Source organism: Limimaricola cinnabarinus (assembly GCF_047631075.1).
In the GTDB taxonomy this organism is placed as follows: domain Bacteria; phylum Pseudomonadota; class Alphaproteobacteria; order Rhodobacterales; family Rhodobacteraceae; genus Limimaricola; species Limimaricola cinnabarinus.
Genome location: NZ_JBLHYX010000002.1, coordinates 1 through 55,655 on the forward strand (window position 1 = coordinate 1; position 55,655 = coordinate 55,655).

A 55,655-nucleotide genomic window follows, 5' to 3' on the forward strand; every position below is an offset into this window, starting at 1 on the left:
GTGAATAAAACAAACACGACAGCGCCCTAACTCGCGGCGCCCCGCCTCGTCCCCTTCGGAATTTCCCACCAACACCGCATCTCTGCGCCGCCGGTGAGGGGCTATCTAGGGAAAGGTTCCGACGCCCGCAAGCGGTTTTTTCCACTTTTTCATCTCATCGTCACAAATGGCAGAATATTATGCGATGGCAGGGTCTTGGGGACGTCATCATATCCGGGGGCGCCTTCGCCCGGCAATATCCTGAACACCCCTGTTCGATCGACCTATCAGGTCCCGACGACGTCGCGCCGCTTGAATGTCTTCCAGCGAATCCGGGTTGCCAGAAGCCCGAGGATCAGACCGAGATAGACCAGTGGTTCGATCTGAAACCCCTTGGAAAGCCAGATAAAGTGCACGGCGCCCAGAATCGCGATGCCATAGACGAGTTGGTGAAGGCGACGCCAGTTGCGGCCCAGCTTCCGGATCGAAAGGTTGTTCGAGGTCAGCGCCAACGGGATCAGCCCGACGAAGGCGATCATGCCCACGGTGACATAGGGCCGCTTGAGGATGTCGGCCCAGACCCGGCCAAAGCTCTGGACGTCGAGCAGGGCCCAGACCGAGAAATGAGCCAGTACGAAAAAGAAGGTCAGAAGACCGATCGCACGGCGAAACTTCAGCAGGCTGACGCGGGTGTATTTCATCAGCGGCGTCACCACGAGGCCCGCCACCAGAAGCTTGAGCGCCGTATCACCGTATTCGCGCTCGAGCGCGTTGATCGGCTCAACGCCCAAACGTCCCGTCAGCGCTTGCCAGAAGAGGAAGGCTGCCCAAAGCGCCCCAAGCACATAAAGCGACCATGTGGGCACGCGGCGCAGCACGCCATTGATCTTCTGAGCGGTGGTGAGCGGCCGCGCCATCAGAACTGCGCCTTGAGATCCATGCCATCATAGAGCGCTGCAACCTCATCATAGCCGTTATACATCAACGTGTCCTGACGCGCCGAGAACAGGCCGCCGCCGATGCGCCGCTCGGAGGATTGGCTCCAGCGGGGATGGTCCACAGTGGGGTTCACATTGGCATAAAAGCCGTATTCCGAGGGCGCGAGGCGGTTCCAGGTGGTCGGCGGCTCATCCTCGACGAGGGAGATGCGGGTGATCGACTTGATCGATTTAAAGCCGTATTTCCACGGCACCACGAGGCGGATCGGCGCGCCGTTCTGGTTCGGCATCGGCTTGTCATAGAGGCCGGTCGCCAGAATCGTCAACGGATGCATCGCCTCGTCGAGACGTAGCCCCTCCACATAGGGAAAATCGAGCACACCGCGGCGCACGCCAGGCATGTTGTCGGGCTGCACGGCGGTCTCGAAGGCGACGTAGCGCGCGTTGGATTGCACCCCCGCCCGGTCGAGGATGTCCTTCAGCTCGATCCCCTGCCATGGCACGACCATCGACCACGCCTCAACGCAGCGCAGGCGGTAGATCCGCTCCTCGACCGTGAGGCCGGCGAGGAGTTCCGAGAGCGGGAAAGTCCCCGGATTGTCAACGAGGCCATCGACAGTGACCGTCCAATCGGAGGTGTCGAGCGCAGCGGCGTTCTTGGCTGGATCGGTCTTGCCGGTGCCGAACTCGTAGTAATTGTTGTAGGAGGTGATCTCCTCGAAGCTGTTCGGCTCCAGCGCCGCTTGGGCGCCCGCCCCCCCCGCGAGGCCCGACAGGCCCAGCGCTCCGGCCCCGGCCATGATCTGGCGGCGGTTCAGGAACATACCGCGCGGTGTCGCGTCGGCGCGGGTCAGGTCGTTCATCCAGCGATGGGCCATTCGGGGTCTCCTCTGCGTCTTCGAATTATCTAGGCACGTTACCCGAGAGCGCCATGTTGCAGGCGTCACGATGCGTTGACGCCGTGTAATGTACAAAGGCCCCGGCGGATCGCTCCGCCGGGGCCACCGCGCCAATAAGGCGCGATCTGTGTCAGTGCAGCACCGCACCCTCGGGCTTGGGCCGGGCCGTACCGGAGACCCGGTCACCGACGATCAGCCCGTCGGCCCCGGCACTTACCTGCACCGACTGGCCGTCGCGGATATCCCCCGCGAGGATCATCTCCGCGAGCTGGTCCTGCAGCGCCCGCTGGATCACCCGCTTCAGGGGCCGTGCGCCGAAGACCGGGTCATAGCCCTCCTCGGCCAGCCACGCCTTGGCCGGATCGTCGAGGGTCAGGGTGATGTTGCGCCCCGCCAGCCGCTTTTCGAGACGGCTCAGCTGGATCTCGACGATGCCCGACATGTCCTCTCGGCCCAGCCGGTCGAAGATGATCGTCTCGTCCAGACGGTTCAGGAATTCGGGCCGGAAATGCGCCCGCACCGCATCCATCACGTCGCGCTTGGCGCGCCCCGCATCGGCCCCATCCGGCAGCTGGCTCAGCGCCTGCGCCCCGAGGTTCGAGGTCAGCACGATCAGCGTCTGCTTGAAGTCCACGCGCCGACCTTGGCCATCGGTCAGCACGCCGTCGTCGAGCACCTGCAGCAGGACGTTGAAGACATCGGGATGTGCCTTCTCGACCTCATCGAACAGGATCACCTGATAAGGCCTGCGCCGCACGGCCTCGGTCAGCACGCCGCCCTCGTCATAGCCGACATAACCCGGAGGCGCGCCGATAAGACGGGCGACCGCGTGCTTCTCCATGAATTCAGACATGTCGACGCGCACCATCGCCTGATCATCGTCGAAGAGGTATTCGGCCACGGCCTTGGTCAACTCAGTCTTGCCCACGCCGGTCGGCCCGAGGAACAGGAACGAGCCAAGCGGTCGATTCTCGTCGTTGAGCCCGGCGCGCGCGCGGCGCACGGCGTTGGCTACCGCCCGCACGGCGGTCTGCTGGCCGATGACGCGACGACCCAGCTCCTCTTCCATGCGCAGAAGCTTCTCGCGCTCGCCTTCAAGCATCTTCGAGGTCGGGATGCCGGTCCAGCGCTCCACCACCTCGGCGATCTGCTCGGGCCGCACCGCCTCCTCGACCATCAGCGGGTCGTCAGAGGTTTCGGCATGGCTCAGCTCACGCTCAAGCTGCGGGATCACGCCGTAGCTGAGCTCGCCTGCCTTCGCGAGATTACTCTCGCGCTTGGCGATATCGAGCTCGGCGCGGGCGCGGTCGAGACGCTCCTTCAATGTGCGCGAGCCTTCGAGACGGTCGCGCTCGGCCTGCCACTTGGCAGTCATCGCGTCGGCCTTTTCGGTGAGGGCACCGAGCTCTTCCTCGATCTTTGCCAAGCGCTCCTTGGAGGCCTCGTCATCCTCGCGGCGCAGCGCCTCGGCCTCGATCTGCATCTGCAAGATCGAGCGGTCGAGCGCGTCGAGCTCCTCGGGCTTGCTGTCGACCTCCATGCGCAGACGGCTCGCGGCCTCATCCACGAGGTCGATCGCCTTGTCGGGCAGGAAGCGGTCGGTGATGTAGCGGTGCGACAGCTGCGCCGCCGCGACGAGCGCCGAGTCCGAGATCCGCACCCCGTGGTGCAGCTCGTATTTCTCGCGGATGCCGCGCAGGATCGAGATCGTGTCCTCCGGCGTCGGCTCCTCGACCATCAGAGGCTGGAACCGACGGGCAAGAGCGGCGTCTTTCTCGACGTATTTGCGATACTCATCGAGGGTGGTGGCGCCAATGCAGTGCAGTTCGCCGCGCGCCAACGCGGGCTTGATCAGGTTGGCCGCATCCATCGCACCGTCGGATTTGCCCGCGCCCACGAGGGTGTGCATCTCGTCGATGAACAGGATGACCTCGCCCGCCGCGGCCTCGATCTCCTTCAAGACCGCCTTCAGCCGCTCCTCGAACTCGCCGCGATACTTCGCCCCCGCAATCAGCGCGCCCATGTCGAGCGACATCAGCCGCTTGTTGCGCAGGGATTCGGGCACATCACCGTCAATGATGCGCAGCGCGAGGCCCTCGGCGATCGCGGTCTTGCCGACGCCCGGCTCGCCGATCAGCACCGGGTTGTTCTTGGTGCGGCGCGACAGCACCTGCATGGCGCGGCGGATCTCCTCGTCGCGACCGATGATCGGATCGATCTTGCCCTGCTCGGCGGCCTCGGTCAGGTCGCGCGCGTATTTCTTGAGCGCCTCATAGCCTTCCTCGGCATTGGCGCTGTCGGCGGTACGCCCCTTGCGCACGGCATTGATCGCCGCGTTGAGCGATTGGGCCGAGACCTTTCCGGCGTCGAGTGCCTCCTTTGCCTTGGACTTCACCATGGCCAGCGCCATGAGAATGCGCTCGGCGGGCACAAAGCTGTCCCCGGCCTTCTTGGCGATCTGCTCGGCCTCGTCCAGCACCTTGCCGGTGGATTGGTCGAGATAGGTCTGGCCCGCGTCGCCCGACACCCTGGGCAGCTTGGACACGGCGGCATCGACCGCCTCGCGCACGCGGGCCGCGTCGCCGCCCGCATTGGTGATGAGGTTGGTGGCAAGGCCCTGATCGTCATCCATGAGCGCCTTCAGCAGGTGCTCGGGCGCGAGGCGCTGGTGGCTTTCGCGCATCGCGATGGTCTGCGCAGCCTGAACGAAGCCGCGCGAACGCTCGGTGAACTTGTCGAGGTTCATCTGTCTCTCCTTGATCAAAGCGCCCGGTGAAAGAACGCCCGCTCTGGCGGCGCGCCCCGGTTCGGGCCTCTGCTCGGAAAATGGGAGGCGAGAGGGCGTTGCGCAAGTATCACAGTCGCAAAAAGGGCCACCGGAACGCGCCCGATGGCCCTGTTGTCAATGACTTGCGTCGATCACTCGGAGGGGGGCACGGGGTCGAGGCCACCATCGTCATCGACGTTGTCATCCTCGGGTTCGCCGAGGCTGTCGCTGTCGCTGTCGGCCACGCTCGGGCGCACCATGTCGTCGGGGGTCTGCGGCTCGGCCGCGTCGGTCTGGGCGTCGTCGATAATCGCGTCGTCGGGCTCCGCATCGCCGGTCTCGCCCGTCGTGTCGGGCGACTGGCTCGGCACCTCGAGCGGCGCGGTGTCGAACTCTTCGGCCTCTTCTGCGCGGAACCAGCCGCCGACCACGAGGAAGATGACGAGAAGGATGAATCCCATCGGGATCATCGCGTAGAGCAGCGCGCGGCGCGAGCTGCGGGGTTTGTCGGCCATGTCGGTCTCCTTGGCTGAGGCGCGAGGCCCCTTTCACAGGCGCAACGCCGCCCCCGCCCGCGCGTTCCCATACCCCCGCGCTTGACGCGGCCGTGCGCCGCGCGCCAAAAGCGCGCGACCCCCCAAAGCCCCGGAGAGCCCGCCATGACCGTCCCGATCCCCGCCGATGACCGCCTGATCGTTGCCATTGACCGTCCCGACGCGATCTCGGGGCTCAAGCTCGCCGAAACGCTCGGTGACGCGGTGTCGTTCTATAAGATCGGGCTGGGGATGCTCACGGGGGGCGGCCTCGCGCTGGCGCGCGAACTCAAGGACGAACACGGCAAGCGCATCTTTCTGGACATGAAGCTGTTCGACATCGGGGCCACGGTCGAGGCGGCGGTGCGCGGGCTGGCACAGTTCGACCTCGATTTTCTGACCGTCCATGGCGATCCGCACGTGGTGCGCGCCGCGCGCGAGGGCGCGGGCGGTAAGGAGATGAAGATCCTCGCCGTGACGATCCTGACCTCGCTCGATCGCGACGATCTCGACGAAGGGATGATGCGCGCGGGCGACGTCACCCAGATGGTGGTGGAGCGCGCCGGCCGCGCGCTCGAGGCCGGGGCGGACGGGGTGATCGCCAGCCCGCAGGAGGCGGCGCTGATCCGGGCGCTGCCGCAGGCGGCGGGCAAGCTCATCGTCACGCCGGGCGTGCGCCCCGTAGGGGCGGCGCTCGGCGATCAGAAGCGGGTAATGACGCCCGCGCAAGCGATCGCGGCAGGGGCCGATCACGTCGTGGTCGGTCGGCCGGTGTGGCAGGCCGAAGACCCCCGCGCCGCCGCCGAGGCCATCACCAGGGAAATGATGTCGCCGCAGGCCTGCACACCGAACGCCTAATGGGATCACAGGATCGAGATCAAAGAGTCTTCGTCGCCACAGGGAACCGAAATCGCGTATTGGCGGTTGACGAACCAGAAAAAGCGAGCAGCGGAGACACTTCGAATGCAGACCATCAGACTCGGCGACGTGCGCTACAACGCCCAGATCGGTGCCTTCGAGGCGCGCGTGGACGTGGACCGCAACGGCACCACCTACCGCTACCCCTGCCAAGTGGCCGGTCCGATCGACATGGATGCGGGCCATGTGCGCGCCAGCCTGACCCGCCATGCGATGCGCATGTCCGACAGTGGCGCCTCGCTCTGGTCGCATCTCTGAGATTTTCGCTCTTCCCCGATACGAAAAGGCCCGCCAACAGGCGGGCCTTTCTTGTGACAAGCAGGCCTGATCAGGCCGCTTGTACTGTCATGTTGTGAAAGTCGCGCACCAATTGGCCTTCGCCGATTGTCTCGCCCAGCGCCTCGGCGGTCGCGGCCGAAAGCGTCCAGCCCAGATGCCCGTGCCCGGTGTTGTAGAACACGCCGGGACGGCGGCCCGCGCCCACTTTTGGCATCATGTTCGGCATCATCGGCCGCAGGCCGGCCCATGGCACGCAATGCTCGGTCGATACGCCCGGAAACAGCCGCTCGACCCAATCGACCAGCGGCTTCACGCGATCCGAACGGATGTCACGGTTGTAGCCGTTGAACTCGGCCGTCCCTGCCACGCGGAACCGGTCCTCGCCCAGTCGCGAGGTGACGATCTTGGCCTTGTCATCAAGGAGCGAAATATGAGGCGCGGCGGCGCGGCTCGCCGCGTCGCGCAGGTTCACGGTGATGGAGTAGCCCTTCACGGGGTAGATGTTCACCCGGTCGCCGAGCTTCGCCGCAATCGCGCGCGAGCCGACGCCGGCACAGACCACCACGCCGTCGAAACGCTCGGGCTCCCCGGCCGTCACGGTAACACCGTCATCATGCGCTGCGACATCGGTGATCTCCGCCCCCATCCGGAACCGCACACCCTGCCCCGCCAGCCAATCGGCGAGCCCGGTGGTGAACTTGTGGATGTCGCCGGTGGAATCGCTTGTCGTGACGAAGCCGCCAGTGAGGGGCCCGGTCAGCTGAGGCACCCGGGCCCGTACCTCATCGGGGCTCAGCTCGTCGCGCCGCAGCCCGCCCTGCGCCAAGAGCTTGTTGACCCGCCGCCCATCCGCAAGGTCCCTCTCGGTCTGGTAGAAATGTACGATCGAGGCGGGCGAGAAGTCGAAGTCGATCCCCGCCGTCTCGGCCATCTCGCGCATCCCGGCCCGCGCTGCGATGGCGAGTTTCGTGGTGGCGACAGTGTTGGCCTCGTAATTGCGGATCTGCCCGAGAAACTCGGCCATCCAGCTCAACTTGTGCCACGACGGCTTGGGGTTCACCGACAGGGGCGCGTCGGGCTTCAACAGCCACTTCGTGCCCTTGAGCACGGTGGCCCAGCGGTTCCAGACCTCGGCGTTCGAGGCTGAAAGCTGGCCGCCATTGGCAAAGCTCGTCTCCATCGCGGCATAGCGCTGCCGATCGAAGACGGTGACCTCGTGGCCCCGTTTCCACAATGAATAGGCGGTGGTGACGCCGGTGATCCCGGCGCCCAAGACGGCGTAATGCGGCATTTGGCCTGCTCCAGTGCGCCCCTTCCGTCCCTGGTGCCTGAGAGCTTCGTCGTCCCCGCATCATGCGGATCGCGACTTTCCCCTTCGGCGGGCCTTTCAGCCTCTCTCCGGATGTCATGCGGCCCGACCGGTCCTTTTGCCTGAGAGATCGCGGGGCGCGCGACTGCTCCTTCGGCGGCAGACCGTCCTGCTCTCTCCCGGCAGGACCGTTTCCTATAGGAAACATACGCCAAGCGAGATCGTTCCGCCAGAGCATGTCTTGCAGGACCCGCACCGGTCGTTCGAAACGCGTGACATTTCCGCCGCCGCGCTTGCAACCGCCCGGAATCGCGCCGATCCTTTGATAGGGACCGGCCTTTCGACGTCGGCGGGGGCCCGCGCAGCGCGCAAAGGAGACGCCATGGAGAACCCGAAGAACCAGTTCAAGGCAGCCCTGCGCGAAGGGCGCCAGCAGATCGGTCTGTGGAACATGATCACCGGCCCGCTGGTGCCCGAGGCGCTGTCGGGGCTGGGCTATGACTGGGTGGTGATCGACACCGAGCATTCGCCCACTGACGTCTCCGACGTGCTACCGGCACTGCAGGCCATGGCGGCCGAGCCCGGCACCTCCGCTGTGGTGCGGCCCGCCTGGAACGACCCGGTCCTGATCAAGCGGCTCTTGGATTTCGGCGCGCAGACGCTGCTCATTCCTTACGTGCAATCGGCCGAGGAGGCGCGCGCTGCCGTTGCCGCCACCCGCTACCCGCCCGTTGGCATGCGTGGCGTGGCCGGGCTGCACCGGGCGACGCGCTATGACCGGATCGGCGACTACATGGCCCACGCGCATGAGGAGACCTGCGTGCTGGTGCAGGTCGAGACCCGCGCCGCGCTTGATCGGCTCGAGGAAATCGCGGGGGTGGAGGGGGTCGACGGCGTGTTCATCGGCCCCGCCGATCTCGCCGCCAGCCTCGGCCGTCCGGGGCGGCAGGACCATCCGGAGGTCGTCGAGGCGATCATGGGCGCGATCGACCGGCTCGGCGCCTTGGGCGTGCCAGCGGGCATCCTGACGCTCGACGGTAATTTTGCGCAGGCCTGCATGGCGCGTGGCACCCGCTTCACCGCCGTCGGCATCGACGCTTCTCTCATGCTGTCGGGCGCGCGCGATCTTCTGGCGCGGTTCCGCTAGAGCGACTGCCAGAGCCTGAGCCGCGCCTGCAGGGCTGGCACCGCGTCGGGCGCGGCCAGAAAGGTCTCGGGCGTCATCAGCGCCCAGCCTTGCCCCTCATCGCCGAGAACGATCTCGGCCTCGGCCGTCGCCGCCATGCGCAGCACGTAGAACCAGACGAGGCCGGAGCGGATGACGCCGTCGAAGCTCCGCTACCACAGCATCTCGGCCCGGCCCATCTCCAGCCCCACCTCCTCGCGCATCTCGCGGGCCAGCGTCGCCTCGTGACTCTCCCCGCTCTCGCGCCCGCTGCCCGGAAAATCCAGCGCGCCGGGAAAGGCGATGTCAGGCCGGTCGTCGCGCCTGATCACGAGCAGGCGATCGCCCACAAACAACGCTGTTTTCGCACCGTCGAAGCTTTCGCCGCCTCATGCCCGGCTATATGATGTCGCCATGCCGTCCCTTTGCCGCGCCTGTCTCCATGCCTTCGAGGCGGGCAAACGCTGCCCCGCCTGCCGCAGCCCGCGCGTCACATCCCATTCCGAACTGTTCACGCTCTCCATCGCACACATGGATTGCGACGCCTTCTTCGCCAGCGTCGAGAAGCGCGACAACCCCGATCTGGTCGAGAAGCCGGTGATCGTCGGCGGCGGCAGGCGCGGCGTCGTCTCGACCGCCTGCTACCTCGCGCGCATCCGCGGCGTGAAATCGGCGATGCCGATGTTTCAGGCGCTCAAGCTTTGCCCCGACGCGGTGGTGGTAAAGCCGCGATTCGAAGCCTATTCCGAGGCCTCCCGCGCGATCCGTGCGATGATGGAGGAGATGACCCCCGCGATCGAGCCGCTGTCGCTCGACGAGGCGTTTCTCGACCTCACCGGGACCGAACGACTGCACGGCGCGCCGCCTGCTGTGATGCTGGCGCGACTCACACGCCGGATGCAGGACGAGCTGGGCCTCACCGGTTCCATCGGACTGTCGCACAACAAGTTTCTCGCCAAGATGGCCAGCGATTTCGACAAGCCGCGCGGCTTTTCGGTGATCGGCAAGGCGGAAACCGTCGATCTTCTGCGCCCCAAGCCGATCGGCCTGATCTGGGGCGTCGGGCCGCAGGCGCAGGCCAGCCTCGACGCCGTCGGCATCCGCACCTTCGAGGACGTGCTGCGCTGGGAGCTTTCCGATCTCGTGCGGCGCTTCGGGGGCTTGGGCGAGCGGATCTATCACCTCGCGCGGGGTGAGGATCGCAGACGGGTCACGGCACATGAGCCGGTCAAGGGCATCTCCAACGAGACCACCTTCGAGACCGACACCCGCGACCCCGAGATCCTCGACGGCCATATCTGGCGCATGGCCGAGAAGGTGTCGTCGCGCGCCAAGGCCCGCGATCTCGTGGGCCGCGTTGTGACGCTCAAGCTCAAGCGGGCCGATCACACGCTGCTGACCCGCCGGGTCAGCCTGCGCGCGCCGACACAGATCGCCGATACGCTCTACCGCACCGCGCGCGGGTTGTTCGACGGGCGCGGCGAAAGCGGTGCCTATAGGCTCCTGGGTGTCGGGTTGTCAGAGCTGTCACCGGCGGCAACCGCGCCCTCCGAGGCGGACCTGCTCGATCCAGGCCGCGCCGCACGGGAGCGGGCCGAGAGGGCGGCGGACGCGATCCGCGCGCGATTCGGCGCCGAGGCGATCCTCAAGGGCCGCGCGCTGCGCTAGTTCTTCAGCACCATGCAGGGTGCGCCCGCCGCGCGCAGCCTTGAACAGAGCGCGTTGGCCTCGGCCCGGCTTTCGCGGCCGATCTGGGCGACGTGACGCCGCGCCGGCTGACCCGGAAGCCGCGACCGGGTGAAGGCCACCTGCTCGGAGCCGATCACCCCGCCTGCCTGCCGTCGAATCTGCGCCAGCCGTTTCTCCACTGCGCCGCGTCCCGGCGCCGAAGCGAGGATCACGCCCCATGGCAGGATCGGCACCGTGACCCGGAACTGTGCGATGCTGCGCCCCTTGGCCTGCTCTAGGCAGGCCTCTTGGAATGGCCGGCCCGAGGCCAAGGTCAGGTCGATCTTCTCGGGCGGGCTGTCGCGCCAGTCGCGCGCGGCAAAGCCGGTGATCGCCTGCACGTAGGCCTCCGTCTCGCCGGGCAGCCAATCATTGCCGGCAAGGAACTTCTCGGCCCGGGCTTCGCCCGCATTGTAGGCGACGGCGGCAAGACCGAGGCTGCCAAAACGTTCGGCCAGTTCCGCGAGATAGGCGGCTGAGGCGGCAAGAGCCTGAACCGGGTCGAACGGGTCGGCCAAACCACGCAGCTTGGCGGTACCGGGCATGAACTGCGCGATGCCGAGCGCGCCCGCCGGGCTTACCGCGCCCGCGTCGAACAAGCTCTCGCGCCACAGCAACCGCGCGAAGAATCCGACGTCGAGCGCGTTGCGGTCCGCAAAGGTCTCGATGGCGGCGCAGACATCGGGGATATAGCTGTCGAGCGCGATGCAAGGGCCGCCCCCCGGCAGGCAGCGCCGCTCGGACGCCTCTTGGGCGCTGATGGGCGGGGCGAAGAGCGCGAGGGCAAGCGACAGGGCAACGAGAATACGGGTCATGCGGTCCAATGTCGGTCAAAGCGCGCTGAGAGGGAAATCAACTTCATGCCTCAACCCGGTGTCAGCGGAAACACCAGCGGAATCACCAGCACGGCCGCCAGCCCGACGATCAGGTTCATAGGCAGGCCGATCTTGAGGAAGTCCGAGAACCGGTATTCGCCCGCGCCATAGACCAGTGTGTTGGTCTGGTAGCCCACCGGCGTGGCGAAACTGGCGGAGGCCCCCATCATCACCGCGACCACCAGCGCACGCGGATCGACCCCCGTCTCCTGCCCCAGTGCCACCGCGATCGGCGTGACCACCACCGCCACGGCGTTGTTGGTGACCGTCTCGGTCAGGATCGATGTGAGCGCATAGAGCGCCGCAAGAAGCGCGATCGGCGGCAGACCTTCGAGCCACGGGGCCAGAGTATCGACGATCAGCGCCACCGTGCCGGTCTCTTCGAGGCCCACGCCGACGATCAGCATCGACAGGATCAGCACCAGGATGCCCGCATCGACCGAGCCCCATGCCTCGTCGTTGTCGATGCAACGGCACAGCAGGATCGCCGCCACCGCCCCCAATGCCAGCAGCGAGATCGGCGCCACATCAAAGGCTGCGAGACCGACCACCGCAAAGAGGGCCAGAAGCGCCAGCGGCGCGCGGCGGCGGCGATAGGCGCGCCCCGAAGGCCGGGTGACAGAGACCAGCTCGCCTCCCTGCGCGAGGCGGTCGAATCCTTCCGTCGTGCCTTCGAGCAGAAGCTTGTCGGCGGGGCGGAGCCGGGCCGAGCCGAGATCGGCCCCCGGCACATGGCCCTGCCGATGCGCACCCAGCACCCGCAGCCCGTAGCGATACCCCACCGAAAGCTGCGAGACGGTGTCGCGCGGGCTGCCATGGGTCGGCGTCACCATTGCCTCGGCGACGACGAGATCCTCCTCGCTCGCCCGGCCGCCGGTGCCGCGCCGCAGGCCGACACCCAGCCCCGCGATGTCCCGAAGTGTCAGGATCTCCGAGGTCGTGGCCATGGCGACGAACACGTCCCCCGCCGAAACGACATGCTCGTCGAGATTCGAGCGCCGCAACCGCGCGCCTTCGCGCCGCGCCGTGATGCGGATGCCCGGTCGGCTCAGATCGGCCACCTCTGCCAAGGGCTTGCCGAGACCGGGATGGCCCTCGAGCAAACGGATCTCGGTCAGGAACGTCGTCTCATTGGCACCCGCGTCGTTGCGCGCCCGCCGGTCGGGCAGAAGCCATGGCCCCAGCACCGCCAAGGCCACGCCGCCCACCGCGCCCAGGGCGAGGCCCACGGGCGCGATCTCGAAGATACCGAAGGGGGCCAGACCGCGTTCGGCGGCAACGCCGGCCACCAGCAGGTTGGTGGAGCTGCCGATCAGGGTGAGCGTGCCGCCCAGCACCGCCGCATAGGACAAAGGGATCAACAGTCGCGTCTCGGCGATACCGAGCGACCGGGCGAGGCGAATCATCACCGGGATCAGGATCAGCACCACGGGCGTATTGTTGACGATGCCCGAGGCCAGAAGCGTCGCGGTCAGGAACACCGCCACGGCAACCTTGGGCCGTGTCTCGGCCCGCGCAATGACCAGTGCGGCGAGCGCGTCGAGAAGCCCGGTGCGCACCAGCGCGCCGGAAATCACGAACATCGCCGCGATGGTGATCGGCGCGGGGTTCGAGAACACCCCGAGCACCTGCTCGGACGGCGTCAGCCCCAGCGCCACGAACAGCGCCGCCGCACCGGCGGCGGTGACGTCGGGAGGAAACCGTTCCAAGAGGAAGGCCACGAACAACAGGCCGAGCAGCACAAGGGCCACGACCGGCTGAAGCTCCACGGGTATGAGGGGCAAGACCGATCCTCCGGGGTTGATGGTCGGCCCCGGACGGGCCGCATCCGTTCAACCAGCGCGGCGGGCCGCCGGTTCCGCGCTTCTACTCTGCCGCGACCCGCTCGGCCTCGGAGCGCCCGATCGCCGCAATCTGCGCGATCACGCGGTCGAGCCGCGTGCGGAACGCGTCGAAACCCGCATGGGGCACAACCAGCGCCTCGTCCATGTAGAGCGAGCGATCGATCTCGATCTGGATCGCGTGCTGGCGCCGCGAGGGGCGGCCATAGGCCTGCGTTACATAAGCGCCTGCGAAGGGTGTGTTGCGGGCCACCCGCAGACCGGCCGAGACAAAGGCCGCCTCGATGCGCGCCATGACCCGGGGTGCCGCCGCTGCGCCGAAGCGATCGCCGAGCACCACATGCGGACGCCGCCCGCCGGGGCCGCCCGCCAGTTCGATCGCCTCATGCGGCATCGAGTGGCAATCGATCAGGATCGATTCGCCGAACTCGACATGGCTCTCGGTCAAAAGGTCCTGCAGCGCCGCGTGATAGGGCGTCCAGCAGCTGTCGATCCGTTCATGTGCCTCATCGAGTTCGATCTTGCCTGAATAAATCGCCCGCCCCCCCGCGACGACACGCGGAATTACCCCCAGCCCGCTGGCCACGCGCGGGTTGTGGGGCCGTCGCGCCACGCCTTCGATCAATGCGGGGTCGAACTCGTCCGAGGCCCGGTTGAGATCGACCCAGGCGCGCGGCGCGCGTGCTGCCAGAAGCGGTGCGCCGTGCAGAGGTGCCGTTTCGAAGAGCCTGTCGACGAAGGCGTCTTCCGAGGATCGGATCTGCCGGGCGTCGAGTTCGCTGCGCAGCAACAGCGACGCGGGATAGTCGCGCCCCGAATGCGGCGAGGCGAAGACGACGCAGCTGGTGCGCACCGCCGGTCTGATCAGGTCGAAGGCGGCCATGCGCGCGAACTCCACAAAAGGGCTCCGACAGAATAGATAGCCCGGAAACTTCTCATGCCAAAACCCCTTGAACCCCCCAGCCGTTCCCCGTATAGCACCGCTCACCCGGCGCCGAACGGTGGCTCTCAAGAGACACGGAACGGCGGCAGGCAAGGGCGGTTAGCTCAGCGGTAGAGCACTTCGTTGACATCGAAGGGGTCACAAGTTCGAACCTTGTACCGCCCACCACGGATTTCACCGGCCCCCTTTTCGGGGGCCGAATTTTGCAACCACGGCGCAATCGCCGCGCCGCGACAAGGAGAGCACCCCATGAAGGTCGCCAACTCGCTTCGTTCGCTCAAGCAGCGCCACCGCGATTGCCGCGTCGTGCGCCGCAAGGGCCGCGTCTACGTCATCAACAAGACGCAGCGCCGCTTCAAGGCCCGTCAGGGCTGAAGCTGGCCACCTGCCCGTTCCGGGCAGACCAAGGATTGAGGGTCGTCTTCGCAAGGAGGCGGCCCTTTTTCTTCGTGCCAAGGGCGCTTTGCGCCGATGCCGGGGGCCATGGAGCCCCGCCCGAAGCTATGCGATTCGGGCGGAGTGAATCTTTGCTTATTGGTCGACGATTCCCTGAACGGAATCGGCCAGGAGCCGCACCACCGTCGCCTCGTCGAGATAGCCCGACGCCTCGATCTCGCGGTTGCTCTGATAGCGACGAATCGCGCGGCGCGTGGCTTGGTCGAAGGTGCCGTCGACCTCGCCCGGCTCCAGCCCCTGCGCATCGAGCCGCTGCTCCACCAGCCGCGCTGTCAGCGCGTTGAGGCCCAGATCCCGCTCGAGCTGCTCCGCCGCGGCCCGCGCATCGCTCTGCGCCACCTCCTCGCTCAGGGCCGCGACCTTCGCTTCGGCCTCGGCCTCGAAACTGCCCTCGGGAAAGGCGCTCTGGTAGTCGCGATAGGCCTCGATGGTATCGGCCTCGCGCGCCCGGTCCCACGCGGCGCTGTCCTCGACCTGCGCGGCGCGGCGCTTTTCCTCCTCGATCAGCGTCAGCCGGTCGGCGGCGGTCTCGGCGAAGACCCCGTCGGGATAGCGGTCGAGATAGGCCCTGAGCCCCGGCTCGTCGCCGCGCGCGCCGGTCTCGTCCCAGAACGAGCGATCCTGCCGCGCCGCCTCTTGCCGCTGCCGTTCGGCCTGAGCCTCCAGTTCGGCGTTGCGGCGCGCGGCCTGCGCGTCGATGCGGCCGATCTGCTCGGGGGTGAGATAGGAGGTCTGTGCGAAGCCGTTCTGTTGCTGCCAGTTGGTGATCGCCTGCCGCGTGCCGGGGCCGAAGATGCCGTCGATGCCCCGGGTATTGAACTCCAGCAGGCTCAGGCTGCGCTGCAGGTCGCGGCGCTGATCGCGCGACAGGCCGATCGCTTCCTCGGCAAGCCGCGCGTCGCGGTTCGGCTCGGCGATGATCGCGGCGATGGCGGCCTCGGCGGCTTCGGCCTGCGCGCCCTGCGGATAGCGCGAGAGATAGTCGCGATAGGCCTCGATGCTGCCCAAGGCCACCGTGCCCTGCCACAGCGCCTCTTCGGCGGCCGGGTCGGCCCGTGAAGCGGTCGCGGCGGCAGGGGTGTCAGGCTGCGCCGGCATGAATATCCGGGCGCGCGGCAGATAGCCCTGCGCTTCAAGCCCCTCCGCCTCGGCGATCGCGCGGGACAGATCGGCGCGCGGCTCGGCCAGCGGGCCGGTCATGAACTGCGCCACCGCGCGTGGGCTACCCGTGAGGACGGTGACGCCTTGCGGGATCTCGAGCGCGCCCAGCCCCTCGCCGACCCAAGGGTCGTAGCGGTTCGAGCCGCCATCCTCGACACCCAGCAGCAGCAACGCGCGGCCCGGCGCCTCGGCGAGAGCCCGCAGCACCCCTTCCACCGGCAGTGCCGCCGCCCCCGGCGTCAGAAGCCCCGGACCATCGGCCTCGGCGGTCAGGAACCAGCTGCGTGCCCCGTCGGTGGCGAATCGCCCCGAAAGCGCCACCACGAGCCGATTGCCCTCGGGCACCTGTTCGAGCCAGTCGCGCGCGGTCTGGGCGGTGCTGTCGGCGCGGCCATTGGGTAGCGCGAAGACCGAAAAGCCCAGATCCCGCAGCGGCTCGGCCGCGCCGAGAATCTCGGTGCCGCGCGACAGCCGGCCCAATGTTTCGTAGCGTTCCGTGCCCAAGAGCAGGGCCGCGTCCTGCGCCATGGCCGCACCGGCCCACAACAATATGGCGGTGCTTGTCAGCAGATGGCGCATGGGAGTCCTCCGTGATGCCTCTGCACCAGACTGACCCGGTCCGGCGGCAGCTTCAAACAACATCTTCGCGCATCGTCGGCTTCCGGGAACGTATGGCCCCAAGGTGGCCCTCAAAAACGGAAAAAGGGAGACGGGTTTCCCCGCCTCCCTTTCCGGAATGCAACCGATCGAGGGAGATCAGTTGAAGGAGTAAACGATCGACACGCCGAGGGTGTTGTCGGTGTCGTCGAAGCCGGGCTCCGGATCGGTGCGGTACTCGGTGTACAGGTTGGTGCGCATCGCCAGAGCGTCGCTCATCGAGACGGTCACGCCGAAATCGTTGGTGACGTAGGTGTCACGGTCCGAAGCGATGACGTCGGTGTCGTTGGTGATGAACAGGTCCGGCGAGATCCGGTTGTAGTAGTTCGACGACACGGAGAGAGCGGCCTCGTCGATTTCCTCGCCATCAGCGGTCTCGAGGTAGCGGTAGCCCGGGCCAGCCTGGATCGACCACTGCACGTCGGGGGTGTTGAACACGCGGTAGCCCACGCCGGCGCCGATGAAGGCATCGGTTTCGAAGCTGTCGTCCTCGTCATAGGCCACGACGGCGGTGCCGAAGCCGTAGAACGTGTCCGAGAAGTCGCGGGTGTAGTCGTAGCCGGCGAGCAGACGGTTCAGGTCGTCCGCGTCGTCCTCGGCGTCGAAGTAGCTGTAGCTCAGCTTGACTTCGTGGCCGTTGACGCCGTCGAAGAAGCCGAAGCGAGCGCCGAGGCCGATGGTCGAGGTGTCGGTGTTGCCGCTGGTGGCGGTGCCGCGGGCCGAGATCGAGCCGGTGAAGCCGAGTTCACGACCTTCGTTGCCGAAGGTGGGGGTGTCGACTTCGAAATCGTCCTCGATGTCCTCGTCCAGATCCTCGAGGTTGTCGTCGAGCTGGTTTTCGTTGCTGAAGACCGGGCTGTTCACGTCGTCGAAGCTCTGCGCCATGGCGGTGGTGCCGACGAGGCCGAGGATGGTCGATGCCATCAGCAGTTTGTAGGTGGCGTTCATTTCAGTGTCCTTTTCGATTCCAGAGTCCGACCACAGGCCGGGTCCGTTACGGGTTCCATGGTCGTTGAACGCGCCTCTCGCAAATCTGGTCCCGACGTTCAACCGATGCTCGGCGGCCGGGTCATTTTTGCAACAGGGCCGCACATCGCCCCTCTCTCACAGGGCATATGAAGTCCGACGATGAATCGTCAAACGAAATTGCCGCAGCGTCAGGGAGCTGCCTGATTTGCGCCACATTCACGTGCCAAATCTGCAACACCCCCATTGATGCGCCCCAAGTCATTTCCGTGCAAACAACCTGAAATACGCCCAATCCGGCAGGAACTGCGCCGCTCGCAGCGGCAGCGACGCGCCATAGGGGAAATTGATCTTGAAACGATCGGAACTCATATGCTCGAACATCTCGCGCGCGGCGCGGGCGGGCTCCATGACGAAGGACGTATCGCCTTCTCCTCTTTCGCGCAGACGGGTCCGGATCGCACCGGGATTCACAAGCTGGACCTCGACCCCGGTGTCGCGCAGATCGTGGCGCAGTGATTCCGCAAGATGCATCACGGCGGCCTTGGAGGCGCCATGGCCGATCGAGCCGGGCAAACCCCGGAACCCGGTCAGCGCCCCGGTCAGAACGACATGGCCGTGGCCCCGCTCCAGCATGCCGGGAAGCGCCGCGCCGATCACCCGGCTCGCTCCGAGGTAATTGACCTGTGCCATCTCCTCGATCCGGTTCTGATCCCAGTCATCCGCCCGCATCGGCCAACGCGTGCCAGCGAGATACACCACCCCGTCGATCTCGCCCACGGTCCCGGCCGCCTCGGCCACCGCCTGCGGGTCGGTGACATCGAACGGCAGCGCCGTGGCGCGACCGGGTAGCGCCGCGGCCAGCGTCTCCAACCGCTCGCGCGAGCGCGCGCTCACCACCAGATCCGCGCCCACCTTGCTCAGGCAAAAGGCCAATTCGCGCCCCAGACCCTCGCTCGCGCCGATCAGCCAATACCGTTTGCCCTGCCAGTCCCTCATGCCCCGCTCCTCTCGCCTCGTATCCTGCATCTGCCGCCCTTCCCTCGGGAAAGGCCTTGGTCCACACATAGCGGCGTGTCGAACGCCCGCCAGTGATCGGAGCGGTGGACGCGGCGCGCTTCGGGCATCTTGCGCCATGCCGCACAGGAGCTGTTCGGCGCATCGGCCTCACATCCGCGCCTCCGCGCCCTAGATCCATGCCCAAGCGCAGCAATCACGGGATCTGAAAATGGGCCAGCTTCAGAACGGCGAATGGCACGACGTCTGGTACGACACCAAGTCGACGGGCGGAAAATTCGAGCGGACGACGACAACCTTCCGCAACTGGGTTACCACGGACGGTCGGCCCGGCCCCTCCGGCGAAGGCGGCTTTCCGGCCGAGAGCGGGCGCTATCACCTCTATGTCTCCTATGCCTGCCCTTGGGCGCACCGCGCCCTGATCTTCCGGGCCCTGAAGGGCCTCGAAGATCATATCGGCGTCAGCGTCGTGCATCCCGAAATGCTGACGGAGGGCTGGGAATTCCGCATGGATTTCAAAGGAGCGACCGGCGACGGCCTGTTCGGCCTGCCGTTCCTGCGCGACATCTACGTCAAGGCCGACCCGAACATCTCGGGCCGCGTCACCGTGCCGGTGCTTTGGGACACCGAACGCGGCACCATCGTCTCGAACGAGAGCGCTGAGATCATCCGCATGTTGAACGGGGCCTTCGGCGGCCTGACCGGCAACCATGACGACTACTGGCCCGAAGCGATGCGCGACGGGATCGATGAGGTCAACGAGCGGGTCTATCACACGGTGAACAACGGCGTGTACAAGGCCGGTTTCGCCACCTCGCAAAGCGCCTATGACGAAGCGGTGGTTGCGCTGTTCGACAGCCTCGACTGGCTCGAAGATCGCCTCGCGGACAAGCGCTACCTGATGGGCGACCGGATTACCGAGGCCGACTGGCGGCTTTTCACCACGCTGATCCGCTTCGACGCGGTCTATCACGGGCATTTCAAATGCAACCGCCGCAAGCTCGTCGAGTACCCGAATCTTTGGGGATACACGCGCGAACTCTATCAGGTGCCCGGCGTGGCCGGGACCGTGCATTTCGATCACATCACGCATCACTACCACTACAGCCACGAGAAGATTAACCCGCATCGCATCGTGCCGATCGGGCCGGATCTCGATCTCGACGCGCCGCATGGCCGCGACCATCTGGAGGCGCGCGACGTCGCCTAGGGCCTCGCGCTGCCTTCATCCCGCCCCGTCCCGCTTGTGGACGGGGCGGTTTTGGGTTTGAACCCTCGCCATGAGCACACAAAGCCCCCCCACCTGGATCACCATCTGCGACACCTGCAAGCGCGAGGGCTGGGACGACGCCTCCGGCGCGACCGATGGTGAGCGCCTCGCCGCCCTCGTCGAGGAAGCGGCCCGAGGCCGTCCGGTGCGCACGCGCCGCGTCTCGTGCCTTATGGGCTGCCAACAGGGCTGCAATGTCGCGGTGCAGGCGGCGGGCAAGCTGAACTACACTCTGGGCCGGTTCGAGGTTTCCGAAGAGGCCGCGCAGGGCATCGTCGACTGGGCGGTGCTGCATGGCGAGAGCGCCAGCGGTCAGGTGCCCTATCGAACGTGGCCGCAGGCGGTGAAGGGGCATTTCGTGACCCGCCACCCGCCCCTGCCCGACGCCGAATGAGCGGCGCGCGCGATCACGGCGGCGGGCTCGACGCCGCCATCGCACGGCACGGCGGCGCGCGCGATGGCTGGCTCGACCTGTCGACCGGCATCAATCCCGTTCCCTACCCCGTAGGCGCGCTGCCCTTCGACGCATGGACCGCGCTACCGGACCGGGCCGCGCAGGACCGTCTCATCGCCGCGGCGCGCCGGTTCTGGCGGGTGCCAGAGGGTGCCGCGATCCTCGCCGCCCCTGGCGCCTCGGCCCTGATCGCGCGGCTTCCCCGCCTTGCCCCGACCGGCGCGGTGCGCATCCCCGGCCCCACCTACAACGAACACGAAGCCGCCTTTCTTGCCGCCGGTTGGAAGGTCTCGACCCGTTCCTCCAAGGCGCAGGTCGCGGTGCACCCAAACAACCCGGATGGCCGCATGTGGCAGGCCTCCGAGATCACCGCCGGCTTCGCGGTGATCGACGAAAGCTTCTGCGACATCCGCCCCGATGCCTCGCTCGTGGCGCTGGCGGGCCGCCCCGGCACAGTGGTCCTCAAGAGCTTCGGCAAGTTCTGGGGCCTCGCCGGGCTGCGCCTCGGCTTCGCCATCGCCGAGCCCGCCCTGATCGAGGCGCTGACCGAGAGCCTCGGGCCGTGGCCCGTCTCGGGCCCGGCGCTGGCCATCGGCGCGCGGGCGCTCGAGGATCAGGGCTGGGCCCGGACCACACGCGAGCGGCTGCGGACCGATGCCGCCCGGCTCGATACGATGTTGACCGACCGTGGGGCGCGTGTCGCGGGCGGCACCGACCTTTTTCGCCTCTACGAGGTCGATGACGCGGCTGCGTGGCAGAAGCGGCTGGCACAGGGCGGTGTCTGGAGCCGGATCTTTCCATGGTCCGCCACGCATCTGCGGCTCGGCCTGCCCGCCCCGGATCGCTGGGGGCAGATCGAGGCCGCGCTGTGAGCCTGTGGCTGCTGATCGCCATGGCGCTCGACGCGGTGTTCGGCGAACCCGATGAGATCTGGGACCGCATGCCGCATCCGGCGGTTCTGATGGGCCGGGTGGTCGGCTGGTTCGACCGAAGCCTCAACACGGGCGGCCCGGCGCGCAGCCGTGGCATCCTGGCCTGCGCGGTGCTGGTGTTTGGCGCCTATTCGTTGGGCGAGGCGCTGGCCGCCCTGCCCGGCCCCTTTGCCGAAATCCTAGTGGCGGCGATCCTGCTCGCCCAGCGCAGCCTCGTCGATCACGTCCGCGCGGTGGCCGCGGGCCTGCGGCACTCGCTCGCGGAAGGCCGCCGCGCCGTGTCGATGATCGTCGGGCGCGACACGGCGGCGATGGACGAGGCGGCGGTGGCCCGCGCCGCGATCGAGAGCGCCGCCGAGAACCTCTCCGACGGCGTCACCGCTCCCGCGTTCTGGTTCCTGATCGTCGGACTGCCGGGACTGCTGATCTACAAGATCGTCAACACCGCTGATTCGATGATCGGCTACCGCACACCGCGCTACGAGGGCTTCGGCTGGGCCTCGGCCCGCCTCGACGACGTGATGAACTGGATCCCCGCGCGCCTGACCGCGCTGCTGATCTGGCTCGTCTCCGGGCGCCCCGGCCCATGGCGCGAGATCGCGGCCGAGGCGCGGCTGCACCGCTCGCCCAACGCCGGCTGGCCCGAGGCGGCGATGGCCCGCGCGCTGGGCGTGGCCCTGTCGGGCCCGCGCGCCTATCACGGACGGATGCAGGAATACCCTTGGGTGAACCCCCAAGGCTTTCGTGAGATCGGCGCAGCTGCGGTCGAGGCGGCCTGTGCGATGCTGTGGAAGGCTTGGGCGGCGGGTCTTTGCGTGGTGATCGTGCTGGCGTGGACGTGAGTTGCCCCCCGAGGACGCGGCTGGCACGCTCCGCCGCGACCCTCAACTGACAGGACATTCGCCCATGCGCCTCAAGGCCCGTCTCGCAGCACCGCTGATCCTCGCCGCCCTTCCCGCTTTCGCGCAAGCTCAGGACGCAACCGGTCCCAAGCCGCCCTGCGGCGGCGATTTCGGGGTTTGGATCGAGGGGGTGAAGGCCGAGGCCGCCGCGATGGGCCATGCGTCCGACACGGTGAACGCCTTCTTCTCGGGTGTGCGCCCCGATCAGGCCGTGCTGCAGGCCGACCGCGCGCAGGGCGTGTTCCAGCGCGATTTCGTCGATTTCTCGCGTCGGCTGATCTCCGAGAACCGGATCGCCAATGGCCGCGCCAATGCCGGACAATACGACGCCACCTTCGACCGGATCGAGGCAGAATACGGGGTGCCGCGCGGCGTGCTTCTGGCCTTCTGGGCCTTCGAAACCGATTACGGCGCGGTGCAGGGTGACTTCAATACCGTCAACGCGCTGGCCACGCTGGCGCATGACTGCCGCCGCCCCGAGCTGTTCCGCCCGCAGCTTCTCGCCGCGGTCGAGCTTTATGCGCAGGGCGGCATCAACCCCGCTTCGACCACTGGCGCGTGGGCCGGCGAGATCGGCCAGGTGCAGATGCTACCGCGCGACATCATCGAGAACGGCATGGATGGCGACGGCGATGGCCGGGTCGATCTCAAGGGCTCGGCCCGCGACGCGCTGCTGTCGGGCGGCAAGATGCTGTCGCATCTGGGCTGGCGCGCGAACGAGCCTTGGCTTCAGGAGATCACCGTGCCCGAGAGCATGGACTGGAGCCAGACCGGCCTCGACACCGAAAAGACCGTCTCCGAATGGCAGGCGCTCGGCGTCGCGGGGCGCAATGGCAACCTCGGCCCCGCCGGTCTGCCCGCCTCGGTGCTGTTGCCGATGGGCAAGGACGGCCCCGCCTTTCTCGCCTACCCGAATTTCCGGGTCTATTTCGAATGGAACCAGAGCCTCGTCTACGTCACCACTGCTGCCTATTTCGCCAATCGTCTCAAAGGTGCGCCGGTCTATGATGCGGGCAACGCGGCCTCCGGCCTCTCGGGCGAACAGATGGTGCGGCTTCAGGAAAAACTGCAGGCGCGCGGTCATGACGTCGGCGGTGCCGACGGCATCTTGGGCGAGATGACCCGGCAGGCGGTGCAGGCCGAACAACAGCGGCTGGGCCTGCCCGCCGATGCCTGGCCGACTCCCGCCCTGCTCGAGGCGCTGTGACGTAGCGGGAACCTTCCTGCGCAGGAAGGGCGTTGCGGGGGCAACCCCGTCAGAAAGGAGCCCCCGCCATGGCCCAAGCGCAGCTCTACCGCATGTCGATGCCCAAGCACCTCTGCCCCTTCGGGCAGAAGTCGCTGCACCTATTGAAATCCAAGGGCTACGAGGTCGAGGATCACGAGTTGACCTCGCGCGAGGCGACCGACGCCTTCATGCGTGAGCACGACGTGAAGACGACCCCGCAGACCTTCATTGATGGTAAGCGGATCGGCGGCTATGACGATCTGCGCGCGCATTTCGACATGAAGCCCGCCAAGCCCGAGGGCACGACCTATGAGCCGGTGATCGCGATCTTTGGCATGGGGCTGGCACTTGCCATCGCGGTGACATGGGTGGCGCTGGGCACCTTCCTCGCGTGGCAGACCATTGGCTGGTTCATCTCGATCTCGATGTGCCTTCTGGCGCTGCAGAAGCTGCGCGACGTGGAAGGTTTCACCAACGGGTTTCTCAACTACGACCTGCTGGCGCAAAAATGGGTGCCCTATGCCTATGTCTACCCATGGGCCGAAGCGATCGCGGGCGTGCTGATGACGGCGCTGCTGCTGACATGGATCTCGGTCCCCTTGGCGCTGTTCATCGGCACGGTGGGCGCGGTGTCGGTGATCAAGGCGGTCTGGATCGACAAGCGCGAGTTGAAATGCGCCTGTGTCGGCGGCGACAGCAACGTGCCCTTGGGGTTCATTTCGCTTACCGAGAACGTGATGATGGCTGGGATGGGGCTGTGGATGCTGGTTGGGCTGCTGCTCTGAGCCTTTACAATCCGGCAACCGATGCACATTATATCGGTCATACGGTAGCGATCGGTCGATGATGTTTCATCCCTGATCTGGCCCCCGCAGAGTTGCCGCTCTGCGGGGGTTTCTCTTTGCCGGGGATTACCTCCCGACCCAGAGACGGACAGCGGTCAGCACCAGTGTTGCCACTGCGACGACCACCATCCACTTACGGTAGCTCGCTTCGGTCAATGCATATCACCTCCCCTCGCCGCGAAGTGTCGCGGCAGGAGGAAGTCTTGCCAAAATCGGGACAAGTTCTCAAGTGTTCTTGTTATGTTCTGCAATCACGAGTTGCTTCGCCTCCGAAGCAACCGGTCAGGCGACCATCTGCTCGGCCTTGCGAAGATCGACAGAGACGAGCTGGCTCACCCCCTGTTCGCCCATGGTGACCCCATAGAGCCGGTCCATCCGCGCCATCGTCACAGCGTGGTGGGTGATGATCAGGAACCGCGTATCGGTGCGACGGGCCATTTCATCCAGAAGGTCGCAGAACCGCGTCACGTTGGCGTCATCGAGCGGCGCATCGACCTCGTCGAGTACGCAGATCGGCGCCGGGCTGGCAAGGAACACCGCGAAGATCAGCGCCAATGCGGTGAGCGTCTGCTCGCCGCCCGACAGCAGCGACAGCACCGAAAGTTTCTTGCCCGGCGGCTGGCACAGGATCTCGAGCCCGGCTTCGAGAGGGTCGTCGCTCTCGACCAAGGTGAGCCGCGCTTCGCCGCCGCCGAAAAGATGCGTGAAGAGCGTGCCGAAGTTCTCGTTGACCTGTGAAAAAGCGGCGAGCAGCCGCTCGCGCCCCTCGCGGTTGAGGCTGCCGATGCCGGTGCGCAGGGTACGGATCGCCTCTTCGAGGTCGGCCTTCTCGGCGACCAGCCCGTCATGCTCGGTGCGGATCGCCTCGGCATCCTCCTCGGCGCGCAGATTGACCGAGCCCAGCGCGTCCCGCTGGCGGCGCAGCTGCGCGACCTTGGCCTCTACCTCCTCGGTGGGCGGCGGCGCCAGCGCGCCGATCTCCAGCGTTTCGAACAGCGCCTCGGGCGTGGTCTCCAGCGTTTCCTCGATCCGCTCGGCCGCTTGGGTCGCGGCGGCGCGGGCGGCCTCGGCGCGCGCCTCGGAGGCGGCACGACGCTCGCGCGCTTCCGAAGCGGCGCGCTCGGCTGTGCGTTCGGCCGTCTGTGCATCGGTCAGCGCACCCTCGGCCACGCGCAGCGCCTCAGCGGCGGCGTCGCGTCGCGCCTCGGCCTGCGCGATGCTCGCATCCATCGTGCGCCGCTCGGCAAAGATCGCCTCGGGCCGCTCGCGGGCGCGCTCCAGCTCGGCCTCGGTCTCGGTACGGCGGGCGGTCAGCTCGCCGACCCGGCCCCGCGCGGTCTCGGCGCGCTGGCGCCAGCCTTCGAGCTCGCGCGTCACGGTCTCGGCGCGGCGCGCCCGGGTCTCGCCGTTGCGGCGGATCTCGTCGGCCTCGGAGCGCCGGGTGATCATGGTGATCCGCGCCGCCTCGACCAGCTGGCGGCCCTGTTCCACGGCCTCGCGCGCCGCCTCGAGATCATCGAGATCGCGCAGCCCGGCTTCGGCCTCGACCAGCGCTTCGCGCCCGGCGCGGCCCTCGGCTTCGTGCCGGCCCATCGCCTCGCTCGCGGCGTCACGGCGGGTCAGGGCCCGGCCCTTTTCGCCCTCGGCGCGGCTGAGCGCGCGCGCGGCCTCGGACAGCGCCGTCTCGGCGGCGCGGCGGGCGGTGCGGGCGCGGGCATCGATCTCCTTGGCGCGCTCCAGCGCCGCCGCGGCATCGGCATGGCGCTCGGTCAGCTCCTCCAGCTTGGCCTCGATCACCTCAAGCTCGCTGCGCAGCGCCGCGAGCCGGTTCATCTGTTCGAGCCGCAGCGCCGCCGCCGAGGGTGCGTCCTCGGTCCCGGCGCGGTAGCCATCCCAGCGCCACAGATCCCCCTCGCGGCTCACGAGGCGTTGGCCCGGCCTCAGGCGCTCCTGCAGCGCAGCCCCCCGGTCGCGCGCGACGACGCCGACCTGCGCCAAGCGACGGCCCAGTAGACCCGGTGCATGGACGAGGCCCGCCAGAGGTTCGGCGCCATCGGGCAGCGGCTGGTCGGCGTCGTAGCCGGGCAGCTCGGCCCAGCCGGTCGCCCCGCGCGCATCGACCACGGGCGCCTTCAACTCGTCGCCCAGCGCCGCGCCCAAAGCCTTCTCGAAGCCCGGCTCGACCTTCAGCAGATCGAGAAGCTGCTGGCCCTTGCCGTCGCCGCGCTCGACCAGCCGCGCCAGACCGCTGACTTCGGCGCGCAGCGCCTTGGCCTCTCCCTCGACGCCCGCGCGGGCGGCCCGCGCTTCCGCCTCGTCGGACTGCGCCTGCGCGCGCTCGGTCTCGGCTTGGGCCAGATCGGCCTCAGCGGCCTCGGCGGCGACTTTTGCCTGTGTCTCGGCCTCGACGGCCCCGGCCAGCACGGCCTCGGCCTCGGTCGTGGCGGTGCCTGCGGCGTCGAGCTGCGCCTTCGCTTGCGCCGCCGCCTCGGCACTCTTGGAGATGCGGGTCCGGGCCTCGGCCACCAGCCGCTGCGCCGATTGGTGCCGCGCCGCGAGCCGGGCGGTGTCCTCGGTGCGCTGGCCTTGGGCGTGCTCGGCCTCCGACAAGATCTCGCCCGCCTCGCGTGCCACCGCCTCGATCTGCGCCAGCCGCACCTCGTGCCCCTGCCCGGCTTGCGCCAGCTCCGCCGCTTCGACCTCGAGCGCGCGCATCGTCTCGCCCGCGTCGCGGTCGAGCACGCTTTCGCGTTCCATGTCGCGGTCGAGCTGTTCGATCCGTGCGCCCAAGGCCCGGATCGCCCCCCGCGCCCGCTTTTCCTGATCAAGCAGCCGGTCGCGCTCGGCCTCGTGGCGGTTCAGCACGGCAGAGGCGATGGTCGCCTCCTCGCGCAGGGGCGGCAACGCGGCTTCGGCGGCGGCGCGCGTCTCGACCGCGCGGGCGGCGAGCCCGTCGGCCCGGGCGGCGGCCTTCGCCATCTCGCGCAGCTCTTCCTCGGCGGCGCGGCGCATCGTCTCGGCGACGTTCCAGCGCAGCCACAGCAGCAGCCCCTCGGCCGTGCGCAGGGAGGCCCCGATCTCGCGGTAGCGCGCCGCCGTCCGGGCCTGACGCGCCAGCGTCGCCAGCTGCGCCGCCTGGCTCTCGACCACGTCGTCGACGCGGGACAGGTTCGCTTCGGCCCCCCGCAGTTTCAGCTCGGCCTCGTGGCGGCGCTGGTAGAGACCCGAGATGCCCGCCGCCTCTTCGAGGATGCGACGCCGCGCGGTGGGCTTGGCATTGATCAGCTCGGAGATCTGGCCCTGCCGCACGAGGGCGGGCGATTGCGAACCGGTCGAGGCGTCGGCGAAGAGCATCTGCACATCACGCGCGCGGACCTCGCGGCCGTTGAGGCGGTAGGCCGAACCGAGGTCGCGGGTGATGCGGCGCCCGATCTCCAGCGTGTCGGCATCGTTGAAAGCGGCGGGCGCCAGACGCTCGGCGTTGTCGATCGACAGCATGACCTCGGCGTGGTTGCGCGCGGGACGGGTCGCGGCCCCGGCGAAGATCACGTCCTCCATGCCGCCGCCGCGCATCGCGGTGGGGCGGTTCTCGCCCATCACCCAGCGCAGCGCCTCCAAGAGGTTCGACTTGCCGCAGCCATTCGGGCCGACCACGCCGGTGAGCCCGTCCTCGATCACCAGATCGGTCGGGTCGACGAAGCTCTTGAAGCCGTTCAGCCGCAGCCGGGAGAATCGCATGAAAGCTGCCCTCGTTCGCGCTCTTGGTCGCGCGCCTATGCGGGAAAGGGGGGCGCGAAGTCAACGCGCGCGGCCCTTTGCGCGCGGGGTTCCGCCGCGTTTGCTAGGCCGAGCCGTGCCCCGCGCCCCGGCCTTGGCGCTTGACGCGGGACGGCGGCGCGGCGCAGAAACAAAAGGCAAGGTTCCCCGATGCGGCGCGAAGCGCCCGAGGGGAGGAAATCGGGAATGCGGAAGGGGCCGATCCAGTCAGGAGGCCCCCAGCCGCAGCCGCCCCCGCGACTGTAAGCGGTGAGCGCCCCTCCGGCACCACTGGGAGAGATCCCGGGAAGGTGGAGGGATGCCACGACCCGCGAGCCAGGAGACCGGCCCTGCGTGACGTAACCGATACCCCGTCGGGTGGACGGGACAGGAGAACAGACATGACGACCAAGACCATCGCCGCCTCCGGCAGCACGACCGACATCGCCACCATCGCCTTCGCCGCCATTCTCGGCCTCGGCCTGATCTTCGCCGCCGGCTTCAGCCAGGCGGGCGCGATGCACGACGTGGCCCATGATTCGCGCCACGCCACCGGCTTTCCCTGCCACTGATCGCCCGGACATGTTGAAACAGATCGGGGCCAGCGCGTTGTTCGCTGGCCTGGCCGCGGGCGTGCTCGCCGCACTTTTGCAGCTTTGGTTCGTCGTGCCCCTTCTCATGGAAGCCGAGCTTTACGAGACCGGCGCGCGGGCGCATTTCACCGACGGCTATATCGGCTCGGATGCGGGCGCACCGCCCTTGGGCGACGCGATCGGGCGCCATCTGGGCACCATCGCGCTCAACATCGTCGGCTGGATCGGCTTCGGCTTCGTGCTGGCGGCAGGCTTCGCGCTCGCGGCCCGGCGGGGCATGCGGATCGACGCACGCGCAGGCCTGCTGTGGGGCCTCGCGGGTTTCGCGGCACTGGCGCTCGCCCCCGCCTTCGGGCTGCCGCCCGAGCTGCCCGGCACCATCGCGGCCGAGGTGTCCGAACGGCAGCTCTGGTGGGGCGTGACGGTGGTGGCGACGGCGCTAGGCCTCGCCGTCATGGCCTTCGGGCGCGGACCCGGCTGGCTTGCGGGGGGCGCGGCGCTGATCGCGCTGCCGCATCTGATCGGCGCGCCGCATCTCGACCGCTACTTCGGCACCGCCGCGCCCGAATTGGGCGCGCTCTTCGCCACGCGGGCGCTGGGCGTCTCGGCGGTGGCCTGGGCGCTCCTTGGCCTTCTGGCCGGCTGGATCTGGTCGCGAGAGGCGGCGTGACGCCTCAGCCCGCCGGGATGCGCCCGATCAGGCCGTGCCTGAGCCGTCCCAAGGGCCGCGCATCGGTGATCTCACCGCCCGGCGCTTCGGCGTAGAGGTCCGCAAGCTTACGGATTTCGGCCGCCTGCGTGGCCGGGTCCACCCCCGCAAAGAGATAGGCCGTCTTGCCCGCGCCCCGGATCGACAGGGCGACGGGCGAATGGCAGACATTGAGACAATCGACGAGGCGCACCACGACCCCATCGCTCAGACCCTCGCGCAGCGCCTCGGCCAGAACCGCCCCCTCGGGCGCCTCGCCCGGCGCCGCGCAGGTCGCGCAGATCGTGATGCAATTCATTTCCACCTCCGGTGCCTTCGCGCCGATCAGTAACGGATGACCCCGATGCCCGCAAAGATCCCCGCCACCGTCGTCACCGGCTTTCTCGGTGCCGGCAAGACCACGCTGATCCGCCACCTTTTGGAGAACGCCAAGGGCAAGCGCATCGCGCTCGTCATCAACGAGTTCGGCGATCTCGGCGTCGATGGCGGCATCCTCAAGGGCTGCGGCATCGAGAACTGCCGCGACGAAGACGTGGTCGAGCTGTCGAATGGCTGCATCTGCTGCACCGTCGCCGACGATTTCATTCCGACCATGGAAAAGCTTCTCGACCGCGACGAGCCGGTCGATCACATCGTGATCGAGACCTCGGGCCTCGCACTGCCGCAGCCGCTCATCCGCGCCTTCAACTGGCCGGGCATTTCGACCCGCGTGACGGTAGATGGCGTCGTCACCGTGGTCGATGGCAAGGCGGTGGCCGAGGGCCGTTTCGCCCATGACATCGCCGCGATCGACGCCCAGCGTGCCGCCGATGACGGCCTCGACCACGAGACGCCGCTGTCGGAGCTGTTCGAGGACCAGATCGCCGCCGCCGACATGATCGTCGTCAACAAGACCGACCTGCTGGACCCCGCCGAGGCCGAGGCGCTGGTCGCCAGGCTGAAGTCCGAGGCCAGAGGCGGCGTGCAGGTTGTCCGCGCCACGATGGGCGCGCTGCCCGTCGAGGTGCTGCTGGGTCAAGGGGCCGCCGCCGAGGCCGACATGGAAGCGCGCCACGAGGTGCATCATCACCATGACCATGACGATGAGGACGACGATCATCACGACGCGGCGCATCACCACGGCCATGACGAGTTCGAAGGCTTTGTCGTCACCCGCGCGGAGGTGACCGACCCCAAGGCCTTTGCCGCGCAGGTCTCGGAGGTGATCCGCGCCCATGACATCCTGCGGCTCAAGGGCTTCGTCGCGGTGGCAGGCAAACCGATGCGGCTGACGCTTCAGGCGGTGGGCCCGCGCGTCGACACGCATTTCGACCGCCCCTTCGGTGCCGACCCGCGCGAGACACGGCTGGTGGTGATCGGCGAGGCGGGTCTTGACCGTGCGGCGATCGAGGCCGCGCTGGCGGCATGAGCGTCGAGGTGAAGCGGGCGCGCGCAACCGATCCCGGTCCGCGCGCGCTGGTCGAAGCGAGCCAAGCGCTGATGCGCTCGCTTTACCCCCCGGAGGAGAACCACTTCCTGCCGATCGAGGCGCTCGATGCCGCCGATATCCGTTTCTTCGCGGCGTATGACGGCGACATGCCGCTGGGCTGCGGCGCGCTTCACGTGAAACCGGGTTATGGCGAGCTGAAATCGGTCTTCGTGGCCGAAGCCGCGCGGGGACGCGGCGCGGGCGCCCTGCTGCTCGACCGGCTGGAACAGGCGGCGCGCGACGAGGCGCTGCCGCTGATCCGGCTGGAGACGGGCGACAGGCTGACCGCCGCCCATCGTCTCTATGCAAGGCACGGTTTCGCCGTGCGGGGCCCGTTCGGCGACTATGTCGAAAACGGGTCGAGCGTCTTCATGGAGAAGCGGCTGTGACCTCAGTCCTTGGGCTCGGGCGCCTTGTCGGCGGTCTTCTTCGCGGCCTCCTTCATGCGCTTGAGCAGTTCGGCCTTGTCGTCGCGCTTGTCATAAGGGGTCTTCTCGGTGCCGCGCTCGTTGTGCTCGCGGTGCTTGGGCGCGTTGCGGCCCTGACGCGGCCCGCCCGACTTGCTGTAATCCATCATCCGCTCCTGTAACTGGGGGGTGCCGTTCCCTGCCCCAACGCAGGGCGCGGCGCAAGCGTTCACGAAAGGGCCGCCATGCATCTTCTCGCCGCCACGCCGGGTACCGTCTCCGACGGCACCGAGGCCGTCGATCTCGGCCAGAGCCCCGGCGATCTCGTCGTCATCTCTGCCGCCGATACCGAACTGGCGGCGCTGAGCGCCGCGCGGGCGCAGATGGACGCCGCACCCGATCTGCGGCTGGCGAGCCTGATGCACCTTCAGCACCCGATGTCGGTCGACCTGCATCTCGACGATTGCGCCATGAAATCACGTCTCGTCGTCGCCCGCGTGCTCGGCGGCGCGGGCTACTGGAAATACGGGTTGGTGCAATACGCCGCGCGGCTGGCCGAGGCGGGCGTGCCCTTTGCCGCCCTGCCCGGCGACGACAAGCCGGACCCTGAGTTGCGCGAGTTGTCGACCGTGGGGGCCGATGATTACGACGCGCTCTGGTCCTACCTCGTCGAGGGCGGGCCGGAGAACGCAGAAAACTTCCTTGCCCATGCGCGCCACATGATCGACGGCAGCGAGCCGCCGCAGGCGGCGCGGCCGCTCTTGCGGGCCGGTCTCTACTGGCCCGGTCTCGGCATCGCCGATCTGCAAGGCATCCGCGACGCATGGGCCGAAGGCGCCCCCGTGGTGCCGGTCGTGTTCTACCGCGCGCTGCTGCAGGGCGCACAGTTGGCGCCGATCGACCGGCAGGTGCGGGCCTTGCTGCGGGCCGGGCTGAACCCGATGCCGGTCTTCGTGGCCTCGCTCAAGGACCCGGTGTCGCGCGATACGCTGACCGGGCTGATGGCCGAGGCCCCGCCTTCGGTGATCCTCAACGCCACCGCTTTCGCGACGGGGGGCGCGGTGGCGGGCGACGCGGCTTCGCCCAACCCTCTGGCCGCCCCGACGGCCAACGAAGCCCCGGTGTTCCAGATCGTGCTTTCGGCCAGCAGCGAAGAGGTCTGGGAAGAGGGCCTGACGGGCCTTTCGGCCCGCGACATCGCGATGAACGTGGCACTGCCCGAGGTCGATGGCCGCATCCTGAGCCGCGCCATCGGCTTCAAGGGCGAGGCCTTCTTCGACGAGGCGACGCAGTGCCGCGTCGCCACCTACCAGCCCCGCGCCGATCGGATCACCTTCGTGGCCGATCTGGCCGCGCGCTGGGCCCGGCTACGCGCCACGCCCGCCCCCGCGCGCAAGGTGGCGCTGATCCTCGCCAACTACCCCAACAAGGACGGTCGCCTCGCCAACGGCGTCGGCCTCGACACCCCCGCCGCCACGGTCCACGCGTTGCGGCTGATGCAGGGCGCGGGCTACGCCGTCAAGAACATGCCCGAGGACGCACAAGCGCTGATGGAGCGGCTGATGGCCGGCCCGACCAACTGGCTTACCGACCGCGCCGCACGCGAGGGTGGCGAGGTGCTACCACTTCGGGACTACGAGCGGCATTTCGGCGATCTCCCCTGGGAGGCCAAGCGCCAGATCCTCGACCGCTGGGGTCCGCCGGGCGACGACCCCTTCCTCACGGGTGAGGGCTTCGCCCTGTCGCTGCACCGCTTCGGCAATGCCGTGGTCGGCCTGCAGCCCGCGCGCGGCTACAACATCGACCCGACCGATACCTACCACTCCCCCGACCTCGTGCCGCCGCACCACTACCTCGCCTTTTACTTCTGGCTGCGGCATCATTGGGGCGCGGACGCGCTGGTGCATATGGGCAAGCATGGCAACCTCGAATGGCTGCCGGGCAAGGCGCTTGCCCTGTCCGAGACGTGCTGGCCCGAGATCGCCTTCGGGCCGATGCCCCATTTCTACCCCTTCATCGTCAACGATCCGGGCGAGGGCACCCAAGCCAAGCGCCGGGCGCAGGCGGTGGTGATCGACCATCTGACGCCGCCGCTCACTCGCGCCGAGAGCTACGGGCCGTTGCGCGATCTCGAGGCGCTGGTGGACGAGTATTACGAGGCGGCGGGCGTCGATCCGCGCCGCATCACCCATCTGCGCCGCGAGATCCTGAGCCTTGCCGAAACCACGGGCCTTGCCTCGGACGCGGGCTTCTCCGGTCAGGCCGACACCGATCTCGCCAAGCTCGACGCTTGGCTGTGCGAGCTGAAGGAGGCGCAGATCCGCGACGGGCTGCACGTCTTCGGCCAATCCCCCGAAGGACGGCAGGAGCGCGACCTTGCTATCGCCCTGGCGCGGGTGCCGCGCGGCGCGGGGGCCGCCTCGATCCTTCGGGCGCTGGCCGACGACCTGTCCTTGGGCTTCGACCCTCTCGACTGCGACATGGCGACAAGCTGGACCGGCCCGCGCCCCGACGCCCTCTCGGGCGAGGGCAAATGGCGCAGCGCGGGCGACACGGTCGAGCGGTTGGAGGAGCTGTGCCAGCGCCTGCTCGACGGCAAGGCGACGCCCCCCGGCCCTGCCTCGGCCGCCGTTCTGGAAGAGATCGAGACGAAGCTTCGCCCCGCCATCGCCGCCTGCGGCCCGGCCGAAGGCGCGGGCCTGCTGACCGGCCTTGATGGCCGCGCCGTCCTCCCCGGCCCCTCCGGCGCGCCGACGCGCGGGCGGCCCGACGTGCTGCCAACGGGGCGCAACTTCTTTTCCGTCGACGCGCGCGCCGTACCGACCCCCACCGCTTGGGCGCTTGGCTGGAAATCGGCAAACCTCCTGATCGAAAAGCACCTGCAGGACCATGGCGACTGGCCGCGTGCCATGCTGGTCACCGCATGGGGCACCGCCAACATGCGCACGGGCGGCGACGACATCGCACAGGCGCTGGCACTGATGGGCGTGAAACCCACTTGGGACAGCGCCAACCGCCGCGTCACCGGCTTCGAGGTGCTGCCCAAGGGCGTGTTGGGCCGCCCGCGCGTCGACGTGACCCTGCGCATCTCGGGCTTCTTCCGCGATGCCTTCCCGCAGCTCGTGGCGCTGGTCGACAGCGCGGCGCGCGCCGTGCAGGCGCTCGACGAGGCCGAGGAGATCAACCCCGCCGCCGCGCGGGTCCGCGCGGGCGAAAGCGCAGCACGGGTCTACGGCTCTAAGCCCGGCGCTTATGGCGCAGGTCTGCAGGCGCTGATCGACGAGCGGATCTGGACCGAACGCGCCGATCTCGGTGCCGCCTATCTCGATTGGGGCGGCTATGCCTATGGCGCGGGACAAGAGGGTGAAGCCGACCGCGACGGCTTTGCGGCACGACTCGGACAGGTCGAGGCGATCGTCCAGAATCAGGACAACCGCGAGCACGACATCCTCGATTCGGACGATTACTACCAGTTCGAGGGTGGCGCCGCGGCGGCGGTGGCAAGCCTGCAGGGCCGCGACCGGCCGATCTACCACAACGACCACTCGCGCCCCGAACGCCCCATCATCCGCAGTCTGGACGAGGAGATCGCCCGCGTCGTGCGGAGCCGCGTGGTGAACCCCAAATGGATCGATGGCGTGAAGCGCCACGGTTACAAGGGTGCCTTCGAGATCGCCGCCACCGTGGACTATCTCTTTGCGTTCGCGGCGACCACGCGGGCGGTGAAGAACCACCATTTCGACCTCGTCGAGGAGGCGGTTCTGGGCGACGAGGACACGCGCGACTTCATCGCCGAGCATAACCCCCCCGCGCTCAAGGAGATTGCCGAGCGGCTGCAGGAGGCGATCGATCGCGGGCTGTGGCAGCCGCGCTCGAACTCGGCCCGCGCCCGGATCGAGGCGCTCAGGTGAGCGAGGCGCTGGAAGCGCGGCTGCTCGGGATCGTCCAGGCCGTGCCGGAACTGATGGCCGCCTTGCGCGCGGCCCGCACGCTCGACCTGCCCGACTGGTGGATCGTTTCGGGCGCGCTCTACGGCGCGGTGTGGAACGCACTCACCGGACGGCCCGCGTTGCACGGGGTCAAGGATATCGACCTGTTCTATTTCGACCCCGACACGAGCTGGGAGGCCGAGGACCGTGTGATCCGCCGTGCCGCGCCGCTCTTCGCCCCCGCCCCGCCGGTCGAGATCCGCAATCAGGCGCGGGTGCCTTTGTGGTATCGTGACCGCTTCGGGCATGCCTGCCCGGATTACGCCTCCAGCCGCGACGGCATTGATCACTTCGCTTCGCGCACGCATTGTGTCGGCATGCGGCTGCGTCCCGATAACGGCTTCGATATCTATGCGCCTCATGGCCTCGAGGACATCTTCGCGATGCGGATCGTGCCGAACCCGATCCTGCCGAACCGCGCCACTCACGAGGCCAAGGCGGCGCGGCACAAGACATGCTGGCCCGAACTGACGATCGAGCCGTGGCCGGAAACACCGCAGGCTCGACGTCCCGCGTCTCCCCTTCAAACCGGGAGCCACCCAAGCCGCCCGGAGGCCCCATGATCGTCAATCTCGTCGTCCTGCTCGCCTGCCAGCTGGCGGGCGAGGTCGCAGCAAGGGGTCTCGGTCTGCCCATCCCCGGCCCGGTGATCGGCATGGCGCTGCTTTTCGCCGCGTTCATCCTGCAACCCCGGCTGGCGCAGCGCATCGCCGCCACCACCTCGGCGCTGCTTGCGCATCTGTCGCTGCTGTTCGTGCCGGCAGGCGTCGGCGTGGTCGGCCATCTCGACACGCTGGGCCGCGACGGGGTGGCGCTGATGGCGGCGCTGCTTTTGTCGACCGTCGCGGCGATCCTCGCGGGCGTCTACGTGTTCCTCGCCGTCGCGCGTGTCACCGGGGCCTCGGAATGAGCCCGGCCGATCCCGCCGAGATCTGGACCTATCTGCGTCAGGACCCGCTTTTGTGGCTTACCGCGACGCTGGTGGCCTATGCCTTGGGCGATCTGGCCTTTCGCCGGGCGGGCCGCCGACCGTTGGTGAACCCGGTGCTGGTGGCGGTGGCGCTGCTGGCTGTCCTGCTGCGCGTCACCGGCACCCCCTATGAGAGCTACTTCGAGGGGGCGCAATTCGTGCATTTCATGCTCGGACCCGCCACCGTGGCGCTGGCCGCGCCGCTCTATGCCAACCTGCGGCTGATCCGCTCGGCCTTTTGGCCGATGCTGGCCGCGCTGGTCGCCGGCTCCGTCACCGCGCTGGTCACGGCGGTCGCCATCGGCGCGGCTTTCGGACTGAGGGGCGAGACGCTGCTGTCGCTCGCACCGAAATCGGTGACCGCGCCGGTGGCGCTCGGCGTGTCCGAGACGATCGGCGGCGCGCCGAACCTGACGGCGGTGCTGGTGATCATCACCGGAATCACCGGGGCGATCGTCGCGACGCCGCTCTTGAACCTCATGCGCATCCGCGACTGGCGTGCGCGCGGCCTCGCCGTCGGCGTGGCCGCCCATGGCATCGGCACGGCGCGGGCGTTTCAGGTCAACGAGACGGCGGGGGCCTTCGCGGGCATCGGCATGGGGCTCAACGCGCTGCTGACGGCGCTGATCGCGCCGCTGCTCGCTCCGTGGCTGGTGGCGCTGCTCGCGGGGTAAGACGGGTTGCGCGCGCGCGCCGTCCGGCGCAGTCTGTCGCCCCGAACGAGGAGGCCATCATGACTGAAGACACAGACCGCCACGCAATGAAGATGGCCAAGAAAAAGGCCGCCCGCGACAAGATCATGGCCACCAAGACCGACGAAAAGGGCCTGATCATCGTCCATACCGGCAAGGGCAAGGGCAAGTCCTCGGCCGCCTTCGGCATGATCTTCCGCTGCATCGCGCATGAGATGCAATGCGCCGTGGTGCAGTTCATCAAGGGCGGCATGTCGACCGGCGAACGCGACCTGATCCTCGAGCGGTTCTCGGATGTCTGTCAGTTCCACACCATGGGCGAGGGCTTTACCTGGGAGACGCAGGACCGTACCCGCGACACCGAGATGGCGCAGGCCGCGTGGGAAAAGGCCAAGGAGCTGATCCGCGATCCCGAGAACCGCATGGTGCTGCTCGACGAGATCAACATCGCGCTACGCTACGAGTATCTCGACATCCGCGAGGTCGTGACCTTCCTGCGCGAGGAAAAGCCGCGCATGACCCATGTGGTGCTCACCGGGCGCAACGCGCATGATGACCTGATCGAGGCGGCGGATCTCGTGACCGAGATGGAGCTGGTCAAGCACCCGTTCCGATCCGGCATCAAGGCACAGATCGGCGTCGAGTTCTAGCGTCCGGCTTCTAACGCCCAGCAGGGCGGCTCTCGATCAGCCGCTTCAGCTCGGCCACCACCCGGTCCTCGCTCACCGGCTTGGACAGCACCTGGGCGTCGGGGAACTCCTGCTTGAGCTCCTCGCCATCGACATTGCCGGTGACGAACAGCAGCGGCACGCCCAAGCTTGCGAGATCGCGCGCGAGCGGCAGGCTCGATTCCGAGCCGAGCCGCACGTCAAGCACGGCGGCGTCGGGCCGGGTCGAGACCGCCTCCCGCGCTTCGGCAAGACGGGTATAGGGTCCCTCGACCAGCGCGCCCTGCTCGCCCAGCGCCATTTCCAGCGAGATCGCGATCAGGAACTCGTCCTCGACCACCATCACCCGGCGCCCCTCGAGCCGCGCCTCGCCGCGCGTGGCACGCTCGCTCTCGGCGGCGTCGTGGCCCACCGGCATCTCGATGGTGCAGACCACCCCCGCCTCGGCGTAGTCCATGCGCACCTCGCCCTCGTCGGCGCGCAGGATCGAACGCAGCAGTGTCGAGCCGAAGCCCATGCGCTCGGGCGGAGCGACCCGAGGCCCGCCACTCTCGCGCCAGACGACACGCGCGCGACCCGGCGCGAGCCGGTTCACCTCGATCAACACCCGGCCCGCATCGTTGCTCAGCGCGCCGTACTTGATTGCATTCGTGGTCAGCTCGTAGAGCGCCAGCGACAGGCTCTCGGATATCTTGGGCAGCAAGGTGGCCCCGGTGGCGCCACTGACCACGATGCGGCCCGGCTCGGGCTGAAAGGGGGAGAGGGCGCTGTCGATCACGTCGGAGACCCTGAGCGCGCCCTCGGAGAGCTGCACGGTGAGGGCATGGCTGCGCGACAGCGCTTCCATCCGGCCCAGCAGGCTGTGCTCCAGCTCGGCCACCGTGTCGGCGCGGCGGGCCGACATGCGCACCATGCCCTGCAGCACCGAGAGCATGTTGCGGGTCCGGTGGTTCAGCTCCGAGGTCACGAGGCGCAGGCGCTCCTCGGCCTCCTTGCGGTCGGTGATGTCGAGAACATGGCCAATGAGCCGCTCATGACCGGTCTGCGGGTCTTGCAGATGGCGGCCATGCGCCGAGATCCAGCACAACTTGCCGTCAGCGCGCAGGATGCGGCAGTCGAAGGACCAGCTCTGCTTGGCCGCGAGTGCGGCCCCATAGGCCGCGTCGACACGAGGCCGATCCTCCTCGACCACATGGGCGAGGAAATCGTCATAGCTCCACGACTCTCTCGGCGTGTCGTAACCGAAGATCTGGTCATGGCGCAGGCTGCGCCAAGCTTCGCCGGTGGCAGCATCCAGATCCCAGACACCGATCTCCCCCACGGCCAGAACGAGCCTGAGGTGATCCACGCCGTGCTCGAGTTCCGTCAGGTCTTCCATTCACGTATCCGTAGCCGCATGCCTCCGCAGCTATATCTTCCCCCCCGACGTTTGAACCGCAAGGCCGGGATCGCGCGACTTGAGTACGTCAACGTACCGAGCTTCAACCCAGAACCTGCCCGGTCGACAGCGCCGCGGGATCGACGCGAAGCTCGATCACCGCGACCCGACCGCTTTCGCGCGCCCGCGCGAAGGCTGCCGCGAAGCCGCCCCCCTCCTCGACCACCTCGCCATGACCGCCATAGGCGCGCGCCAGCGCGGCAAAGTCGGGATTGGCCAGCGCCGTGCCGGAAACCCGGCCCGGATAGTGCTTCTCCTGATGCATGCGGATCGTGCCATAGCGGCCATTGTTGACGACGATCACGATCGGCGTGGCCCCATGCTGGGCCGCGGTCGATATTTCGTTGAGGGTCATCTGGAAACAGCCATCCCCGGCGAGGCAGACCACCATCCGGCCCGGATGCGCGAGCGAGGCCGAGATTGCTGCCGGAAAACCGTAGCCCATCGAACCCGAGGTCGGTGCAAGCTGGCTGCGGTAGCCCTTGAAGCAGAAGTAGCGATGCAGCCAGCCCGCGTAATTGCCGGCCCCGTTGGTCAGAATCGCGTCCTCCGGCAGGTTCTCAGAGAGCCAGCCGATCACCTGCTCCAGCTTGACCGCGCCGGGCGTCTCCTTGGGCGCAAGCCAGCCTTCGTAATCATCGCGCGCCGCACGGGTCCAACCAGACCAGTCGGCGCCGCAGGGGGCGAGATCGGCCAGCGCCGCGAGCATCGCGGGAGCTTCGCTCACCACCGCCATCCCGGGTCGCCAGACCCGGCCGATCTCGTCCGCGTCGGCATGCACGTGGATCAGCAAAGCGTCATGGCCGGCAGGGTCGAGAAGCGTGTAGCCCTGCGTCTCGATATCGCCCAGCCGCGAGCCGATCACCAAAAGCGCGTCGGCGGCGCGCACCCGCTCGGCGAGCTTGGGGTTCACGCCGACATTGAGGTCGCCCGCATAGTTCGGATGCCGGTTGTCGATGTAATCCTGCCGCCGGAACCCCGCCGCCACCGGCAGGCCCTGTGCCTCGGCAAAGCGGGCGAGATCGGCGGCGGCCCGCGTCGACCAGTGCGGCCCGCCCACCACCACCAGCGGACGCTCGGCCTGGCCCAGCCGCTCCATGATCCGCGCCGCGGTCTGCGACAGGTCGGGCAGGAGCCGTTCGGGCGCGGGCGCGAGATCCCGCGCCTCCGCCAACCCCGACAGCACGTCCTCGGGGAGCGCCAGAACCACCGGGCCGGGGCGGCCCGACATCGCCACCTCGAAGGCGCGGCCGACATATTCGGGGATGCGCGCGGTGTCGTCGATCTCGGCCACCCATTTGGCGAGGGGGCCGAACATGGCGCGGTAATCCACCTCCTGAAACGCTTCGCGGTCACGGTCGCCACGCGCGATCTGCCCCACGAAAAGCACCATCGGCGTGCTGTCCTGCCGCGCCACATGCACGCCCGCGGAGGCGTTGGTGGCCCCCGGCCCGCGTGTGACGAAGGCGACGCCGGGCCGCCCCGTGAGCTTGCCCTGCGCCTCGGCCATCATCGCGGCCCCGCCCTCGTGGCGGCAGACCACGTTGGCGATATCGCTGCCATGCAGCCCGTCGAGCACCGCGAGAAAGCTTTCGCCCGGCACCGAGAACACCCGCTCGACCCCGAGCCGGGCCAGCTGGTCCACCAATATCCGTCCGCCGTGCCGCATGGTTTTCTTCCGTCCCTGTCGAGGCCGGAGCATGGCCGCAGCACGCCCGTCCCGCAAGCGGCCTAGAGACTGACTTCGGGGCGGAACCCCTCGGGGATACGGTCGCGCGCCTCCAGCACCAGATCGGCCATCACCTCGCCGACCAATGGCGCGAGGCCAAAGCCGATCTTGAAGCCGCCATTGGCGATGAAGGCGTTGTCGCGGAACGGATGCGCCCCGAGCATCGGCGCGCGGCTACGCGCGCGCGGCCGCACCCCGGCCCAGCGCTCGACCACTTCGGCCCCCTCGAGCGCGAGACAAAGCCCGCGCGCCTGTTCGATCAGCGCGTCGAGCTGCGCATCGGTGGCGGTATCGTCGTCATAGTCGCGCTCCGAGGTCGAGCCGATTCCCACCGTGCCATCGGCATGCGGCACCGCGTGCAGCCCGTCGGCAAAGAGCTGCGGCGCGTCGCGCGCATCGAAGCCGCGCGGACGCAGCAATGCCGCCTGCCCTTTCACGCCCGTTCCCGCCATCCGGCCCGCCATGGCCGAGATCTCCTCGAGCCCCGCGACGCCGGTGGCCCAGATCACCGGGCCCTGCGGCAGCCCCTCCTTCACGATCCTTCCCCCGAGCGTCTCCAGCGCCCGCGCCAGAGCCCGCGTGGCGAAGCGCGGGTGCAGCCGCGCGGTCAGCGTGTCATGGACAAGCATTCCGCCCGGGCTCGCGGGGGACCAGTCGCCGGCTTCGGCCTCGATCACGCGCCACGCGGCCCGCCCCTGCCACAGTGCCGCCGCGCCTTCGGCCCGCGCCTCGGCCCGCGCCACCGCCGCCGCGTCGAGGAGCGGTTGCAGCCGTCCGGTGCGGGCATAGCCCGGATCTTCGCCCGACAGCCGCGCGATATCGGTCCAGAACGCCTCGGCCATCAAGAGCGCCTCGAGCTGGAACGCCTTCTTCTCGTTCCACTGCTCGGGCACATGCGGGGCCAGAGCCCCGACAATGCCCCCCGAGGCCCCGGCCGCGGGCCCATGCGGGTCGATCACGACCACATGCGCGCCGCGCCGGGCGCAGGCCACGGCGACCGAAAGGCCCCAGACCCCCGCCCCCATCACCGTCAGATCCACGCTTGCCATCGCCTCGCCCCCTCGCCATCACGAGGGCGCAACCTAAGGCAGGCTCCCATGAACGACCAGCAGGCGGACATCGACTGGCGGGACGACCGCGTGCCGGTTTCGACCCGATTCGACGATCCATATTTCTCGATCCATGACGGGCTGGCCGAAACGCGCCATGTCTTTCTGGCGGGCAACGGCCTGCCGGACCGGTTCGGCGCGAAGTTCCGGATCATGGAGACGGGCTTCGGCACCGGGCTCAATTTCCTCACCGCGTGGCAGGCATGGGAGGCGGCGGGCGGGCGCGGCACGCTGCGCTTCACCAGCTTCGAAGCCTATCCCATGTCACCGGGCGACACGGCCCGCGCGCTTTCGGCCTTTCCCGAGTTGGGGGGCCATGCCGGCCGGCTGGTCGCGGCGTTGCAGAGCGGCGCCGGCCCGCATGTCTTCGATGGCGCGGTGACGCTGGAGATCGTGCCCGGCGACGCGCGTGAGACGCTGCCCATGCATCGAGACCTCGCCGACGCGTGGTTCCTCGACGGTTTCGCCCCCGCGAAGAACCCCGAATTGTGGGGCGATACGCTGATGGCGCAGGTGGCGGCGCACATGGCCCCGGGCGGCACGCTGGCGAGCTATACCGCGGCGGGCCATGTGCGCCGCGCGCTGGCGGCGGCGGGGCTGGAGGTCACGCGCGCGCCGGGATACGGGCGCAAGCGCCACATGACCGTGGCGCGGAGACCCGGCTGATGCGCAACGACAACCGGCTCGGCGTCCTGCTGATGGTGATCACCACCTTCGTCTTCGCCATGCAGGACGGCATCTCGCGCTATCTGGCGGAAACCTACAGCGTCCTCATGGTGGTGATGATCCGCTACTGGTTCTTCGCCGCCTTCGTCGTCGCCATCGCGCGGCGGCAGAAAGGGTCGATCCGCGCCGCCGCACGCACCTCGCAACCTTTGCTGCAAGGGGTCCGGGGCCTGCTACTAGCGGGCGAGATCTGTGTCATGGTGGTCGGCTTCGTGCATCTCGGCCTCGTCGAGAGCCATGCGATCTTCGCGGTTTATCCGCTGCTCATCGCCGCCCTGTCGGGCCCGGTGCTGGGCGAAATCGTCGGCTGGCGGCGCTGGGTCGCCATCGGCATCGGCTTTACGGGGGTTCTGGTGATCCTGCGCCCCGGCATCGGCGTGTTCGCGCCCGCGGCGCTGTTTCCGTTGATGGCGGCGGTGATGTTCGCGCTTTACGGGCTGCTGACGCGCTATGCCGCACGGCGCGATTCGGCGGCCACCAGCTTCTTCTGGACCGGCGTCAGCGGCGCCGTGCTGATGACGGTGATCGGCCTGCCGAATTGGGAGCCGCTGATCGGCTGGGACTGGGTCGTGATGGCGCTCTTATGCGTCACCGGCGCGGGCGGGCATTTCCTGCTGATCAAGACCTATGAGGTGGCCGAGGCCGGGGCGGTGCAGCCCTTCGCCTATCTGCAGCTTGTCTTTGCGGCAAGCCTCGGGATCGCGGTCTTCGGCGAGAGCCTCGCGCCCAACGTGGCGCTGGGGGCTGTGATCGTGGTGGGCGCGGGCGTCTTCACGCTGATCCGCACCCACCGCAGATCGGGTTAGGTCACTCGACCGGGCGCTGCGGCGGCCGCATGCCGCCGATCGACATCGGCGCGAGGATCGACAGCGACATCGACGATGCGCGCCCCTGTGGCGAGACCTCGACTGCGGGCGGCACCGGCGCGGGGGCGGCCTCGGCTACGACCGGAGCCGAACCGACCCGCGCCTGCGGGCGCACGAAGGGCGGCTTGCCGTTGAGGATGTCCGAGAAGTTCACCGGCCCGGTCTCACCGGTGAGCCGCGCACGGTAGACCGGAATCGATTCGCTCACCCGCATCACGTAGTTGCGGGTCTCGGTGAAGGGGATGTGCTCGATCCAGTCGACCACGTCGGCCTGCCCGATCCGCGGATCGCCGCGCTCGGCCATCCATGTGCGCGGCCGCGACGCCCCGGCGTTGTAGCCGGCCGAGATCATCACCGGGCTCTGGCCGAAAGTCTCTTCGAGATAGGCGAGGTAGCGCGAACCGAGCCTGGCGTTGTAGCGCCAGTCCGAGGTCAGCTTGGCGCGCGAATAGGGCAGCCCGAGCCAGCCCGAGACCTCCTCGGCGGTGGCGGGCATCAGCTGCATCAGGCCGAGTGCGCCTACCGGGCTGCCGACGCCGATGTTGAACTCGCTCTCGCGGCGGGCGATCGACATCGCAAGCTCCGGCGCGACCGGCAGGTCGGTTTCGGCAAGCGCGTGCAGCGGGAAGTAGATCTCGGGGATCACGATCTGCCGGTAAGCCGCGGCCTTGCCCAGTGTCAGCGCCAGATGCGTCTCGTCGCGCTCCATCAGCATGCGGCCGAGCTGCGCGATGCCCTCGCGGTCGAGGCTGCGGCCCAGCTCCACCACGAAGCGAAGCGCGTCGCCGTACTGGCCCGCATCGAGCAGATAGGCCACCGCTTGGGTGCGGTCATCCTTCAGGAAGTCGCCCTGCCGCCAGTCGGCCACCGGCTCGTGGCCGGTAAGCGCCGGGTCGAGCGACAGCCCCAGCTTCTCGGCGGCGAGAAGCCCGTAAAAGGCGGTCTGGTGCAGCGCCGCGCGGGCATAGTCGAGTGCTGCGGTGTCATAGGCGCCCGACGCCTCGCGCGCCCGGCCCTGCCAGTATCCGGCTCGCGCGAGCGAGATCGGGCTCTCGACGTCGCTTTCGAGGTGCTGGAAATGCTCCAACGCCTTTTGCGGCTGATCGAGATAGGTCAGCGCGATGTAGCCCGAGAGCCATTCGAGATCGGCGTAGAACGTGCCTTCGGTCAGGAAATGCCGGCTGGCCAGCGCATAGGCGCGCTGAGGCTCGCCATTGCGCATCAGCCAGCGCGACAGCGTCGCGCGCCACGAGGCCCAGCGGAACGGATCGCCCAGCGCCTTTTCCGAGCCGGTATGGCGCTCGATGATCTCCAGCGCCTCGGTGTAGTCGCCCTTGTCGGCAAAGCGGTTGAACCGGGCGTTGGCGATGCCGGGATCGTCGCGCAGCCGCTCGGGCACCCGGCCCAGCGCCGCCGCGGCGCCCCGGTCGCGAATGAGGGCGACGCGGGCCTCGGCGACGCGGCGGTCGGCGTCCGAAAGCGTATCGAACAGCCGCTCCGCATCGGTGATGCGCCAGCGCCAGAGCATCGCGTCGATGCGGCCTGCGTGATGCGGTGCGAGGATGTCGCCGAAGGCATCGACCATCGCGGCATGGCCGGTGCCGTCGAGGCCCAGCGTCAGCCACGATTCGACCAGCATCTCGCGCGCGGCGTCGATCCTGCCTTGCGCCATCAGCGCCTCGGCCAGACGCACCGCGCCCTCGCCGGTCTCGGGGCTGCCATCACCGAACCAGGCGATGACCTGTTCGGGCGAGAGGCCCTTGGGCATGTCGCGCTCTCCCTCGGCGCGCAGCTGGTCGAGGCGCGGCCAGTCGGAATGGCCCGCGACGAAGGAGACGTACTCCTCCCAAGCCCCCTGCCCGGCCAGCAGCTTTTCCCATGTGACGAGATCGAGCGCCACTTCGCCCAAGGGGGCCGCAAGCGCCGTCGCGCGGTCCCAATCCTTGCGATCGGCCGCGCCGAGCGCGTCCTCGATGCCGGCGATTGCCGGCATGGCCGGGGCGCACAACGCCAGGACGGTGGCGAGGGCGGTGGAAAATCGGGTGGGTTTCGTCATGCTTGGCTGCTCCGGGATTCCGTGACTCTCGGCATGGGACGCCACCCTAGGTATACGCGGCCGAGGCGCAACTCACAAACTTGGCAAGCGGTGGAAACCCGTCTAGGGTCCGCCCGATTTTACCCCCGGACTCAGGACGCCTCACATGTTCAAGGGATCGCTCCCGGCCCTCGTCACCCCCTTCGCAGATGGCCAGGTGGACCTCGAGACGCTGAAGAAACTGGTCGAATGGCACATCGCCGAGGGCAGCAACGGCCTCGTTCCGGTGGGGACCACCGGCGAAAGCCCGACCCTCACCCATGAAGAGCACGACCTCGTCGTCGAGACGGTGGTGAAGACGGCGGCCGGGCGAATCCCCGTGATCGCGGGGGCCGGTTCGAACAACACGGTCGAAACCGTGCGCCTCGTCGAGGCCGCCAAGGCGGCGGGGGCCGATGCGGCCCTCGTGGTGACGCCCTATTACAACAAGCCGACGCAGCGTGGCCTCGTGGCGCATTTCATGGCCGCCGCCGAATGCGGCCTGCCGATCGTGATCTACAACATCCCCGGCCGCTCGGTCGTGGACATGAGCCCGCAGACCATGGGCGAACTGGCCAAGCACCCGATGATCGTCGGCGTCAAGGACGCGACCGGCGATCTCAGCCGCGTGCCCAAGCAGCGCATGCATTGCGGCGCCGATTTCCTGCAGCTCTCGGGCGAGGACGCCACGGCACTGGGCTTCAACGCCCATGGCGGCAAGGGCTGCATCTCGGTCACCGCAAACGTCGTGCCCCGGCTTTGCGCCGAGTTCCAGCAGGCCACGCTCGACGGGCGCTACGACATCGCGCTAGATCTTCTGGACCGGCTGATGCCGCTGCACGAGGCGATCTTTCTCGAGCCGGGTGTCGCGGGCGCGAAATACGCGATGTCGGTGCTCGGCCTGTGCCGCGACGAGGTGCGCTCGCCGCTCACCACGCCGCTCGAAGGCACCCGGCTCGCGATCAAGGACGCGCTGCGCCATGCCGGGATGATCGGGCACTGATCGCTATCGCCCCTCGCGGGGGGCGAAAGCGACGCTTCGCGGCATCTGAAAAAGGGTGAATGGGGGCGGCGCGCTGGACTTGGGCGCGCCGCGTCCCTAGATCGGGCGCATGGCCAAGAAAGATCAGAACAAGAACTACAAGGTGATCGCCGAGAACCGGCGGGCGCGCTACGACTATGCCATCGAGGACGATCTCGAATGCGGGATCATCTTGATGGGGTCGGAGGTGAAGAGCCTGCGCACCGGTCAGTCCAACATCGCCGAGAGCTACGCCTCGGTCGAGGGGGGCGAGCTGTGGCTCACCAACGCCTATATCGCGCCCTATGACGCGGGCCGCACCTTCGGCCACGAGGAACGGCGCCGCCGCAAGCTTCTGGTCAAGCAAAAGGAGCTGGTGCGTCTGTGGAACGCCACCCAGCGCGAGGGCATGACCATCGTGCCGCTGGTGATGTATTTCAACGACCGCGGTCTGGTGAAGCTCAAGATCGCCACCGGCAAGGGCAAGAAGAACCACGACAAGCGCGCCACCGAGGCCAAGCGCGACTGGGGCCGCCAGAAGCAGCGGCTGCTGCGCGCGGGCATCTAGGCGGCTTGCACAAGCCGCATCACGGGTCTACTCCTCCGCGCGACGGAACCGACCCGAGGTCACGCATGCCTGAGTTCGCCGACGATCCCCGCACGCTCGTCTCCACCCGCTGGCTGGCCGAGCGTCTCAAGGATCCCGACCTGCGGATTCTCGACGCCTCGTGGTACCTTCCCGACACCGGGCGCGACGGGCGCGCCGAATACGAGGCCGCGCATATTCCCGGCGCCCGCTTCTTCGACATCGACGACATTTCCGATCACCGCAGCGGCCTGCCCCACATGGCGCCGCCGCCGGAAAAATTCGTCTCGCGGCTGCGGGCCATGGGCGTGGGCGACGGGCACCGGATCGTGATCTATGATGGCGCGGGGCTGTTCTCGGCTGCCCGCGTGCGCTGGCTGTTCAGGCTGATGGGCAAGGAGGAGGTCGCGGTTCTCGACGGCGGCCTGCCCAAATGGCGCGCCGAGGGGCGGCCCCTGACCGCCGAGGCCACGCCGCTGCGCGACCGGCACCTCACCGTGACCCCGCGCCGCGACATGGCGGTGGACGCCACCGAGGTGGCCCGCGCCGTGAAGCTCGGCACCCATGCGATCGTCGATGCCCGCGCCACCGCCCGCTTCGAGGGCGGCGCGCCCGAGCCGCGCGCCGGGCTGCGCTCGGGGCATGTCCCCGGATCGCGCAACCTGTTCTTTCGCGACCTACTGCGCCCCGACGGCACGATGCGGGACGAGGCGGGCATCCGCGCCGCCTTCGCAGGCGCAGGCGTCGATCTGGACCGTCCCGTGATCACCACCTGCGGTTCGGGCGTGACGGCGGCGGTGCTGTCGCTGGCGCTCGAACGCATCGGCAAGACCGACCACCAGCTCTATGATGGCTCCTGGTCCGAATGGGGCATGTTCCCCGACCTGCCGGTGGAAACCGGCCCCGCCAAAGACAACCTCGAAGGATAGACATGTTCGAGCATCTGACCGACCAGCCGGCCGACAAGATCCTGGCGCTGATGAGCGCCTACAAGGCCGATCCGCGCGACACCAAGATCGACCTCGGCGTCGGCGTCTACAAGGACGCGAACGGCCGCACCCCCATCATGCGCGCGGTCAAGGCCGCCGAGAGGCGGCTGCTCGAGACCGAGGACACCAAGAGCTACACCGCGCTCGCCGGTGATCCGGCCTTCGCCGACGCGATGATCGATCTGGTGCTGGCCGACACGCTGCCGCGCGACCGCATCGCCGCCGTCGCCACGCCCGGCGGCACCGGCGCGGTGCGGCAGGCCTTCGAGATGATCGGCATGGCCGCGCCCGAGGCGACGATCTGGGTGTCGGACCCGACCTGGCCGAACCACCTGTCGATCCTCAAGCATCTCGACGCGAAGACCCGCAGCTACCGCTATTTCGACAGCGAGACCCGTTCGGTCGACATGGCCGGGATGATGGCCGACCTCGCCGAGGCGCAGCCCGGCGACGTGGTACTTCTGCATGGCTGCTGTCACAACCCGACTGGCGCCAACCCCACCCCCGAGGAGTGGGACGAGATCGCCGCCACGCTCAAGGCGCGCCATCTCGTGCCGATGGTCGACCTCGCCTATCAGGGCTTCGGCGACGGCCTCGACGCCGACGCGGCGGCCACCCGGCTGATCGCGGGCGCGCTCGACGAGGTGATCATCGCCGCGAGCTGCTCGAAGAACTTCGGCATCTACCGCGAGCGCACCGGCATCCTCATGGCGATCGGCCGCGACGTGCCACAGACTCGCACGCTGCAGGGCACGCTGGCCTATCTGAACCGGCAGAACTACTCCTTCCCGCCCGACCACGGCGCGCGCGTCGTCTCGACCATCCTCACCGACGCGGAACTGCGCGCCGACTGGCAGGCCGAGCTGGAGGAGGTCCGCACCGGGATGCTGCGCCTGCGCGAGGCGCTCGCGGCCGAGCTTAGGCGGCTGTCGAACTCGGATCGCTTCGATTTCATTGCCCAGCATCGCGGCATGTTCTCGCGCCTCGGCGCCTCGCCCGAACAGGTGGCCAAGCTGCGCGACGACAACGGCATCTACATGGTCGGCGACAGCCGCATGAACATCGCCGGTCTCAATGATCGCACCATCCCGATCCTCGCGCAGGCGATCGTCGACGCGGGCGTCTGACCCCCTCCCGATCCCGAGCTTGCGAACGCCGCCCCTCCCTAGGGGGCGGCGTTTTGCGTTCCGGCTCGCCGAACAGCCGATTCGAGCCTGAATCGCACGCTTGTCACGATTGCGCGAAACTTTTGCTCGGCTCTGTTGGTTCTGCCAGCGAAACGGGCCTGACGCACCGCGTCACGCAGCCCGTGACAGCAAACCAAGGAGGTCGACATGGCCAGCACTGGCGAGACGATGGACCAGAAGGCAAAACGGGCTGCCGAAGACGCCAAGAGCGGCGCGGCCGAATTCGCCGAAACCGCCCGGGAACGGGCCCGGGAAATGGCCGATGAGGCCAAGACACGCGCCTACGAGTATGGTCGCGATTACAAGGACGATGCCGCGAACGAGACCTCGAAGATCGCGAACGCCCTGCGCAAGGCGGCGGACGATCTGCATGACGGCTCGCCCCAAGAGCGGGTCTTTGCCAAGCTCGCCGACACCGTGGCCGACACCGCCGACGGCATGCGGGACATGGAACTCGACGAGATGGCCTATGCCGTCAACGATTTCGCCCGCCGCAATTCGGCCGCCTTCCTCGGCGGTGCCGCGCTGCTCGGCTTTGTCGCGGCGCGCTTCATGAAGGCTTCGGCCCGTCATGATGACAAGCGGACGGGTGGCTATGGCCAAGGCGCCTATGGGCAAAGCGGTCGCACCTCCCCTGACATGACGCCTAACGATTACGACGAGGAAGACCGCATGTCGCGCCCCGTGCCGACGTCCTCCCCCACGAGCAGCGCGGCCCCGCGTCCGGCTCCGACGACCACGACGCAGCCCACCTCGCGCCCTGCCACCACCGGCGCGACCACCGGCACCAGCACGGCGGTGGGCTCCACCGGTTCGATGGGCTCGACCGGCACCGCAGGCTCGACCAGCTCGATGGGTTCGACCGGCTCCAGCTCTTCGGTCGGCGGCATCGACAAGCCTGATGAAAAGCCCGAAATCCCCGGCGCACCGCAGCCCGGCACAACGGGAGCCGTGAAAAAATGACCTATACCGATCCGCATCATGACCCCGCCCCCGGGACCACGACCCGGGTCGAGAGCAAGAGCACGAGTTCGCTGCTGTCCGAGGCGCTCAACCATGTGAGCGGCCTCGTGCGCAAGGAGGTCGACCTCGCCCGCGCAGAAATGTCGCGCGCGGTGAGCCGCGCCGGGATGGGCATCGGCCTCATCGTCGCCGCGGTGATCCTGAGCCTTACCGCGCTCAACGTGCTCGCAACCGCCTTCGTCGCATGGCTCGCGGAAACCGGCATCGGGCCGGGCCTGTCCGCCCTCATCGTCGGTCTGGTGATCCTCGTGATTGCCGCGATCCTCGTGAAGGTCGGCCTCAACCGCGTCAAAGCCGTGACAAACGCACCAAAGCGCAGCGCCGAAAGCATCCGCAAGGACGCCGCTGCCGTCAAAGGAGCCATCAATGACTGACCAGACCCGTTCCCCCGAAGAGATCGAACGCGAGATCGCGACCGAGCGCTCGGAACTGCAACGCACGATCGACGACCTGCAGGAGCGCCTGTCGTTCGACGGGATCATGCGTTCGGTCACCGACAGCGTGAGCGACAACGCCTCCGATATCGGTCGCACCATCTCGGACACCGTGCAGCGCAACCCCGTGCCGATCGCGCTGGTGGGCGCGGGCCTTGCATGGCTCGCCGTCTCCAACGCCCGGAGCGGCCAGGATGACGAGCGTTATGCCGGTGAGGTCGATTACCGCGGCCAGCGCGACTATGCTCGCTCGGGCCGTCTTGGCGCCGATCCCTACCTGTCGCGCAAGTACGGCACTGACAAGATGGACGAGCCGCGCGGCCCGGTCGCCACACCCGAGGATCACGGCGATTCGCCGTGGAACGAGACCCGCAGCCGCGGCGGTGCCCTGCGTGACCGCATGAGCGGTGCCATGGGTGGTGCCAAGGGCAAGTTCACCGAGTATCGCGACCGTGCCCGCACCCGCGGCGCTGCCGCCGGGGCCTCCGCCCGCAGCCTGCGCGACCGTATTTCCGACGGCACGCATGGCATGTCCGACGAGGCCAAGAAGCGCGTGATCTCCGCTCGCACCCGCGCCTACGAGGCGCAGGTCAAAGCCGAGTTCTACGCTCGCAAGGGTCGTGACAGCGCCGCCGGCCTCTATGAGCAGCAGCCGCTTCTGGGCGGCCTGCTGGCAATGGCAGCCGGTGCCGCCGTCGCCGCGATGCTGCCGCGCACCCAGCGCGAGGACGAAGCGTTCGGTGCCTATCGCGATGACCTGATGGACGAGGCACGGCACGTCTACGAGGAGGAGCGTGCGCGTCTGACCGACGTCGCCCGTGCCACCGCCGAAGATGCCCGCGAGCAGGCCCAAGGCCTTGCCCGTGCCGTGCAGGACGACCTCAAGGACGCCGCGACCGACGTGCAGGGCCGGGCCCGCGAGGCCGCCGAGCACGTGGCCGACACCGCGAAGTCCGAGGCCCAGAAGAAGGACCTCGGGGCCACCGCGCAGGACGAGGCCGACAAGGCCAAGCAGAAGGCCGGCGGTCACTGATCGCAGGCTCTCCTGCCAAAACGAAAAGGCGCCCCGAGGGGCGCCTTTTCTTGTTTCATGCCCCGGACGCCGTGGCGTCCGGGGCTGTCACCCTTGCTGGGGGAGGTCAGCTCGGGGTGAAGTCGGGATAGGCTTCCATGCCCAGCTCGGCCATGTCGAGGCCGGTAATTTCGGCTTCCTCATCGACCCGGATGCCCATGACCGCCTTGAGCACCAGCCAGACCACGAGGCTCACCACGAAGGTGAAGAGGCCGACGATGACGATCGGGACGATCTGGCCCGCAAGGGTCGCGTCGGGGTTGGTGAACAGCACCGCGATGGTGCCCCAGATGCCGCAGAACAGGTGCACCGGGATCGCGCCGACCACGTCGTCGATCTTCATCCGGTCGAGCATCGGCACCGCGAAGACCACGATCACGCCGCCGATCATGCCGATCAGGGTCGCTCCGCCCAAGGTCGGGGTCAGCGGCTCGGCGGTGATCGAGACGAGGCCCGCCAGAGCACCGTTGAGCACCATGGTCAGATCGGGCTTCTTGTAGAGAATCTGCGTCAGGATCAGTGCGCCGATCGCGCCACCGGCCGCAGCGGCGTTCGTGTTGGCGAAGATCCGACCGATATCGGCCACGTCGCCCACGGTGCCCATGGCAAGCTGCGAGGCGCCATTGAAGCCGAACCAACCCATCCACAGGATGAAGGTGCCCAAGGTGGCCAGCGTCAGATTCGAGCCGGGCATCGGGATGGTGCGGCCATCCCTGTATTTGCCGATCCGGCTGCCCAGCACCAGCGCGCCTGCCAGTGCGGCCCATCCGCCGACCGAATGCACCACCGTCGAGCCGGCGAAGTCGAGAAAACCCCACTGGCTGTCGAGGAAGCCGCCGCCCCATTTCCAGCTCGCCTGGATCGGGTAGATCAAACCGGTCAGCAGGATGGTGAAGATCAGGAAGGGCCAGAGCTTGATCCGCTCGGCCAGAGCGCCCGAGACGATCGAGGCGGTGGTCGCAGCGAACATCAGCTGGAAGAAGAAATCGCCCGAGGTCGAGGCATAGCCGTAATCATCCGCCCCGTCCCGGCCGATGCCGACCGCTTCGAGCACGGCAACGCCGAAGGCGCCGAGATAGCCGCCCGTCTCGTCCGAGCCCATCGACCAGTTGCCCAGCGGGTACATCAGGTTGTAGCCGATCAGGTAGTACATGATCGCGGCAAAGGAGAAGAGCGCCACGTTCTTCATGCACTGCATGGCGACGTTCTTGGAACGCACGAGGCCCGCTTCGAGCATCGCGAAGCCCGCCGCCATCCAGAACACGAGAAAGCCGCCGATCAGGAACAGCAGCGAGTTGAAGATGAAGGCAGTGTCGGTCGCCGCGGCGATGCCCGCCTCGATCGCGGCGGGCTCGGCGGCCTCGGTCGCCTCCTGCGCGAAGGCCGGTCCGGCCATCAGGCAGGCGAGCGGCAGCAGCCCGCGAAACGGGGTTTTCCAGTTTATCATGTCATCAGGTCTCCTGGGGAGGAACGCTCAGAGCGCGTCGTCGTCGGTTTCGCCGGTGCGCACGCGCAGCGCGCTCTCGACATCGAGCACGAAGATCTTGCCATCGCCGATCTTGTCGGTGCGGGCGGTCTTGGCGATCGTCGCCACCACCTGTTCCGCGAGGCCCTCGGGCACCACGATCTCGAGTTTGACCTTCGGCACGAAGTTCACGGCATATTCCGCGCCGCGATAGATCTCGGTGTGGCCGGACTGAGAGCCGAAGCCCTTGATCTCGGTCACCATCATGCCACGCACGCCCTGGGAGGTGAGCGCTTCGCGCACCTCCTCGAGCTTGAACGGCTTGATCGTTGCGATGATGAGTTTCACGTCGGTCCCCTTGTGGCGTCTCTAGTGGCGTCTCGCGTGGCGTTTCGGTGACGCCCTGTCGCATGGCCCCGGTGGGCCGTGACTGGCCTCAAAAAGACGGGTTCCGACGGGGCGGGCAAGCGGCAGGCAGGATGCGACCTGCCTTGAGCCGGGCATGATGCACAATTTTTGCACAGATGCCTGCCTTCGCCTAAAAAATATGCGGCATAAAAAAGCCGACAGCGCAAATCCCCCCCGCTCAACATCCCGCTGCGATGCGGCTATGGTGGCCGCCAACCATAACGAACAGGCACCGGCAGATGAGCGCGAGCAATGGCAGAAAGCCGACCCTAACCGCAGAGCGGCGCTATGCCACCGGCAAGTCCGGGGCAGGCAAGGGGGGCGGCACCGGCGACGGTGGCACCGGCAAGGGACGCAAACCGGCCAAGCCCGCGACGTCCCGCCGCCGCGCCGCGCGTCCTGCCAAGCGCACCGCGCCGCGCGGCCCCGTGGGCTATCTCGCGGCTCTGGTGAGCGGTCTGATACGGTTCGTGGTTCGGGTGATCTGGGGCGTCGGCTGGCGCATGGCCTTCGCGCTGGCGCTCGTCGTCGGACTGGGCGTCGCCTATTACGCGGCGCAATTGCCGCCCGTCGCTGATCTGGTCGATGGCCGGGCGCGTGGCTCGGTGACGCTTCTGGATCGCGACGGCGCGACCTTCGCATGGCGCGGCGACCAGTTCGGCGGCATGGTCACCGCCGACACGATCTCGCCCTATCTGCGCAACGCCGTCGTCGCCACCGAGGACCGCCGCTTCTGGTGGCATCCGGGCGTCGACCCGCAGGGCGTGGCCTCGGCTGTGCGCATCAACCTCTCCGAGGGGCGCGGGCCGCTGTCGGGCAACGGGGGCTCGACCATCACCCAGCAGACCGCGAAGCTTCTGTGTCTCGGCAAGCCCTTCGACGCATCGGCCTGGAAGAACGAGAGCGAATACGAGGCCGACTGCCGCCGCACCACGCTGTGGCGCAAGGTGCAGGAAGCGGTCTACGCGATGGCGATGGAAGCGCGCTACACCAAGGACGAGATCCTTACCATCTATATCAACCGCGCCTATCTCGGCGCCGGCACGCGCGGCTTCGAAGCCGCGTCGCAGCGCTATTTCGGCAAGCCTGCGGCGCAGGTGAACCCCGCGGAGGCGGCAATGCTGGCGGGTCTTCTGAAAGCCCCCACCACCTATGCACCGACCAACAACCTCGGCCGCAGCCAGGACCGGGCCTCCGTCATCGTCGGGCTGATGCGGGAACAGGGCTATCTCAGCGACGCGGAGGCCGAGGCCGCCCGCACGAGCCCGGCCGTTCTGTCGCCCACCGCCCAGCAGGATCAGGGCGGTTATTTCGCTGATTGGGTGATGGATACCGGACCCGAGTTCTTCACACGCGACACCACCGAGGACGTGGTGATTCGCACCACGCTCGACCCGCGCATCCAGACGGCGACGGAAAAGGCGCTTCTGCAGGTCTTCGAAGAGCGGGTCGCCCCGGGTTCCGAGGCTCAGGCCGCGATCGTGGTGATGAGCGCGGACGGCGCGGTACGCGCCATGGTCGGCGGGCGCAACGTCTCCGTCTCCGGTGCCTTCAACCGCGCCACCCAGGCGCTGCGCCAGACCGGCTCGTCTTTCAAGCCGTTCATCTACGCCGCGGCCCTCGATCTCGGGATGCAGCCTTTCGATTTCGTCGATGACAGCCCGCTGACCATGAACATCCCCGGTTCGGGGGCGTGGTCGCCCGAGAACTACGACCGCAAGTATGACGGCATGGTCACGCTGACCGAGGCACTGGCCGAAAGCCGCAACATCCCGGCGGTGAAGGTCTCCGAACAGGTCGGTCGTGAGAACGTGCGCACCGTGGCGGCGATGTTCGGCATCGACAGCGACCTCGCCGCCGGGCCCGCGCTGGCGCTGGGCGTATCTGAGAGCACGCTTCTGGAGATGACCGGCGCCTATGCGGGCATCCTCAACGGCGGTTCTTCGGTGACGCCCTATGGCCTCGTGGAGCTCAAGCTCAAGGGCGACGACACGCCGCTGATGGGCACGGGGGGCGGCATCGGCGAACGGGTGATCAGCCAGGACGCCGCCGAAAAACTCACTTGGATGATGAGCCGCGTCGTAGCCGAGGGCACGGGCAGCCGCGCCCAGATTGACGGCTGGGAGGTGGCGGGCAAGACCGGCACCACGCAGGGCGCGCGCGACGCGTGGTTCGTGGGATTTGCGGGCGACTACGTCGCCGGCGTCTGGATGG

General features: G+C 68.2%; 52 protein-coding genes, 1 tRNA gene and 2 riboswitches (1 of these 55 running past the window's edge). Of the genes, 31 read left to right on the forward strand and 22 right to left on the reverse strand.

The features are described from left to right. Positions 1-266 precede the first annotated feature (266 nt). The 4 genes from msrQ to ACJASC_RS01845 all read right to left on the reverse strand — a co-directional run bounded on the left by msrQ (position 267) and on the right by ACJASC_RS01845 (position 5,098). On the reverse strand, positions 267-896 hold the full coding sequence (gene msrQ / locus ACJASC_RS01830; protein WP_415143066.1) for a protein-methionine-sulfoxide reductase heme-binding subunit MsrQ: 630 nt from the start codon (positions 894-896) through the stop codon (positions 267-269). Then, a complete protein-coding gene (gene msrP, locus ACJASC_RS01835; RefSeq protein ID WP_415143068.1) occupies positions 896-1,795 on the reverse strand; it encodes a protein-methionine-sulfoxide reductase catalytic subunit MsrP in 900 nt (299 codons plus the stop codon). The genes msrQ and msrP overlap by 1 nt, the downstream gene beginning before the upstream one ends. Positions 1,796-1,946: 151 nt before the next feature. Further along, positions 1,947-4,562, reverse strand: a complete 2,616-nt coding sequence (gene clpB, locus ACJASC_RS01840) for an ATP-dependent chaperone ClpB (protein ID WP_415143070.1) — start codon at positions 4,560-4,562, stop codon at positions 1,947-1,949. A gap of 173 nt (positions 4,563-4,735) precedes the next feature. Then, entirely contained in the window at positions 4,736-5,098 is a 363-nt protein-coding gene (locus tag ACJASC_RS01845) for a hypothetical protein (protein ID WP_021694983.1), read from the reverse strand. Positions 5,099-5,242: 144 nt separating this feature from the next. Between ACJASC_RS01845 and pyrF the strand changes: the two genes are divergently transcribed. Both pyrF and ACJASC_RS01855 read left to right on the forward strand, forming a co-directional pair. Beyond that, entirely contained in the window at positions 5,243-5,974 is a 732-nt protein-coding gene (pyrF, locus tag ACJASC_RS01850; protein ID WP_415143072.1) for an orotidine-5'-phosphate decarboxylase, read from the forward strand. Positions 5,975-6,079: 105 nt separating this feature from the next. Further along, positions 6,080-6,292, forward strand: coding sequence for a hypothetical protein (locus tag ACJASC_RS01855; protein ID WP_021694985.1), 213 nt, complete (start codon positions 6,080-6,082; stop codon positions 6,290-6,292). Between the two features lie 70 nt (positions 6,293-6,362). Here ACJASC_RS01855 and ACJASC_RS01860 read toward each other — a convergent pair whose 3' ends face one another. Continuing rightward, the gene (locus ACJASC_RS01860; protein WP_415143074.1) at positions 6,363-7,604 is read right to left on the reverse strand and encodes a D-amino acid dehydrogenase; all 1,242 of its coding nucleotides are present in this window, start codon (positions 7,602-7,604) and stop codon (positions 6,363-6,365) included. Positions 7,605-7,722: 118 nt separating this feature from the next. Further along, a riboswitch (glycine riboswitch) is annotated at positions 7,723-7,814 on the reverse strand. Positions 7,815-8,004: 190 nt separating this feature from the next. On the opposite strand from ACJASC_RS01860, the gene ACJASC_RS01865 reads away from it, so the two are divergent. After that, the gene (locus ACJASC_RS01865) at positions 8,005-8,769 is read left to right on the forward strand and encodes an aldolase/citrate lyase family protein (protein WP_415143076.1); all 765 of its coding nucleotides are present in this window, start codon (positions 8,005-8,007) and stop codon (positions 8,767-8,769) included. Here the strand turns inward: ACJASC_RS01865 and ACJASC_RS01870 are convergent. Both ACJASC_RS01870 and ACJASC_RS01875 read right to left on the reverse strand, forming a co-directional pair. Next, positions 8,766-8,906, reverse strand: coding sequence for an NUDIX hydrolase (locus ACJASC_RS01870; RefSeq protein ID WP_415143078.1), 141 nt, complete (start codon positions 8,904-8,906; stop codon positions 8,766-8,768). The genes ACJASC_RS01865 and ACJASC_RS01870 overlap by 4 nt on opposite strands. A 54-nt stretch (positions 8,907-8,960) precedes the next feature. Further along, positions 8,961-9,137, reverse strand: a complete 177-nt coding sequence (locus tag ACJASC_RS01875; protein WP_415143080.1) for an NUDIX domain-containing protein — start codon at positions 9,135-9,137, stop codon at positions 8,961-8,963. Positions 9,138-9,201: 64 nt separating this feature from the next. On the opposite strand from ACJASC_RS01875, the gene ACJASC_RS01880 reads away from it, so the two are divergent. Further along, complete coding sequence (locus tag ACJASC_RS01880) at positions 9,202-10,455, forward strand: DNA polymerase IV (RefSeq protein WP_415143082.1); 1,254 nt, start codon at positions 9,202-9,204, stop codon at positions 10,453-10,455. Here ACJASC_RS01880 and ACJASC_RS01885 read toward each other — a convergent pair. The 3 genes from ACJASC_RS01885 to ACJASC_RS01895 all read right to left on the reverse strand — a co-directional run bounded on the left by ACJASC_RS01885 (position 10,452) and on the right by ACJASC_RS01895 (position 14,114). Beyond that, positions 10,452-11,330, reverse strand: a complete 879-nt coding sequence (locus ACJASC_RS01885) for a lytic transglycosylase domain-containing protein (protein WP_021694990.1) — start codon at positions 11,328-11,330, stop codon at positions 10,452-10,454. The genes ACJASC_RS01880 and ACJASC_RS01885 overlap by 4 nt on opposite strands. A gap of 50 nt (positions 11,331-11,380) precedes the next feature. Beyond that, complete coding sequence (locus ACJASC_RS01890; protein ID WP_415143084.1) at positions 11,381-13,174, reverse strand: SLC13 family permease; 1,794 nt, start codon at positions 13,172-13,174, stop codon at positions 11,381-11,383. Between the two features lie 82 nt (positions 13,175-13,256). Continuing rightward, positions 13,257-14,114: an N-formylglutamate amidohydrolase gene (locus ACJASC_RS01895; RefSeq protein WP_045320225.1), complete on the reverse strand. Its 858-nt coding sequence runs from the start codon at positions 14,112-14,114 to the stop codon at positions 13,257-13,259. Positions 14,115-14,267: 153 nt separating this feature from the next. Between ACJASC_RS01895 and ACJASC_RS01900 the strand changes: the two genes are divergently transcribed. Both ACJASC_RS01900 and ykgO read left to right on the forward strand, forming a co-directional pair. Continuing rightward, positions 14,268-14,342, forward strand: a tRNA-Val gene (locus ACJASC_RS01900). Positions 14,343-14,423: 81 nt separating this feature from the next. Continuing rightward, a complete protein-coding gene (gene ykgO / locus ACJASC_RS01905; RefSeq protein WP_008884645.1) occupies positions 14,424-14,549 on the forward strand; it encodes a type B 50S ribosomal protein L36 in 126 nt (41 codons plus the stop codon). 156 nt (positions 14,550-14,705) lie between these two features. On the opposite strand, the gene ACJASC_RS01910 is transcribed toward ykgO, so the two are convergent. The 3 genes from ACJASC_RS01910 to ACJASC_RS01920 all read right to left on the reverse strand — a co-directional run bounded on the left by ACJASC_RS01910 (position 14,706) and on the right by ACJASC_RS01920 (position 18,413). Beyond that, complete coding sequence (locus tag ACJASC_RS01910) at positions 14,706-16,370, reverse strand: peptidoglycan-binding domain-containing protein (RefSeq protein ID WP_415143087.1); 1,665 nt, start codon at positions 16,368-16,370, stop codon at positions 14,706-14,708. Between the two features lie 177 nt (positions 16,371-16,547). Further along, the gene (locus ACJASC_RS01915) at positions 16,548-17,396 is read right to left on the reverse strand and encodes a DUF481 domain-containing protein (protein WP_415143089.1); all 849 of its coding nucleotides are present in this window, start codon (positions 17,394-17,396) and stop codon (positions 16,548-16,550) included. Between the two features lie 279 nt (positions 17,397-17,675). Beyond that, on the reverse strand, positions 17,676-18,413 hold the full coding sequence (locus ACJASC_RS01920; RefSeq protein ID WP_415143091.1) for an SDR family NAD(P)-dependent oxidoreductase: 738 nt from the start codon (positions 18,411-18,413) through the stop codon (positions 17,676-17,678). A 229-nt stretch (positions 18,414-18,642) separates the two neighbouring features. On the opposite strand from ACJASC_RS01920, the gene ACJASC_RS01925 reads away from it, so the two are divergent. The 6 genes from ACJASC_RS01925 to ACJASC_RS01950 all read left to right on the forward strand — a co-directional run bounded on the left by ACJASC_RS01925 (position 18,643) and on the right by ACJASC_RS01950 (position 24,002). Continuing rightward, on the forward strand, positions 18,643-19,641 hold the full coding sequence (locus ACJASC_RS01925) for a glutathione S-transferase family protein (protein ID WP_415143093.1): 999 nt from the start codon (positions 18,643-18,645) through the stop codon (positions 19,639-19,641). A gap of 70 nt (positions 19,642-19,711) precedes the next feature. Continuing rightward, positions 19,712-20,095 carry a DUF1636 family protein gene (locus ACJASC_RS01930; protein ID WP_021694999.1) on the forward strand — a complete coding sequence of 128 codons (384 nt, stop codon included), beginning with the start codon at positions 19,712-19,714 and terminating at the stop codon, positions 20,093-20,095. Further along, a complete protein-coding gene (locus tag ACJASC_RS01935; protein ID WP_415143096.1) occupies positions 20,092-21,027 on the forward strand; it encodes a threonine-phosphate decarboxylase in 936 nt (311 codons plus the stop codon). Before ACJASC_RS01930 ends, ACJASC_RS01935 begins: the two co-directional genes overlap by 4 nt. Further along, positions 21,024-21,929 (forward strand): adenosylcobinamide-phosphate synthase CbiB, encoded by a 906-nt coding sequence (gene cbiB, locus ACJASC_RS01940; RefSeq protein WP_415143098.1) that lies wholly within the window; start codon positions 21,024-21,026, stop codon positions 21,927-21,929. Before ACJASC_RS01935 ends, cbiB begins: the two co-directional genes overlap by 4 nt. Positions 21,930-21,993: 64 nt before the next feature. Then, positions 21,994-23,196, forward strand: coding sequence for a lytic murein transglycosylase (locus ACJASC_RS01945; protein ID WP_415143100.1), 1,203 nt, complete (start codon positions 21,994-21,996; stop codon positions 23,194-23,196). A 68-nt stretch (positions 23,197-23,264) separates the two neighbouring features. Then, a complete protein-coding gene (locus ACJASC_RS01950; protein WP_415143102.1) occupies positions 23,265-24,002 on the forward strand; it encodes a MauE/DoxX family redox-associated membrane protein in 738 nt (245 codons plus the stop codon). A gap of 342 nt (positions 24,003-24,344) precedes the next feature. Here the strand turns inward: ACJASC_RS01950 and ACJASC_RS01955 are convergent, their stop codons facing one another. Further along, positions 24,345-27,800, reverse strand: a complete 3,456-nt coding sequence (locus ACJASC_RS01955; RefSeq protein ID WP_415143104.1) for a chromosome segregation SMC family protein — start codon at positions 27,798-27,800, stop codon at positions 24,345-24,347. 162 nt (positions 27,801-27,962) lie between these two features. After that, a riboswitch (cobalamin riboswitch) is annotated at positions 27,963-28,185 on the forward strand. 34 nt (positions 28,186-28,219) lie between these two features. On the opposite strand from ACJASC_RS01955, the gene ACJASC_RS01960 reads away from it, so the two are divergent. Then, complete coding sequence (locus tag ACJASC_RS01960; RefSeq protein ID WP_341212499.1) at positions 28,220-28,390, forward strand: CbtB domain-containing protein; 171 nt, start codon at positions 28,220-28,222, stop codon at positions 28,388-28,390. 10 nt (positions 28,391-28,400) lie between these two features. Continuing rightward, positions 28,401-29,081: a CbtA family protein gene (locus tag ACJASC_RS01965; RefSeq protein WP_415143106.1), complete on the forward strand. Its 681-nt coding sequence runs from the start codon at positions 28,401-28,403 to the stop codon at positions 29,079-29,081. A gap of 4 nt (positions 29,082-29,085) precedes the next feature. Here ACJASC_RS01965 and ACJASC_RS01970 read toward each other — a convergent pair whose 3' ends face one another. Beyond that, positions 29,086-29,418, reverse strand: a complete 333-nt coding sequence (locus ACJASC_RS01970) for a DUF1636 family protein (protein ID WP_415143108.1) — start codon at positions 29,416-29,418, stop codon at positions 29,086-29,088. Positions 29,419-29,463: 45 nt separating this feature from the next. Between ACJASC_RS01970 and cobW the strand changes: the two genes are divergently transcribed. Further along, positions 29,464-30,528 (forward strand): cobalamin biosynthesis protein CobW, encoded by a 1,065-nt coding sequence (gene cobW, locus ACJASC_RS01975; protein ID WP_415143110.1) that lies wholly within the window; start codon positions 29,464-29,466, stop codon positions 30,526-30,528. After that, a complete protein-coding gene (locus ACJASC_RS01980; RefSeq protein WP_415143112.1) occupies positions 30,525-30,977 on the forward strand; it encodes a GNAT family N-acetyltransferase in 453 nt (150 codons plus the stop codon). The genes cobW and ACJASC_RS01980 overlap by 4 nt, the downstream gene beginning before the upstream one ends. Before the next feature lie 2 nt (positions 30,978-30,979). Here the strand turns inward: ACJASC_RS01980 and ACJASC_RS01985 are convergent, their stop codons facing one another. After that, positions 30,980-31,162 (reverse strand): hypothetical protein, encoded by a 183-nt coding sequence (locus ACJASC_RS01985; RefSeq protein WP_415143114.1) that lies wholly within the window; start codon positions 31,160-31,162, stop codon positions 30,980-30,982. A 78-nt stretch (positions 31,163-31,240) separates the two neighbouring features. Between ACJASC_RS01985 and cobN the strand changes: the two genes are divergently transcribed. Genes cobN through cobO form a run of 5 tightly spaced genes read left to right on the forward strand, consistent with a single transcriptional unit; the run spans position 31,241 to position 37,296 of the window. Next, positions 31,241-34,906, forward strand: a complete 3,666-nt coding sequence (gene cobN / locus ACJASC_RS01990; RefSeq protein ID WP_415143116.1) for a cobaltochelatase subunit CobN — start codon at positions 31,241-31,243, stop codon at positions 34,904-34,906. Beyond that, positions 34,903-35,547: a nucleotidyltransferase family protein gene (locus tag ACJASC_RS01995; protein ID WP_415143119.1), complete on the forward strand. Its 645-nt coding sequence runs from the start codon at positions 34,903-34,905 to the stop codon at positions 35,545-35,547. The genes cobN and ACJASC_RS01995 overlap by 4 nt, the downstream gene beginning before the upstream one ends. Next, positions 35,544-35,894 carry a CidA/LrgA family protein gene (locus ACJASC_RS02000; RefSeq protein WP_415143121.1) on the forward strand — a complete coding sequence of 117 codons (351 nt, stop codon included), beginning with the start codon at positions 35,544-35,546 and terminating at the stop codon, positions 35,892-35,894. Before ACJASC_RS01995 ends, ACJASC_RS02000 begins: the two co-directional genes overlap by 4 nt. After that, positions 35,891-36,628, forward strand: coding sequence for an LrgB family protein (locus ACJASC_RS02005; protein WP_415143123.1), 738 nt, complete (start codon positions 35,891-35,893; stop codon positions 36,626-36,628). The genes ACJASC_RS02000 and ACJASC_RS02005 overlap by 4 nt, the downstream gene beginning before the upstream one ends. A 56-nt stretch (positions 36,629-36,684) precedes the next feature. Beyond that, a complete protein-coding gene (gene cobO / locus ACJASC_RS02010; protein WP_415143505.1) occupies positions 36,685-37,296 on the forward strand; it encodes a cob(I)yrinic acid a,c-diamide adenosyltransferase in 612 nt (203 codons plus the stop codon). A gap of 10 nt (positions 37,297-37,306) precedes the next feature. Here cobO and ACJASC_RS02015 read toward each other — a convergent pair whose 3' ends face one another. The 3 genes from ACJASC_RS02015 to ACJASC_RS02025 all read right to left on the reverse strand — a co-directional run bounded on the left by ACJASC_RS02015 (position 37,307) and on the right by ACJASC_RS02025 (position 41,530). Further along, positions 37,307-38,692, reverse strand: a complete 1,386-nt coding sequence (locus tag ACJASC_RS02015) for an HWE histidine kinase domain-containing protein (RefSeq protein WP_021694279.1) — start codon at positions 38,690-38,692, stop codon at positions 37,307-37,309. Between the two features lie 103 nt (positions 38,693-38,795). Beyond that, positions 38,796-40,421 (reverse strand): thiamine pyrophosphate-binding protein, encoded by a 1,626-nt coding sequence (locus ACJASC_RS02020; protein ID WP_415143125.1) that lies wholly within the window; start codon positions 40,419-40,421, stop codon positions 38,796-38,798. A gap of 62 nt (positions 40,422-40,483) precedes the next feature. Next, positions 40,484-41,530 (reverse strand): NAD(P)/FAD-dependent oxidoreductase, encoded by a 1,047-nt coding sequence (locus ACJASC_RS02025; protein WP_415143127.1) that lies wholly within the window; start codon positions 41,528-41,530, stop codon positions 40,484-40,486. A gap of 48 nt (positions 41,531-41,578) precedes the next feature. Between ACJASC_RS02025 and mnmC2 the strand changes: the two genes are divergently transcribed. Both mnmC2 and ACJASC_RS02035 read left to right on the forward strand, forming a co-directional pair. Then, the gene (gene mnmC2 / locus ACJASC_RS02030) at positions 41,579-42,256 is read left to right on the forward strand and encodes a tRNA (5-methylaminomethyl-2-thiouridine)(34)-methyltransferase MnmC2 (RefSeq protein ID WP_415143129.1); all 678 of its coding nucleotides are present in this window, start codon (positions 41,579-41,581) and stop codon (positions 42,254-42,256) included. After that, entirely contained in the window at positions 42,256-43,122 is an 867-nt protein-coding gene (locus ACJASC_RS02035) for a DMT family transporter (protein ID WP_415143131.1), read from the forward strand. Before mnmC2 ends, ACJASC_RS02035 begins: the two co-directional genes overlap by 1 nt. 1 nt (position 43,123) lies before the next feature. Here the strand turns inward: ACJASC_RS02035 and ACJASC_RS02040 are convergent, their stop codons facing one another. Beyond that, positions 43,124-45,238: a lytic transglycosylase domain-containing protein gene (locus ACJASC_RS02040; RefSeq protein WP_415143134.1), complete on the reverse strand. Its 2,115-nt coding sequence runs from the start codon at positions 45,236-45,238 to the stop codon at positions 43,124-43,126. A gap of 145 nt (positions 45,239-45,383) precedes the next feature. Here ACJASC_RS02040 and dapA point away from each other — a divergent pair, with 145 nt between their 5' ends. The 7 genes from dapA to ACJASC_RS02075 all read left to right on the forward strand — a co-directional run bounded on the left by dapA (position 45,384) and on the right by ACJASC_RS02075 (position 51,529). Next, positions 45,384-46,259 carry a 4-hydroxy-tetrahydrodipicolinate synthase gene (gene dapA / locus ACJASC_RS02045; RefSeq protein WP_415143136.1) on the forward strand — a complete coding sequence of 292 codons (876 nt, stop codon included), beginning with the start codon at positions 45,384-45,386 and terminating at the stop codon, positions 46,257-46,259. 109 nt (positions 46,260-46,368) lie between these two features. Beyond that, positions 46,369-46,845, forward strand: a complete 477-nt coding sequence (smpB, locus tag ACJASC_RS02050; RefSeq protein WP_021694286.1) for an SsrA-binding protein SmpB — start codon at positions 46,369-46,371, stop codon at positions 46,843-46,845. Positions 46,846-46,910: 65 nt separating this feature from the next. Beyond that, positions 46,911-47,792 carry a 3-mercaptopyruvate sulfurtransferase gene (sseA, locus tag ACJASC_RS02055; RefSeq protein WP_415143139.1) on the forward strand — a complete coding sequence of 294 codons (882 nt, stop codon included), beginning with the start codon at positions 46,911-46,913 and terminating at the stop codon, positions 47,790-47,792. 2 nt (positions 47,793-47,794) lie between these two features. Continuing rightward, complete coding sequence (locus tag ACJASC_RS02060; protein ID WP_415143141.1) at positions 47,795-48,979, forward strand: amino acid aminotransferase; 1,185 nt, start codon at positions 47,795-47,797, stop codon at positions 48,977-48,979. A gap of 207 nt (positions 48,980-49,186) precedes the next feature. Further along, the gene (locus tag ACJASC_RS02065; protein WP_415143143.1) at positions 49,187-50,002 is read left to right on the forward strand and encodes a hypothetical protein; all 816 of its coding nucleotides are present in this window, start codon (positions 49,187-49,189) and stop codon (positions 50,000-50,002) included. After that, the gene (locus tag ACJASC_RS02070) at positions 49,999-50,436 is read left to right on the forward strand and encodes a phage holin family protein (RefSeq protein WP_021694290.1); all 438 of its coding nucleotides are present in this window, start codon (positions 49,999-50,001) and stop codon (positions 50,434-50,436) included. Before ACJASC_RS02065 ends, ACJASC_RS02070 begins: the two co-directional genes overlap by 4 nt. Further along, positions 50,429-51,529, forward strand: coding sequence for a DUF3618 domain-containing protein (locus ACJASC_RS02075; protein WP_415143145.1), 1,101 nt, complete (start codon positions 50,429-50,431; stop codon positions 51,527-51,529). Before ACJASC_RS02070 ends, ACJASC_RS02075 begins: the two co-directional genes overlap by 8 nt. 106 nt (positions 51,530-51,635) lie before the next feature. On the opposite strand, the gene amt is transcribed toward ACJASC_RS02075, so the two are convergent. Both amt and ACJASC_RS02085 read right to left on the reverse strand, forming a co-directional pair. Beyond that, positions 51,636-53,015 (reverse strand): ammonium transporter, encoded by a 1,380-nt coding sequence (gene amt, locus ACJASC_RS02080; RefSeq protein WP_415143147.1) that lies wholly within the window; start codon positions 53,013-53,015, stop codon positions 51,636-51,638. A gap of 27 nt (positions 53,016-53,042) precedes the next feature. Further along, complete coding sequence (locus tag ACJASC_RS02085) at positions 53,043-53,381, reverse strand: P-II family nitrogen regulator (RefSeq protein ID WP_021694293.1); 339 nt, start codon at positions 53,379-53,381, stop codon at positions 53,043-53,045. A 299-nt stretch (positions 53,382-53,680) separates the two neighbouring features. Between ACJASC_RS02085 and ACJASC_RS02090 the strand changes: the two genes are divergently transcribed. Next, positions 53,681-55,655 carry the 5' portion of a transglycosylase domain-containing protein gene (locus tag ACJASC_RS02090; RefSeq protein ID WP_415143149.1) on the forward strand. It continues 374 nt past the right edge of the window, so 1,975 of the gene's 2,349 nt are visible here — the first part of the coding sequence; it begins with the start codon at positions 53,681-53,683; the stop codon falls past the right edge of the window.

Coding starts and splice junctions, on each gene's coding strand:
- msrQ (WP_415143066.1), bottom strand. CDS start 896: ATGGCGCGGCCGCTCACCACCGCTCAGAAGATCAATGGCGTGCTGCGC.
- msrP (WP_415143068.1), bottom strand. CDS start 1,795: ATGGCCCATCGCTGGATGAACGACCTGACCCGCGCCGACGCGACACCG.
- clpB (WP_415143070.1), bottom strand. CDS start 4,562: ATGAACCTCGACAAGTTCACCGAGCGTTCGCGCGGCTTCGTTCAGGCT.
- ACJASC_RS01845 (WP_021694983.1), bottom strand. CDS start 5,098: ATGGCCGACAAACCCCGCAGCTCGCGCCGCGCGCTGCTCTACGCGATG.
- pyrF (WP_415143072.1), top strand. CDS start 5,243: ATGACCGTCCCGATCCCCGCCGATGACCGCCTGATCGTTGCCATTGAC.
- ACJASC_RS01855 (WP_021694985.1), top strand. CDS start 6,080: ATGCAGACCATCAGACTCGGCGACGTGCGCTACAACGCCCAGATCGGT.
- ACJASC_RS01860 (WP_415143074.1), bottom strand. CDS start 7,604: ATGCCGCATTACGCCGTCTTGGGCGCCGGGATCACCGGCGTCACCACC.
- ACJASC_RS01865 (WP_415143076.1), top strand. CDS start 8,005: ATGGAGAACCCGAAGAACCAGTTCAAGGCAGCCCTGCGCGAAGGGCGC.
- ACJASC_RS01870 (WP_415143078.1), bottom strand. CDS start 8,906: ATGGCGGCGACGGCCGAGGCCGAGATCGTTCTCGGCGATGAGGGGCAA.
- ACJASC_RS01880 (WP_415143082.1), top strand. CDS start 9,202: ATGCCGTCCCTTTGCCGCGCCTGTCTCCATGCCTTCGAGGCGGGCAAA.
- ACJASC_RS01885 (WP_021694990.1), bottom strand. CDS start 11,330: ATGACCCGTATTCTCGTTGCCCTGTCGCTTGCCCTCGCGCTCTTCGCC.
- ACJASC_RS01895 (WP_045320225.1), bottom strand. CDS start 14,114: ATGGCCGCCTTCGACCTGATCAGACCGGCGGTGCGCACCAGCTGCGTC.
- ykgO (WP_008884645.1), top strand. CDS start 14,424: ATGAAGGTCGCCAACTCGCTTCGTTCGCTCAAGCAGCGCCACCGCGAT.
- ACJASC_RS01910 (WP_415143087.1), bottom strand. CDS start 16,370: ATGCGCCATCTGCTGACAAGCACCGCCATATTGTTGTGGGCCGGTGCG.
- ACJASC_RS01915 (WP_415143089.1), bottom strand. CDS start 17,396: ATGAACGCCACCTACAAACTGCTGATGGCATCGACCATCCTCGGCCTC.
- ACJASC_RS01920 (WP_415143091.1), bottom strand. CDS start 18,413: ATGAGGGACTGGCAGGGCAAACGGTATTGGCTGATCGGCGCGAGCGAG.
- ACJASC_RS01925 (WP_415143093.1), top strand. CDS start 18,643: ATGGGCCAGCTTCAGAACGGCGAATGGCACGACGTCTGGTACGACACC.
- ACJASC_RS01930 (WP_021694999.1), top strand. CDS start 19,712: ATGAGCACACAAAGCCCCCCCACCTGGATCACCATCTGCGACACCTGC.
- ACJASC_RS01935 (WP_415143096.1), top strand. CDS start 20,092: ATGAGCGGCGCGCGCGATCACGGCGGCGGGCTCGACGCCGCCATCGCA.
- ACJASC_RS01945 (WP_415143100.1), top strand. CDS start 21,994: ATGCGCCTCAAGGCCCGTCTCGCAGCACCGCTGATCCTCGCCGCCCTT.
- ACJASC_RS01950 (WP_415143102.1), top strand. CDS start 23,265: ATGGCCCAAGCGCAGCTCTACCGCATGTCGATGCCCAAGCACCTCTGC.
- ACJASC_RS01955 (WP_415143104.1), bottom strand. CDS start 27,800: ATGCGATTCTCCCGGCTGCGGCTGAACGGCTTCAAGAGCTTCGTCGAC.
- ACJASC_RS01960 (WP_341212499.1), top strand. CDS start 28,220: ATGACGACCAAGACCATCGCCGCCTCCGGCAGCACGACCGACATCGCC.
- ACJASC_RS01965 (WP_415143106.1), top strand. CDS start 28,401: ATGTTGAAACAGATCGGGGCCAGCGCGTTGTTCGCTGGCCTGGCCGCG.
- ACJASC_RS01970 (WP_415143108.1), bottom strand. CDS start 29,418: ATGAATTGCATCACGATCTGCGCGACCTGCGCGGCGCCGGGCGAGGCG.
- cobW (WP_415143110.1), top strand. CDS start 29,464: ATGCCCGCAAAGATCCCCGCCACCGTCGTCACCGGCTTTCTCGGTGCC.
- ACJASC_RS01980 (WP_415143112.1), top strand. CDS start 30,525: ATGAGCGTCGAGGTGAAGCGGGCGCGCGCAACCGATCCCGGTCCGCGC.
- ACJASC_RS01985 (WP_415143114.1), bottom strand. CDS start 31,162: ATGGATTACAGCAAGTCGGGCGGGCCGCGTCAGGGCCGCAACGCGCCC.
- cobN (WP_415143116.1), top strand. CDS start 31,241: ATGCATCTTCTCGCCGCCACGCCGGGTACCGTCTCCGACGGCACCGAG.
- ACJASC_RS02000 (WP_415143121.1), top strand. CDS start 35,544: ATGATCGTCAATCTCGTCGTCCTGCTCGCCTGCCAGCTGGCGGGCGAG.
- ACJASC_RS02005 (WP_415143123.1), top strand. CDS start 35,891: ATGAGCCCGGCCGATCCCGCCGAGATCTGGACCTATCTGCGTCAGGAC.
- ACJASC_RS02015 (WP_021694279.1), bottom strand. CDS start 38,692: ATGGAAGACCTGACGGAACTCGAGCACGGCGTGGATCACCTCAGGCTC.
- ACJASC_RS02020 (WP_415143125.1), bottom strand. CDS start 40,421: ATGCGGCACGGCGGACGGATATTGGTGGACCAGCTGGCCCGGCTCGGG.
- ACJASC_RS02025 (WP_415143127.1), bottom strand. CDS start 41,530: ATGGCAAGCGTGGATCTGACGGTGATGGGGGCGGGGGTCTGGGGCCTT.
- mnmC2 (WP_415143129.1), top strand. CDS start 41,579: ATGAACGACCAGCAGGCGGACATCGACTGGCGGGACGACCGCGTGCCG.
- ACJASC_RS02035 (WP_415143131.1), top strand. CDS start 42,256: ATGCGCAACGACAACCGGCTCGGCGTCCTGCTGATGGTGATCACCACC.
- ACJASC_RS02040 (WP_415143134.1), bottom strand. CDS start 45,238: ATGACGAAACCCACCCGATTTTCCACCGCCCTCGCCACCGTCCTGGCG.
- dapA (WP_415143136.1), top strand. CDS start 45,384: ATGTTCAAGGGATCGCTCCCGGCCCTCGTCACCCCCTTCGCAGATGGC.
- smpB (WP_021694286.1), top strand. CDS start 46,369: ATGGCCAAGAAAGATCAGAACAAGAACTACAAGGTGATCGCCGAGAAC.
- sseA (WP_415143139.1), top strand. CDS start 46,911: ATGCCTGAGTTCGCCGACGATCCCCGCACGCTCGTCTCCACCCGCTGG.
- ACJASC_RS02060 (WP_415143141.1), top strand. CDS start 47,795: ATGTTCGAGCATCTGACCGACCAGCCGGCCGACAAGATCCTGGCGCTG.
- ACJASC_RS02065 (WP_415143143.1), top strand. CDS start 49,187: ATGGCCAGCACTGGCGAGACGATGGACCAGAAGGCAAAACGGGCTGCC.
- ACJASC_RS02070 (WP_021694290.1), top strand. CDS start 49,999: ATGACCTATACCGATCCGCATCATGACCCCGCCCCCGGGACCACGACC.
- ACJASC_RS02075 (WP_415143145.1), top strand. CDS start 50,429: ATGACTGACCAGACCCGTTCCCCCGAAGAGATCGAACGCGAGATCGCG.
- amt (WP_415143147.1), bottom strand. CDS start 53,015: ATGATAAACTGGAAAACCCCGTTTCGCGGGCTGCTGCCGCTCGCCTGC.